The organism is Hominiventricola aquisgranensis (assembly GCF_040096225.1).
Lineage (GTDB): Bacteria > Bacillota > Clostridia > Lachnospirales > Lachnospiraceae > Hominiventricola > Hominiventricola aquisgranensis.
Map to the genome: position 1 here is coordinate 57,672 of NZ_JBBMFC010000002.1, position 57,671 is coordinate 115,342.

The following is a 57,671-nucleotide window of genomic DNA, read 5'->3' on the forward strand; positions in this document are numbered from 1 at the left end:
TGGCAGAAGAATATCAGGCCAAGATCGATCAGGCAACCAATCAGTTGGCTGTGAAGGAGGAGGAACTGGCAGAATTTCAGAGTGATCTGTCTGAACAGAAAGGAATCAAAAATTCTACAGAAAGTACGATGATGACAGCAGACGCAAAAAAACAGGCAGAAGCTTCCAAAGAGCTGCAGGCGCTGAAGTCTGCCGAGGTGACCGATGCGGTGGCACAGGTCAGTGATGGTATCAAAGCCGACTTTGCAGGTATTGTGACTGGTGTCAAAGCTGTGGATGGCAGCAACGTGGAAAATGGCGGAGAACTTTTTACCGTCAGCAGTATCGAGAAGGTGTGTGTGGATGTTTCGTTTAGTAAAAGTGATCTGGAAAAGATAGAAGAAGGCCAGAAAGCTGTTGCGACTATCGCAGGAAAACAGTATGAAGGAACTGTTACAAGAATCAGTCGTGCAGCTGCCAAGAATGAAAAAGGTGCATCGATCATTCAGGGTGAGATCCATATCGATAACCCGGATACAGACCTCTATCTGGGTGTGGATGCCAGGGTGATGGTGGAAGGCAACAAGGCAGAAAATGTTGTGGTGATCCCCGTTGAAGCAATCAATATCGGTAAGGATGGAAGTTTTGTCTATGTGGTAACAGATGGCATGGTTCAGAAGCGGATGGTGACAGCAGGAATCTCTTCAGATGAGTATACAGAGATCAAGAAGGGTCTGGAAGTCGGAGAACAGGTGATCATCAGTGTGGATGCCGGCATCGAAGAGGGCATGGCAGTCAATTCGGTGGAGGGTTGAGTATGGGACAGCTCTGGGAATATGTAAAAATGGCTTTGGCCAATATTCGCATGAACAGAGGTCGGTCGTTCCTGACTATGCTGGGCATTATTATTGGGGTATCATCGGTGATTCTGATCATGTCGGTGGGAAATGGAGCCAGGATGGAGATGGAGCAGGAGCTGACAGCTGTGGCAGGCGGACAAATCTATATCTATGTCAACAGTAATCTGGAAGAAGTGCCGGTGATCACCGAAGCGGACCGGGAGGCAATCCGTATGCTGGATGGAGTGAAAGGCTGTACTTCTACGGCAGGAAATATGCTGAATAGTGTTACAACAGGAAAAGGAACCTTTGATGCGATCGTGAATTATGCTGATCCAGATGATGAGTTTTCAAATAATTCTGTTATGGCCTGCGGACATTGGTACACCTGGGATGATTTTTACGCAGGAAATGATGTGGCTGTGATCAGCGAAGCAGATGCTGTCCGTATGTTTGGGACTACAGATGTGATCGGGCTGACCTTTGAAATGGATGATGGAGATGTTATTAAAAATATGAGAATCGTTGGTGTGAAGAAATCTATAGATGGTGCTTTTGTGGCAACCGGATATGGGGATGCTTATCTGGACATCAATGTACCTTATACTTCGGATTCTTACTGGGCACAGTTTAATGATTTTGATAATGTCTATGTGTTTTCACAGAACAGTTCCGGCACGAAGGAGATTGCACAGGAGGTAAAGAGCCTGCTTGAAGCCCGTCACGGAATGACCGGTCAGGATGCTTTCCTGATCGAAGACTTTGAAAGCCAGATGGCTTCAGTGATGCAGGTGCTCAGTATGATCACCATCTTTATTATGCTGGTGGCGGCTATTTCCCTGCTGGTAGGAGGCATTGGTGTTATGAATATTATGCTGGTATCAGTGACAGAGAGGACTCGTGAGATCGGTATTCGAAAAGCATTGGGAGCCAGAACGAAATCCATTCTGGTTCAGTTTCTGGCGGAGTCAGCCATCATCACCGGTATTGGAGGCGTGATCGGTATTGTGCTGGGTATCGGTGGAGCTTATGCAATCTGTGCACTTCCTATGGTGGCTTTCTCTCCGTCTGTCAGTATGGCGACTGTGTTGACTGCAACCATATTTTCCTGTGGTGTCGGTATTTTCTTTGGCATCTATCCGGCCAGAAAAGCAGCGCATTTAAGTCCTATTGAGGCTTTGCGGAGAAATTAATAAAATGGGTTGCTCAAACCGTAAGAAAAGTATATGCTGATGGTAATGATATACGAAAAAAGGGGAGCAACAATAATGGAAAGAACAGAACGGGATACGCCGGAGCTTTTTTTGCATGAGATCCTGATCATGGGAGAACTGATGCAGACCTGCGGAGCAGAGGTGTTCCGGGTGGAAGATACTCTGGCACGAATGGGAAAAGCCTACGGTGTGGAGCGTATGAATGTGTTTGTGATCACTTCCAGTATTGTGATCACAATGGAATTAAAAGATGGAAGAGAACTGACCCAGACCCGCAGGGTCAGGAAAGCGGGAGGTAATGATTTTACCAGGCTGGAATGTCTCAATGTGCTGAGCCGGGAGTATTGTGAGGATCCATTTCCCGTAGGAGAACTTGGACGGAGGCTGGCGCAGATCCGCAAGATCAGGATCCCGCGACGGGAACGGTATGTAGGAAATATTCTGGCAGCATCAAGCTTTGCTGTGTTTTTTGGAGGTGGATGGAAAGATGCTTTGTTTTCCGGAATCTTTGCAGTGGCAATCAGCCTTTTGCAGGATTATGTGGAGTTGATCTGTATGAATACTATGGTATTTAATGTGATCGCTTCTTTCCTGACAGGAATCGGTATCCGGCTCATATGCCGGTTGGTGCCAGGGCTTGATATGGATATGATCATGATTGGTGATATTATGTTGTTGATTCCAGGTATTCCTATCACCAATGCGGTGAGAGATGTGCTGACCGGAGACACCATATCGGGAATCATGAGGTTTATTGAAGCTATGCTCTGGGCTGGATGTCTGGCATTTGGTTTTCTGAGCGCATTCTGGATTGTTGGAAAGGTGTGGTGATCGTATGGGAGAAATAGCTACATGGGGGAAGATGCTGCAGCTTTTGATGGCATTTTTTGGATCGGCCGGATTTGCGATCATGTTTCATCTTCGCAGAAATTTTCTGATGATCGCATCCTTTGGGGGACTGCTGACCTGGCTGGTGTATCTGATCTGTGCACCTGTCATGCCAGGATATTTCTTTCCATCTCTGGCGGCAAGTGCATTTGGTGCATTGTATGCGGAAGTGCTGGCGCGGTGGCTGAAAGCACCGTCCACATTATTCTTTATTGTGGCGATGATCCCGCTGATTCCGGGAAGTACATTATATTACAGTATGAGCTGTGCGGTGTACGGACAACTGGCACAGGCAAGTATCTATGGCTTACAGACCTTTCAGTGCGCACTTGGAATTGGTACAGGCATGAGCATTGTCTGGGCACTGTGTGATTTTTCAAGAAAAATGCAGGCGTGGTGGAAGGAACGCGAGTGACATGCAGAAAATATATACTTTGAATATCAAAGTATATTGACAGGACGCCACATATGTTATATACTTTGAAAGTCAAAATAATATTCAGAGGTGTATGACATATGTGGAGAGACAGAATCAATGTCCTGGATAAGAAGAGAAACAGAATTTTACAGGCGGGTGGAGCTGACCGTATTGAAAAGCAGCATAAGAGTGGAAAACTTACAGCCCGTGAAAGAATCGATATGCTTTTTGATCCAGGAACTTTTGTGGAAGTAGACAGTTTTATAGAATCAAGAATTGATGATTTTGGTCTGGATAAGAAGAGAGTGCCTGGAGATGGCGTAGTGACCGGATATGGTGAGATCAATGGACGTACAGTGTTCGTGTCTTCTGAGGACTTTACAGTTATCGGAGGATCACTGGGTGAATATCATTCCATGAAGATCGCCCGAATCCAGGATATGGCTTATGATATGAAGGCACCGATCATCATGATCAATGACAGTGGCGGAGCCCGTATCGAGGAGGGTATCGACTCTTTGAGCGGTTATGCAAATATTTTCCTGAGAAATACAAAAGCATCCGGCGTGATCCCGCAGATCGCAGTGATCGTAGGACCTTGTTCCGGCGGAGCATGCTATTCTCCGGCAATCTGCGATTACATTTTCATGGTAGATGATATCAGTAAAATGTTTATTACCGGACCGCAGGTAGTAAAGACTGTCGTAAATGAAGAATGTACAGTAGAAGAACTGGGAGGTGCGAAAGTGCATGCCACCAAGAGTGGTGTGACACATTTTACTTATCAGGATGAGACTTCCTGCTTTGAGGGAGTGAAACAGCTTCTGTCCTATCTGCCTGGCAGCTATCTGGAGAAGCCTCCGGTAAAGGAACTGGCCGATGAGACCAATGGAAAGAAATCACTGCTGTATGCACTGAATACACTGGTCAGAGGTAAAAAGATGGATACCCAGGACTATTGTGGAGAGCTGGTGGATATTGTGCCGGACAATTCCAGAAAGGCATATGATGTGCTGGAAGTGATCGAATGTATCTGCGATAAGGATAGTTTCCTGGAAGTTCAGAAGGATTTTGCAAAAAATATTGTAGTAGGATATGCAAGGATCAATGGAGAGAGCGTTGGCATCGTGGCAAATCAGCCGATGGTGCTGGCAGGAAGCCTTGATTATGATGCATCCGACAAGGCGGCAAGATTTATCCGTACTTGTGACTGCTATAATGTACCGTTGGTAGTGCTGGTAGATGTACCTGCATTTATGCCGGGAACTGCACAGGAACATAAAGGAATCATTCGCCACGGAGCCAAGATGCTGTATGCATTTTCTGAGGCAACTGTTCCGAAGATCTCTGTGATTATGAGAAAAGCATATGGTGGTGCTTATATTGCCATGAACAGTAAGAACATGGGAGCAGATCTGGTCTATGCCTGGCCGGGAGCAGAGATTGCTGTTATGGGAGCAGAAGGAGCTGTTAACATTGCGTTCCGTCGTGCCATCAATGAATCAGAAGACAAAGAAGCAACACGAGCACAGCTTGTTCAGGAATATAAAGACAAGTTCATGAATCCATATGTGGCAGCATCTCGTGGATTTGTTACGGAAGTTATTCGTCCGGATGAGACAAGAAGCCGTCTGAAAGCGGCATTAAAAATGCTCAAAAACAAGCAGGTAGCACCTGTTCCGAAAAAACATGGAAATATTCCATTGTAAAAGAGTGGAAAAAATTGGCATAAAAGACATGGAAATTCCATATAAAGATGTTTTGTGTAATAAAATAATTCTCAAAAATTAAAAATATATAAAAAAAATTAAAAAATTTAAAAATTATATTGTGCAAATGTGACAATAGGAACTGAGCACAACCTGTGGTATACTACAGTAGACAGCATAGGAAGAAAGGAGGAAAAAAGATGTTAAAGGATTTAACAAGTGAGAACCTGATCCGCCTTAATATCGAAGCTACAGACTGGGAAGATGCCGTACGTAAAGCTGCGCAGCCGCTTCTTGAGGCTGGCAAAGTAAAACAGTCCTATATCGATGATATTATCGTTGGAGCAAAGGAATCTGGTCCTTATTTTGTTCTTGCACAGCATGTGGCACTGCCGCACGCAAGACCGGAAGCTGGCGCACTTGAGAGTGCTATTGGCGTTGCAACACTTGCTACACCGGTTGAGTTTGGAAGCGAAGCGAACGATCCGGTTAAGTATCTGTTCTGTTTAAGCGCAAGAAACAATACTGAGCATCTTGACGCCCTGGCAGATCTGGCCGAGAGACTGGAAGACCAGGAGTTCTTCAAAATGTTGGATCAGGCAACCGACCCGAAAGAGGTTCTGGATTACCTGAGCAAGTAGTATCTACAAAACAAATTAATCAAGGAGGATTGGATTATGTACAAAGCATTAGTTTGCTGCCGTGCAGGCATGGGTTCCAGTATGCTGCTCAAGATCAAAGCTGATCAGGTTATCAATGAGAATAACTTCCCGATCAAGACTGAGCATGGTAACCTGGATTCTATCGTAGGTTTCACTGGAGACCTGGTTATCACTATGGATGACCTGGCTGGAGAGCTGAAGGACAAAGTTCCGTATGCGCTTGGTATCCGCAATATCGTAGATAAAGCAGAGATGAAAGCAAAACTGGAAGAGTTCCTTGCTACCAAACAGTAATCTTATTTTTGAATGAATACGGCGGCGCATCAGGCGCTGATCGTGATTTTATGTTAGGGGAGAAAATTTAATGTTAGATGCAATTTTAGCACAGTCACGTAATACGGCTCTTATTATGGGTCTTGTTGCACTGATCGGTCTGCTTCTTCAGAAGAAGAGTGCAGTAGATACTATCAGTGGAACTGTAAAAACAGTTATTGGATTCATGGTATTCAATATCGGATCCAATGCAATGTCCGCAGTAGTTAATGATTTTACAACCCTGTTCAACACCGCTTTCGGTATTGCAGGTGTTACAACTCAGGTTGAGCTTGCAACTGCTCTGGCTCTGGATACTTACGGAACCGAGGTTGCTCTGGTATTTGTTATCGGATTTATCATGAACCTTGTATTTGCAAAGTTCACACCGTTCAAATCTATTTTCCTTACCGGACAGCACTTCCTGTATTTCGCATGCGTTATCGCTCTGGTATTTATCGCTAACGATATGCCGATGGCTGTAACCGTAGTAGTTGGTGGTATCCTGCTTGGTTTCTGTGGTGCTGCACTGCCGACTCTGTGCCAGCGCTTCATGAAAGATCTGACCGGCGCAGATAACCTGTCTATGGGTCACTTCAACTGCCTTGGATATGCATTCTCCGGATATGTAGGATTACTGTTCGAGAAAGCTGGCGGAAACAAAGAGAAGAGTGACGCAAGCAACGTGAATATGCCGAAATTCTTTGAGCTGTTCAGAGACTTCGTATTCTCTGTAGCTCTGTTCATGGTAGTTCTGTTCTACATCGCAGTAATCGCTTGCGTTGTAAACGGACATATGGATGTTGTTCTTGAGAAATCCGGAAACAATATCTGGTTCATCTATCCGTTCCTGCAGGGTCTGCAGTTTGCGGCTGGTATGAGCGTTCTTATTTATGGTGTTCGTCAGTTCATCGCAGAGATCACCGCAGCATTCGTTGCAATCTCTGAGAAATACATCCCGAACTCCAAACCGGCAGTTGATTGTCCGGCTATCTTCCCGTTCGCACCGACTGCAGTATTGATCGGTTTTGTTGGATCTTTCCTTGGCGGACTTGTTGCTATGGCTATCATGGTTGCTATGCACAGCAGCACTATCATGATTCCGGCAGCTGGTATCTGCTTCTTCTCCGGCGGTACTTGTGGTGTATTCGGAAACATCCATGGTGGATGGAAAGGTGCACTTGTTGGTTCCTTTATCGTAGGTCTGGCTCTGACCGGTCTGCCTCTGATTCTGTATCCGGCATTTGCTGCTCTGGGAATTGCTGATGCTTCCTTCCCGAACGTTGACTATAACATTCTGGGTGCTGCACTGAACGCAATCCTTGGAATCTTTCACTAATTAAAACATTTGGGCGGGGGAACTAGGTTTTCCCTGCCCTTTTTTAGAGAGAAAAAGATGGAACTCAAAGAGTTATGGCGTAAACAAAAATTAAAAGGTGTGTTTGTCCAGACGGTGGACAGTCCTGCCATGCCGCTGATTGCACAGCAGGCTGGAATGGATTTTATCTTTTATGACTGCGAACATGGTTCTTTTACGTACGACAAGCTGACAAACCTGATCCTGCTTGGAAATGGAAGAGGTTTTCCTTCTATTGTAAGAGTGGCACAGCTTGCGCGGGCTGACGTGTCTGGGATTCTGGACTGTGGAGCCAGCGGAGTTATGGTACCTATGATGGAGACAAAAGAGCAGGCAGAGCAGTTTGTGGGCTGGAGTAAATATCCGCCGGAGGGGATCAGAAGCTATTCTGGTGGACCTCATACGGATTTTGGTCCAAGCGGAAATCATGAACATCGCATGAAAGAGATGAATCACCGTACAATGGCAATCGCACAGATTGAAACTGTCAAAGGTGTTGAAAATGTAGATGAGATCCTCAGCGTCAATGGTATTGACGCAGCAATTGTTGGCCCGTGTGATCTTGGTATTTCTATGGGAAATCCGGATAATGTCATGGACGAATGGGAACTGGCAATGATCCAGAAAGTAGCGGACTCCTGCAGAAAGCATGGAAAAGCATTCGGAATCATTGGAGGAAATCAGCTGCTCAAGCATTTTTATAAAGATGTCAATATTCTGGTTTCGGCAATTGATGCCCATATGCTCAGAGACTGTATGAAAAAAGCAGTAGAAGAGTATAACAATCTGGAAGAGTGACAGAAGAAAGGGACTTACTATGGCAACAGATAGAGAACAGATCAAAGAATTTCTTGACATTGCTTCTGAACAGATGAAGATCTGGATGGACAGTATTGATGTAGAAGCTCTCAGTGCTGCAAAAAAACTGATCCTTGATGCAGAGGCAAACAAAAATCGTGTACACGTAACTGGTATTGGTAAACCAGGTCATGTGGCAGGTTACGCAGCATCTCTGCTTTCCAGTACTGCAACTCCGGCATACGAGCTGCACGGAACAGAGGCTGTACACGGAAGCTCAGGACAGGTTCTTCCGGGAGATGTAGTTATTGCAATCTCCAACAGTGGTGAGACCATGGAACTGAAAGCGACTGTAGAGACTTTGAAGAAAAACGGAGCAAAGATCATTGCTCTGACCGGAAAACCGGAATCCTGGCTTGCAAAAGCAGGTGATGTAGCACTGATCGCTGGTGTTGCACAGGAAGGTGACTCTATGAACAAGCCTCCTCGTGCATCCATCCTTGTTGAGATCATGATGCTGCAGTGCTTAAGCATTCTTCTTCAGAATGAGAAACATCTTGATCCGAAGCAGTATGTGAAGTGGCATCCAGGCGGATCTTTAGGAAAGAGCATTAGAGAAGGAGAAAAATAATTATGATGAAAATGGAAGGCATTATCACTCCGATCGTCACACCGTTCCACCGTGACGCAGAGCAGAGCATTAACTATGAGGCAACTGAAAAGCTGATCAACCACCTGATCGAGCATGGTGTAAACGGTATCTTCATCCTGGGAAGTAACGGTGAGTTCCATGTGATCGATGAGGATGAGAAGATTGAGATGACCAAACGTGTGGTTGAGATCGTTAACAAGAGAGTACCGGTATACGTAGGAACCGGATGCTGCTCTACCAGAGCAACTGTACGTCTCTCCCAGAAGGTAGAGGCAGCAGGAGCAGATGCACTTTCTGTTATCACTCCGTACTTCCTGAAACCGACCAACGAGAACCTGTACGCTCATTACAAAGCTGTTGCTGAGAGCGTTAATATTCCGATCGTTCTTTACAACATCCCGAAGGCTACTGGCTGCCCGCTTGATCCTGAACTGGTAGATCGTCTGGCTGATTTTGATAACATTCAGGGTATCAAAGATTCCAGCGGAGAGCTTGACAGACTGCAGGCTTATGCTGAAATCAGCAAACGTAAAGAGCTTCAGCTTCTGGTCGGAAGTGATTCCAAGATCTCTTATGCATATGGCCTGGGTGCAACCGGTGCTGTAGCTGGAACCAGTAACGTAATCGTTGACACTCTGGTAGGTCTTGACAAAGCACTTCGTGCAGGCGAGACTGAGAAAGCTGAGAAGCTTCAGAAAGATATTGATGTTCTCCGTGGCGTTCTGAAACTTGGAACTGTTCCGAGTGTTATGAAACGTGCAACCGAGCTGGCTGGTATTGCTGAGATTGGTCCGGCAAGAATGCCGGTACAGGAGCTGAGTGCTGCTGACGATGAGAAGATCAAAGAGATGCTGAAATACTACGGTCTGTAAGCTGAACCAAAACAAAAATTAAGGAAAAGAATATAACATGAGCGACTATGTAGTAATTGAAGAAGACCGCGTAAAGCTGGCATTATATACCGCAGGAAATCTGATTCTGACACTTGTGCTGATGTTTATCTGTGCAGAGTTCATGAACCGCATCTTCTATCTGGGTGTGTTTCTGGGTGCAACAGGTATCTGGTTTTCTGTAAAGTATATGTTCCGCTATGGGAAAAAGCTGTTTGCAGGAACGCCAGTGTGTGAGTTTAAGAAAAAAGAGCTTGTGATTCATTCCCTTCCCGGTAATGCAGTGACCATGCAGTACAGCAAGATCAAAGAAGTTAAAGTGCTTCGTGACTGGAAATCTGTGAAAATCTTTATTGCTTCCAGTGAGGTGAAACATCCGTCCGGTTGGAACTATGTAGGGGTTATCTGGCCTTTCCGCAGAAATGAGCTGGACAAGCTGGAAGCAGAAGTGATGCAGGTACTTTCCGCTCACAGGCTCAAAGTAGAAAAAGTAGAGAAAAAGTAGGAGGAGCTGTTATTATGCAGAAAATCGAAGTAACAAAGAGAATTGCAGACACTGGAGCAATGGCAATTGTACGTGTGAAGACGGTAGAGAGAGGATTCGAGATCGCTCAGGGATGCCTGGACGGTGGAATCGACTGTCTGGAGATCAGCTATACCCTTCCGAATGCAGGTGAGGTAATTGCTGCACTTCGTGAGAAATATGGTGACAAACTGGTAGTAGGTGCTGGTACTGTTCTGGATGCTGAGACCGCAAGACATGCAATCCTGGCTGGTGCACAGTTCATCATCGCTCCGAACCTGAGTAAAGAAGTTGCCATCGTTTGCAACCGTTATCAGATCCCGTATGCACCGGGCTGCACAAGTGTAACTGAGGCTGTTACCGGTCTTGAGTACGGTGCTGCATTTATCAAAGCATTCCCGATCTCTGATTTCTATGGTCCAAAGATGGTATCTGTATTCAAGACTCCGATCCCGTTCATGCCGATCCTGGCTTCCGGCGGAATCACTCTTGACAATCTGAATGATTATGTAAAGAGAGGCGTTGACTGCTGTGGATTCGGTGGACTTCTTACGAAAGGAACCACTGAGGAGATCGCTGCTAACGCTAAGAAGATCAAGACTATCATTGATGAGACTCGTGCAGCTATGTAACGAGTGCAAGTGAGTCAATGTGCTTGCACATTTGACGAACGACGAAGTTACTGAGTGAGCTATGCTCACGATGTAATACACGCAAGATAACATCAAGCGGTAATATTGATATGTTTATACAAAAATTCCGCAGGTATGGAATTTCCCGTACCTGCGGGATTTTTTTGCATGGATACTTCATTGAAAAAACAGAGCGGATATGATAGACTGCTACAGGAAGATTACGAAAGAACAGAGGATTTTTATGAGTATATTAAATGTAGAGCACTTAAGTCATGGATTTGGTGACCGCGCGATCTTTCAGGATGTGTCTTTTCGCCTGTTAAAAGGAGAACATATCGGTCTGATTGGCGCCAATGGTGAAGGAAAATCAACTTTCATGAGCATTATCACCGGAAAACTGCAGCCGGATGAAGGAAAGGTCGAATGGGCAAAAAATGTCCGTGTAGGATACTTGGATCAGCATACAGAACTGAAAAAGGGAATGACTGTAAGGGAGACTCTGGCCTCCGCTTTTGCATTTCTGTTTGATCTGGAAGAACAGATGAACCAGATGTATGATAAGATGGCAGATGCCACAGAGGAAGAGATGGCTTCTTATATGGAGGAGACTGGATTGATCCAGGAACTTCTGTCTGCCCATGATTTTTATATGATAGATGCAAAAGTAGAGGAAGTTGGCCGTGCACTTGGACTTGCAGAAGTTGGTCTGGACAGAGATGTGACGGAGTTAAGTGGTGGACAGAGAACAAAGGTACTTCTTGGTAAACTGCTGTTGGAGAAGCCGGATATTCTGTTGTTGGATGAGCCTACCAACTATCTGGATGTGGAACATATTGAGTGGCTGAAACGGTATCTCAATGATTATGAAAATGCATTTATCCTGATCTCCCATGATATTCCGTTCCTGAACAGTGTAGTCAACCTGATCTATCACATGGATAATCAGCAGTTGAATCGTTATGTGGGCGATTATGACAAGTTCCAGGAAGTTTACGCAGTGAAGAAAGCGCAGCTGGAGGCAGCCTACAATCGTCAGCAGAAGGAGATTGCGCAGTTAAAAGACTTTGTGGCGAGAAATAAGGCCCGGGTTTCTACAAGAAATATGGCCATGTCCCGCCAGAAGAAGCTGGATAAGATGGATGTAATCGAGCTGGCAGCAGAGAAACCAAAGCCGGAGTTTCATTTTAAAGAAGCACGTGTGCCGGGCAGATATATTTTTAAGACCAGTGAGCTGGTGATCGGTTATGATGAACCGCTGTCCGTTCCGCTGAATGTGGAGATGGAACGAGGAGAAAAACTGGTGCTTACAGGAGCCAACGGAATCGGTAAGACAACCCTCTTAAAGAGTATCCTTGGACTGATTCCGGTGCTGGGTGGCAGTGTGGAGCTGGGTGACTATCTGGAGATCGGTTATTTTGAGCAGGAGATGAGCCAGGATATTGAAACTACCTGTCTGGAAGAACTGTGGCAGGAGTTTCCGGCATACAGTCAATATGAGGCAAGATCTGCTCTTGCAAAATGTGGATTGACCACCAAGCATATTGAGAGTAAAGTAAGGGTGTTAAGTGGAGGTGAGCAGGCAAAGCTTCGCCTGTGCAAGCTGGTGAACCGCCAGAGTAATCTGCTTGTATTGGACGAGCCTACCAATCATCTGGATGTGGATGCTAAAGATGAACTGAAGCGAGCACTGCAGGAGTATCGTGGAAGTATTTTGATGGTGTGCCATGAGCCGGAATTCTATGAAGGACTGGCAACCAAGGTGTGGGACTGCAGTAAATGGACGACACGTGTGTAGGTGACAACTGCAGACAGATGGAAGAAAAATGGGAATGAACGAGAGGAGTGCATCAATATGGGAACTATTTCATATGGAAAACTGGTAATCATAGGAGCAGGAAATGTAGGAAGTGCGATCTTGAATTCAGTGCTTCGGATGAATATTCTGGATGATATTGTGGTAGTGAACCGCAATCAGAAGAAAGCACTGGGAGAGGTGCTGGATGCCAGCCATACCACTGCATTTGCGTACAGTGCCAATGCCAATATCCGTGTGGGTGGCTATGAGGAGTGTGCGGATGCGCAGATCATTGTGATCACTGCAGGTCCGAGCATTACACCGGGAAATTCCAGAGACCGCATGGTTCTGCTGGAGAAAAATGTAGATGTAATGAACAATATTATGGAACAGATTACCCGTTACACAAAGGATGCGATCATTATTGTTGTTTCCAATCCGCTGGATATTCTGACTTATATTGCGCAGAAGAAATTTGATTACCCGGCGAACAAGATATTCGGAACAGGAACTCTGCTGGATACAGCTCGATTTAACAAGATGCTGGGTGATCTGTGTGGTGTGGATGCTAAAAATGTTACCGGATTTGTGCTGGGAGAGCATGGATCGACCTCCTTTATTCCATGGAACACAGTTAATATTGTAGGGGTTCCGTTCGATGAATTCGAAAAGCAGTTTGAACTGAAGGAAAAGCTGGATAAGGAGAAGCTTCTTCATGATACAAAGGTGATCGGACTGGATATTGTAGAACTGAAAGGTTACACCAGTTCTGGTGTGGCATTAAGTGCCTGCCGTCTGATCGGAAGTATCGTCCGTAATGAAAAATCCGTGGTTCCGGTGTCTACGGTGGTATCCGGCCAGTATGGAATGAACGGCGTTGCCATGAGCCTGCCATGTGTTATATCCAAGAACGGCATTGATCGGATCCTGGAGGTTCCGTTGGATGAAGAGGGAAAACGGGATCTGGAGAAATGCTATCATTACCTGAAATCTACGATTGAAAGTGTATATACGGAATAAAAAGATTCATATGAGCGAAAAGATATCGTTCTATGCACTGGACAAGTGAAAATGGTTCGTGCATAAAATGAAATCGATTCATTGACAAATGAAAATGGGTGGAGTATCATAAGCATCGTTATATGGAACTTCGCAATGACGAGGACGAGTAACTGGAAGGAAATCTACAGAGAGCTGCGATTGGTGGAATGCAGTGAGGAAGCTTCAGCGAAAATCACCTCTGAGCATCTGAGTCGAGAAGCAAAACAAAAATACCGCGTAGATTCAGACGGTTGACAGTCGTTATTCTGTCGCTCATTATAAGATGAGAAACGAGTGGTCATGAAAATGACAAAAAGAGTGGTACCGCAGAGGATAGAAACCTTTGTCTCTTTATAGGGGCAGAGGTTTTTTTATGCCGGAATGTGAAGAAGCATATACAAATAGGGAAGAGAAAGAGGAGACTGAAATGAAAGTACTTAAGAAAATCACCGATTTTGTAAGCCGTTATATGGCTGCCATCGTAATCCTGATGGCTTTGGTTGCATTATTTGCACCATCAACTGTAAGCTTTATCAAAACAAGCTATGTAAACACATTACTTGGAATTGTAATGTTTGGTATGGGACTGACCCTCAAACCTGGCGACTTTAAGGTTGTGTTCAGCCGTCCGAAGGATGTTATCATTGGATGTGTTGCACAATTCACCGTTATGCCACTGCTGGCATTTGGTCTGACAAAAGTATTTAACTTAAGCCCGGAGCTGGCCGTTGGTGTGATCCTGGTAGGTACCTGCCCGGGAGGAACTTCTTCCAACGTTATGACATACCTGTCCAAAGGTGATGTGGCACTGTCCGTTGGTATGACCTCTGTATCCACTATCCTGGCACCGTTCCTGACTCCGCTTCTGACCAAGCTGTATGCCGGACAGACTGTAGATGTTAACGTAGTAAGCATGTTCATATCCATCATCAAAGTTGTGATCGTACCGATCCTGCTTGGATTTATTATCAATCATTTCTTTAAGAAATTTACAGAAGCTGCAGTTGAGGTCCTTCCATTGATCTCCACTACGGCAATCGTGGCAATCGTAGCAGCTGTTGTATCTGCAAACTCTGCAAAGATCATGACCTGTGGTCTCCTGATCATCGGTGTAGTGATTCTCCACAATGTACTTGGCTATCTGGTTGGTTATGCAGTTGGCCGTGTGCTCAAACTGGATGAGAGCAAATGCCGTGCAATCTCTATTGAGGTTGGTATGCAGAACTCCGGTCTGGCTACTTCACTGGCAACCGTACATTTCGCACAGTATCCGCTGGCAACCATTCCGGGAGCTGTATTCAGTGTATGGCATAATGTATCCGGTGCGATCCTTGCAAACTTCTATGCAAGAACTGCTGAGAAGAAAAATGCATAAGTAAAAACAAAGAAAAGATCTGCGTTGTGAGAGCATTACAATGCAGATCTTTTTTTGTAGTGCGGAAAATATGCGCTGCATCTTCCGTTGTGCATACAGCGATAACATGTTATAATTTTTAAAATAATGAGCTACTATAATAAAATCGTGGAGGATATAACATGGCAAAACAGGTTGACATTATAGCGCTGGGAGAACTGTTGATTGATTTTACAGAAGCAGGACAGAGTAAAGACGGAAGACGGTTGTTTGAGCAGAATCCGGGCGGAGCTCCGGCGAATCTTCTGACCGTGGCAAGCCACATGGGATACAGCACTGCATTTATAGGTAAAGTGGGTGCCGATATGCATGGGGCATTTCTGAAGAAAACACTGGAAAAAGAAGGAATCAGTACAGATGCGGTCATTGAGGATCCTGATTATTTTACTACACTGGCATTTGTGGCGATCGACGAGAGCGGCGAACGGGAGTTTTCCTTTGCAAGAAAACCAGGTGCAGATACACAGCTTACCAAAGAGGAACTGGATCAAAGATTATTATCTGATTGCAGGATTTTTCATTTTGGATCTCTGTCACTGACGGATGAACCGGCAAGAGGAACTACAATGGAAGCAGCAGCCATTGCAAAAAGGGCAGGTGCGGTGATCTCCTATGATCCGAATTATCGTGCATCGCTCTGGAAAGATGAGAAGACGGCGGTGGAGGGAATGAAGTCGGCAATTCCACTGGCTGATGTGATGAAGGTATCCGATGAAGAGTGTCTGCTGATGACCGGAGCTGCAACTTACGAGGAAGCAGCAGATCAGCTTCTTGCCATGGGACCAAAGCTGGTGGCAGTGACACTGGGCGGTGACGGTGTGCTGGTGGCAACAAAAGAAGGAAAACAGAGAGTACAGGGATTTAAAGTTCCGGTTGTGGATACAACAGGCGCAGGCGATTCCTTCTGGGGTGGATTCTTAAGCGGATTCCTTGCACTTCATAAAAAGGTAGAAGATCTGACGCAGGAAGAGATCGCAAGATGTGCGATTCAGGGAAATGCAACAGCTGGTCTGTGTGTACAGAAGCGTGGTGGTATTCCGGCGATTCCGACCAGAGAAGAAGTGGAAAAACAATTGGAAGAGGTCACTGCATGAACGAATTATATGAAGCAATCGAACTGAAAATAAAGAGTTCCGGGTATCCACGGAAAATTTCCGGTGCAGATGTGTACAATGATATCTGCGATCAGATCGAAGGAAAAGAAAATGGAACCTATCTTCTGTTATCTAAGTTTGAAGAAGATGTGGTCTTTGAGTATCACATCACGATTCAGGATGAGAACTTTAATCTGGGCATCCTGACCATGCGCACACCGGAAGGTGTGTTTGAAGTAGATTTTGATGCAGAATAGCTATAGAGAAAGAGACAACGACCAGGAGGATAGAACATGAGAATTGGTATTTTAGGATATGGAAATCTTGGAAGAGGCGTAGAGTGTGCAATCAAGCAGAATCCGGACATGGAGCTTGCCGCAGTGTTTACCAGACGTGCACCGGAGAAGGTATCTATTCTGACAAAGAATGCAGAGGTTTGTTCTGTGAATGATATAGAACAGTGGAAGGATAAAATTGATGTGTTGATCCTCTGCGGTGGAAGTGCAACGGATCTTCCGGAACAGACACCAAAGTATGCAGAGTTATTTAATGTGATAGATAGTTTTGATACCCACGCAAGGATTCCGGAGCATTTCGATGATGTGGATGCAGCAGCAAAGAAGAGTGGTCATATCGGAATCATTTCTGTAGGCTGGGATCCAGGTATGTTTTCGCTGAACCGTATGTATGCAAATGCAATTCTTCCAGAAGGAAAGGATTATACTTTCTGGGGCAAAGGTGTCAGCCAGGGACACTCTGATGCGATCCGTCGTGTAGAGGGCGTAAAAGATGGCAAGCAGTATACCATACCGGTAGAGTCTGCGCTGGAGGCAGTGCGAAATGGAGAAAATCCGGAGCTTACTACCAGACAGAAACATACCAGAGAGTGTTTTGTGGTTCTGGAAGAAGGTGCTGATGCAGCAAAAGTAGAAGAGACCATTAAGACTATGCCAAACTATTTTGCAGATTATGACACGACGGTTCATTTTATCAGCGAAGAAGAACTGCAGAAGAATCACAGCGGAATTCCGCATGGCGGTTTTGTAATCCGTTCCGGAAAGACTGGCTGGGATCTGGAGCACAATCATGTGATCGAGTATAGCCTGAAGCTGGATTCCAACCCGGAATTCACTTCCTGTGTGATCGTTGCCTATGCAAGAGCTGCATATCGTCTGTATCAGGAAGGACAGAGAGGCTGCAAGACGGTATTTGATATTGCACCGGCATATTTGAGTGCAAAAGATGGTGCAGAACTTCGGAGAACACTTCTGTAAATAATGAAATATATGAATACCGCAAGATCCATGGATCTTGCGGTATTCATATATATAGTATATTATAAAGTCGAGATTTCATGGAAAAACAGATATAATATCAATAATCATAAATACAAAGAATATCAAAGTGGACAGATTAAGAGTGAAACTGATTTCTTGGCAAGAATGGAGGAGATGGAACGCAATGGGTGATAAAAAAATATATGTAATTGCAAAGATTTTTGATCAACAAGGCTGTATTGCATACCGTTGTAAAACAGTTAACGAAGCGAGGTGCCTTCCTGGAACCTTGGAGGCGATTCGTGAAGAAGGTGTTCAAATTGTTGTGCTGGATGATCCGGAAATCTATGCAGAGTATGCACCATACAATTATATTGAGAATGTCAAAGACTTTGTTTATCAGGTTGGAAGACTTAATAAAGCATCTTAGGCCAGGTCTGCAAAGACCTGGTAATTTTTTTGAAAGAAACTGCCACCTTCATGCATATGTTAGATGTAAGGCCTTAAGGAGAGAAGATATATATGTCGAAAGAAGAATTTGCAGTTTTTGCCGGAAAGTACATGGATATGATCTATCGGGTGGCATATAGCTGGACGAAAAATTCCCATGATGCAAATGATGTGACGCAGGAAGTTCTGATACAACTGTACAAGACAACGAAGGAATTTGAATCAGATTCCCATATGAAAAACTGGCTGATCAGAGTCACGGTCAATCAATGCAAAATGCTGTTTCGTTCCCCGCGGAATCACATGGAAGATATTGAAGACTATGCGGAGACACTGGGGTTTGAAGATAAGAGTTATCTGGATCTGTTCTGTGCAGTCATGAAGCTGGACAAGAAGTATCGGGTTCCGCTACTGTTATTTTACTATGAAGGATATTCCACTCAGGAGATTGCTGATCTGTTAGGTCTACCCGGAAAGACCGTCAGCACCAGACTTTTCCGTGCAAAAACAAAACTGAAAGTGTATTTGAAGGAGGAGTAAAAGGATGACAGACAGAGAAAAATTTCAAAAGACATTCAGCAAATTGCATGCTTCTCCTGATCTGTTGACGGAGGTAGTGGAGATGGCAGAAGAAAAGCAGGTTATAACGAAAAAGAGAAGATATCATATTCCGAAGGCAGCTGTGGCAGCGATTGCATGTGTGGTTGTTCTGGGTTCTGGGACGGCAGCTTATGCCATGAATGTGGGCGGAATCCAGAGAACCATTCAGATCTGGATCCATGGAGATCAGACCGATGCCCAGTTTGTTGTGGAAGATGGAAGTTATACACTTGATTATGAAGATGAGAACGGCGAAGCAGTACACAGAGGTGGAGGCGGCGTTGCCATTGAAGACGATGGAACTGAGCGGTCACTGACAGAAGAGGAACTGATGGAAGAGATCAACAGTCCGGAAGTGGAGTATGAGGAAGACGGCAGTGTATGGATTTACTACAAAAATCAGAAGATGGACATTACTGACAAATTTGAAGATGGCGTCTGCTATGTGGAACTGAAAGATGGAGATACGATCCAGTATATGACTGTCAAATATCAGAATGGATATGCATTGAGTCCGGAACGTTATCTGACACCAGGAGAATTTAACTGAGTTTATCCTTGTGAAAAACTTAAAATATCGGTATACTGTAGAAGATATTTCAAACAGATGGAGGATCACAGCATGGATACCATGACAGGACGTAACGTAGGAAAAACCTGCCGTACACATTACAGAGGAACTTTTAATGATGGAACACAGTTTGATTCATCTTATGACCGCGGGGAACCGTTGGAGTTTGTCTGCGGAGCAGGTCAGATGATCAAAGGATTTGACGCAGCAGTAGCTGATATGGAAGTGGGAGAGGTAAAAGAGATTCATCTGATGCCGGAAGAAGCATATGGAATGCCGAATCCGGAAGCTATCATCAAGGTTGAGATTGCTCAGCTTCCTGGATCAGAAGATCTTCAGATTGGTCAGCAGATATACCTGAGCAACCAGTATGGTCAGCAGTTTCCGGTGAAAGTAACAGAGAAGGATGAGACCATGATCACCTTTGACGCTAACCATGAGATGGCAGGAAAAGAGTTGAATTTCAAGATTGAGCTTGTGGAAGTAAAATAGTTTCTGAAAATCTGGACAGACTACACTGCAAAGGATGTAAAAGCAGCTACATCAGCAGGAGGCAGTCATGAAGGAAAAGAAAAAGACAAACCAGCAGCTCATTGATGACTATGATTATCTAGCAAATGCAGCCTCGGTGCACGACTGTACTGGTCTCATACCTGGAGCACCGGTAAATGATGCACAGCGTGAGGCTTATGAAGAGATTTATCCATATAAGCCGCCAGAAGTAGAGTCGCAGAAGCCAGATAAAAAGTGAATCAGAAATGTACTGACAAAATGTCCGAGTTCGTATTAAAAATTGAAAATGCGATCTCGGACATTTGTCAATATGTTAAAACGGTAATCCAAATCAGTACTAGTTAGAGAAAAGAGAAGGAAAAATGCGATATTTAAAACCACACTATTATGATAAATTTGTCTGTACGGCAGCTGATTGTCCGGACACTTGTTGTGCCGGATGGCAGATTATGATCGATGAGGATTCACTGGATCGATACGGAAAAGAACCGGGAGAGTTTGGAAAACGTCTGCGGAATTCTATCGACTGGGAAGAGGAGTGCTTTTATCAAAACAACAGCCGCTGTGCATTTCTAAATGATAAGAATCTATGTGAGCTCTACAAGGAACTGGGGCCGGATGCACTCTGTGATACATGTCGCATGTATCCAAGACATACGGAAGAATATGAGGGGCTCCGGGAGCTATCATTGTCTCTTTCCTGTCCGGAAGCTGCAAGGATCATGCTATCCTGCAAAGATCCGGTTCGGTTTCTGGAAGAGGAGACAGAGGAAGAGGATGATTTTGAAGAGTTTGATTTCATGATGTTTTCCCAGTTGGAGGATACCAGAGATGTTCTCTTTTCTGTTATACAGGACAGAAAGATTCCATTGACTCTTCGGATGGCAGTGTCAGAACAACTGGCACAGAGCTATCAGATCTGTATGGAAGAGGGACAGGAGTTTGATATTGACGAGCTTCTACGGGATTGCCTGCGCCATCAGAAAGAGAAAACTCTGCAGGAATTTGTGACAAAATGTCTTTCTGAAAAAGGCGTGGATGCTGCATCCTTTCATCAGTGGGAGAAGCAAAAAGAAGAACTTCAGGTGCTTCGCAGACTGGAACGTTTGCGTCCGACATGGGATAAGGTGCTTGGTGACGCTGACAGATGGCTTTATCAGGGAAACGAAGAAAATTATCGGCAGATCTGTGAAGAATTTCATCGAATGTACGGAGCACTGAGTGACCATAAAGAAGAATGGGAAAATCTGGGTGAGCAGCTTCTGATGTTCTTTGTCTATACATATTTTTGTGGAGCCGTCTATGACGATATGGTCTGTTCCAAGATGGAGCTGGCATTATTTTCGGTTCGTTGGATCCAGGAGTTCCTGATCACGCGGTGGCTGGAAAATGGTAAACAGCTTTCTATGCAGGATGTGGAACAGATATCTTGCTGGTATGCACGGGAAATTGAACATTCCGATGATAATTTAAATGCCCTGGAAGACTGGCTGTTTGAAACATATGCACCGGAAGGATGTGTACTGGAAGAAGAATAAAGTATTTTATTCGGTTGTTATTGACTCGGTTGAAACCGAATAAAAATTGACATTTATGTATATCTTTATTATACTAAGTACATGGAGGATTCTGCGTATGTTTTATGGAAGAGAAATCGAAAGAAAAAAACTGTGTACTATGTTTCAGACAGATGGACAGATGATTTCACTGATTTATGGAAGACGACGGATTGGAAAAAGTGAGCTTATTAAGCAGGTGCTAAAAGAAACAGAGATAAAAAGTATTTATTATGAGTGTAAGCAAACGACAGAACAGAATAATGTAGACAGTCTGGCAGAACTTATCAGTGAACTGTTTGAATTCCCCAAACCTGCATTTGAAAATATGGAAGTTTTGTTGCAGTTTCTGTTCCAAAAAGCGGAAAAAGAACAGTTGATCCTTGTTCTTGATGAATATCCTTATTTGCGTGAGAACTCAAAGGGACTTGACAGCATTTTACAATCAGTTATAGATCACTATAAAGATACTTCGAATATGAAGCTGATTGTCTGTGGATCTTATGTGGATACGATGAAGGCGCTTCTGGAAAAACAGAATCCGTTGTATGGAAGAATTGATCTTACACTTAATCTGAAACCGATGGATTACTATGAATCGGCATTGTTTTATTCTGAATTTTCAGATGAAGATAAGGTAAGATTATTCAGTGTGTTTGGGGGGATCCCGTATTATAACCGATTGATCAATTCTGGAAAAAGTGTGCGGGACAACATCATAGATTTGATCGCTTCTCCGGGTGCACGTCTGGAGAATGAAGTATCTATGTATCTGAATTCAGAAATTTCGAAAATTACAAATGCGAATGAAGTTTTTGAAGCACTCGCAAAAGGATTTTCCCGATATAAGGATATTTTGGATCAGTCGAATGTTTCAAGTGGACCGGCATTGATTGACATTCTTGATAAACTGATGCGTATGGATGTTGTTGCAAAAGAAGCCCCTATTAACGATGAAAACAACAAGAAAAAATCAGGATATTTTATTTCGGATAATCTGTCTTTATTTTATTATAAATATATTTTTAGAAATATGTCGAGACTGAATATTATGGACCCTGATGTTTTCTATGACAGATATATTTCAGATGATTTTGAAACGAAATATGTGCCGAAAAGTTTTGAACGGATCTGCAAACAGTATCTGATCAGAAAAAATCGAAAAGGTCTGATGGATGAGATCTTTGAAAAGATAGGAAAATATTATTATGATGATCCTGCTGAAAAGAAGAACGGGGAATTTGATATTGTAACACAAGATGACAGGGGGTATATTTTCTATGAAGCAAAATTCAGAAAAGATCCTGTCACAGAGAGTATTGTTCAAAATGAAATTCGGCAGGTAGAACAAACTGGTCTGAAATGTTATAAATATGGTTTTTTTTCAAGAGGGGGATTTACTTGTGAAAAAGAAGAAAATCGCATATTGATTGAATTAAGTGAATTGTATAGATGAGGAGCATTGAAATGATATTACAGATTATGATTTTATTATTAGGATTTGTCCTGCTGGTAAAGGGGGCGGACTGGTTTGTGGAAGGTGCAGCCAGTATTGCAAGGAAGCTTGGTATTCCACAGTTGATCGTGGGTCTCACGATTGTTGCCATGGGAACCAGTATGCCGGAAGCAGCTGTCAGTATTACGGCAGCTTTGAATGGTAATGCAGGAATTACCATTGGAAATGTAATTGGGAGCAACATTCTGAATGTATTTTTGATTCTTGGAATCACAGCAGTGATCACCAATGTTGCGATTCAGAAATCAACGTTATATTATGAGATTCCTTTTATGACAGCCATTACAGTTGTAATGATGATATTTGGGAAGACAGCCGCATCCATTCCATTTTCGGAGGGCGTGATTTTCTGGATTCTATTTATTCTGTTTCTGGTGTATCTATTTATTATGGCGAAAAAAGGGACAGGGCAGGAAGAAGAGGAAGCAAGAAATATTCCTGTATGGAAATGCATCCTTTTTATGGTGATCGGCGGATTTATGGTTGTGAAGGGCAGTGATCTTGCAGTGAGCGGGGCATCTGAAATTGCTAGATATTTTGGAATGAGTGAGCGATTTATCGGTCTGACCATCGTTGCATTTGGTACATCTCTTCCAGAGCTGGTGACTTCTGTGATGGCGGCGAAGAAAGGTAATGTAGGGATTGCCATTGGAAATATTGTGGGAAGTAATATCTTCAATATTTTATTTGTCATCGGAACAACAGCACTTATCTGTACGGTTCCATTTGAACCCAAATTCCTGATTGATTCCGGAGTGGCCGTGTTCAGCGGTATATTACTGTGGGTTGGCACGTTCAGACATAAGGAACTTCGAAGATCTTGCGGAATTGTAATGTTGCTGTGTTATGCGGCATATTTTGCATATTTATGCATGTAAGTAATAATATAGTGTGATGCTGCTGTGGATTTTGGGCAGACGTTTTGAATGATTTGTTTTAGGAATTCCTCTTTACAGAATGCCGGATGACATGATATGATATATGTATATATGACCGGCTAACGATTACTCTAGACATCGGTGAATTCACCGGGGCCGAAGAAGCAAAACCTGGAAAGGCATCTTTTTCAGGAAGAAACTGACAGGCAAAAGGAAGGTAATCTCACGGAACTCTGGAGAGAATGGAATCATTCCATCGCCTACGTGGCTATAACCAACTGGCAAAAGGACAGAGGGCAACAGATGTACAATAAGGCATCTGTGCGCTCTGTTTTTGTTTGTTTTAAAACAAAGTGCATCATATATGGAGATGCAATAAGACAAATGGAGGATAGAATAAACAATGAGAATGATGTTGGTTGGAGCCGGAGCAGTCGGTGAAAGTATGTTGAAGATTTTAAAATGGCGCGATCCAAAGGGAGAATGGCTGTCTTATGTGCTGGTGGGGGACTATGATGCTTCCAGAGCGCAGGAGGTAGTGGATCTTCTGGCAGATGAGCGCTTTTCTTATGCGCAGATCAATGCAACAGACAAGGAACAGATGAAGGACCTGATCCAGGATCATAAGATTGACTTTGTGATGGATGCGGCACCGCCATTTGCCAGTAACTATATTTTTGATGCTGCCTATGAAGCCGGAGCTAATTATGCCAATATGGGAACCTGGTCTGTTCCTATGGAGGAACCAGCATATGGCCTTGGAATTGAGAACAGCTACACGGAACCTATGACAAAATATAATTTTGATCGGCATGAACAGTGGAAGAAAAAGGGACAGATGGCAGTGATCTGTCTTGGTATCGATCCGGGTGTGGTCAATGTCTTTGCAAAGTATGCGGCAACCCATCTGTTTGACAGGATGACAGAAGCACATGTGAAAGATGGTGGAAATCTTTCTGTGCCAGGAGCAGACCCGGATGCGATCCAGTTTGGATTCAATGTATGGACGGTTCTGGATGAAGTGATGAATCCCAATGTGGAGTATGATCAGGAAAAGGGCGGACTTATTGTAGAAAAAGCCTTTGCCGGCCAGGAGACATTTCTGATGCCGGATGGAGTCGGTGAAAATACACTGGTTAAAGTAGAGCATGAGGAAGTTGTGACATTTGCCCGTTTTCTGAAGCAGTATGGACTTAAAAAGGCAACGTTCAAGATCAGCCTTGATGACAATCTGATCACAGCACTGAAGGTGATCGATCATCTGGGCCTTCGCAGTCTGAAGCCGGTGCAGGTGGGCAATGTGAAGGTGGTTCCGAGAGATGTGGTAGCAGCCTGTGCACCGCAGCCGAAAGACATCGGAACGGAAATGATTGGTGAGATGCTGGTGGGCGTACATTGTATCGGAGAAAAAGACGGCGCAAGAAAAGAGTATTTCCTGTATCAGAATTTTGATAATCAGGCATCAATGGCACGTTGGGGTTCTCAGGCAGTAGTGGCTCAGACCGGATTTGGCGCAGCACTGGCAATTGAACTGATCGGCAGAGAAATCTGGAAAGAAGCCGGAGTCTTCTCACCGGAATATTTTGATCCGGAACCTTATCTGAAGTTGATGGATGAGACTGGATATGAATGGCATGTGATGGAACTGCCAGTAAAAGAAAAGTAAGAAAAGTCAGGCAGCACTGTAAAAAAGTGCTGCCTGTTCGGGATTTCCTTTCTTTTTCAAAATACGAAATGTACATTGTGTAGCGGATGTATATAATGGCTCCTGACCACTGGATGAAAAATCACCAAGGTTTTGCCGCAGCAATTCGGCAATAGCGGGACGTAAAAATCCATTCATGGCATTTTGAACTACAATAAATGTTTTTCCGCAGGATATTTTTCGGTCTACTACTTTTGTATAATATGATCCTGCATTGCATACTACAAAACGACCGGTTTCGAGAATAAATTTTGCGTTCAGACTTTTTAGATTTCGTTCATGCAGTTCCTTCATGGTCTGTCCGAGTTTTTCGAAAATAAGAGGTTTTTCAGTTGAAATATCATAGACAGTTCCGATTCCGCTGCCGAAATTAATAAATGAAAGATCTATTCCTTGCATTTGGCTGATACGTTCTGCTAGTGCATAACAATTTTGATAATATGTACACAGTAAATCTGCATCAAGAATCTGTGAACGAAGATGAACATGAATTCCTGCAATTCTGAGATGAGGAAAATTTAGAACAGAAGACATGAGCTGATTTTCATCAATTCCGAATTTGCTTGGAACTGCTGGTGTACCATCCATAGAAAAATTCGGATTCACACGCACACCGATAGAAATGTGTGCATTTTTTGATGCTGCATATGTTTCCAGAAGCTGCAATTCAGAAAAACTGTCTGCAATTATGGTACACTTTTCCCAGGCTTTTTTCAATGTCATCAATGTTTTTTCCCGGTGTAGAATAGAAAATCGATTCGTGAGCAATTCCAGTCTGTACTGCCAGCAATACTTCATTTGCAGATGCTGCATCAGCTCCAAATCCCTGTGCAGCAATAGATGCGACCAGAGGTGCAAATGGGTTGGTTTTTATGGAGTACAAGAATAATTCATCAGGCATGACTGACTGAAGAAACTGGCACCGTTCTATGATTTGTTGCCTGTCATAAAGATAGCAGGGAGCATTTTGTTGTATAAATGTAAGCTTTTTCTGGTCCATGTTTTTCCTCCTGTTCGGATATTAAATTCGTAATTTCAGATAATTATATCATGCTATTGATGCAGATGGGAAATTAAATAGCAAATAAAAATATACAAAATGTATTTATATTTCTTCGAACAAGTGCTATACTATGAATATCAGGAGGTAATTGATGATGGAAAATGCGTATTTAGTCAGTTATTCAGTAAAAGGAATTAAAAATATAGATACGTTGGTTACGTTATCTTTTTACAAAAAAACCATAGAGAAAGATTTAGATGTACAGAATTACAATATTAAGGGTATTTATGGAGTGAATGGTTCCGGAAAATCGGGTATTATCATGTCGGTTAAAATATTGAAAAATTTGATTTGGGATTCTAGCTATTTAAATAATCCAATTATTCAGAAAAATTTAGAGGAAATTGTTAATAAAAGAACAAAAGAATTATTTATACAGTTGGATTATTTGATGAAAATGGGAAAAACGGTCGAGTATTTCCGTTACGAGATTACTTTGTCGAAAGATGAGAATGAAAAATATGTGATTTCTCATGAACAATTATTATCTCGAAATGCATTTTCAAAAAAAGAGGAGATGGAAACTATTTTCAGAATTTCCAATGGAGAGATAATTTCATTATATGAGAAGGAAAAAGAAAATGAAATTTCAAAAACTGTTTATCAAAAAACAATGAACCTATTGTCGTCGTCAACAATGAGTTCGCTATTTGTTGAAAAGATTTTTAAAATGTTTTACGATAATGATCAAGGGAAAAACTCTTTGCTTTTCTTTAAACTGGCAATACTTTGTTTTTTGGGGAAAAATCTGCATGTATATATGGATGAATCCGATAATCACAGAGAATATGTTGTACGGAACTCCATAGAACATCCTGAAGATTTGAAAAAATATAATACAGAAATTAATTTGATGATAAATCGTTTATGGAAACCAAATAATGATTTTCGTGAAGTATTATCAGTTTCTGGGAATGTTGTTAATAAGTCCATGTATCAGCATTTTGAAAAAATAGTTGATGGATTATTTGAATTTCTGCATATTTTTAAACCAGATTTAAAAAAGATTGAGATTGAGAAAAAAGAAAATAAAGATGTGTTTATCTGCGATCTGATTATGGTTTATGATTCCTATAAGATTCATGCAGAATTTGAAAGTACGGGAATAAAGAAGTTGATCAGATTGTTTGGATATTTAAAAGAAATGGTGCAGGGAGGAATTGTTTTTATTGATGAATTAGATTCTAATCTTCACGATGTGTATTTGTGTGCATTGCTGGAATATCTTATGGAATATGGAGAGGGACAGCTTTGCTTTACAACGCATAATGTTGGGCCGATGGATGTTTTGAAACAACGTAAGAAGTCGATAGACTTCCTGTCGGAAGATCATAAAATCTATTCGTGGAGAAAAAATGGAAATTATTCACCTTCAAAGCTTTACAGAAGTGGAATGATTGAAGGGTCTCCGTTTAACATTGATTCTATTGACTTTATAGGAGCTTTTGGATTAGACGGGGAGGATGAATAGTGGGACTACAGTTGATATTTGTTGTTGAAACTAACAAGCATAGTAAATCTGACTGGATTTATATTAAAGAAACAGTAGAACATTTTTATTCCTATGATCGGACACAGGTGAAGTTAAGCGCTGTCTATATGGATGGGAAAGGCAATTATAACAGCAACAAGAAAGAGAGAGAAATAAAAGCTTTGATATCTCAATATCAGTCTACATCAAAAACAAATCATACTAATGTAATTTACTGTTTTGACTGTGATGATTATGATAATAAGATTGATGATCGAAATTTTTTGGAAGAAGTAAGGAAATACTGTGCTGGAGCAGGCTATGAATTTGTTTGGTTTTGTAAAGATGTAGAGCAGGTGTATATTGGAAAAAAAGTTGCTGACAGCCAAAAGGGGAAAGAAGCTGCTAGATTTAAAACAAGAAAACAAATTAGTACGGTTGATTCTAAGAAACTTCTGATGGAAGAGTATCAAAGTAACACCAGTAATATTATGCGTGTATTGGATCAATATCCAGAATTAATAAGAAAAAGGTAAGAGGTAAAAGTATTTTTTGGGGGATGGGGATCAGTTATGGAAAAATCGGTACTTATAAAAGGTGACAACTACGATATTCCAGGAGTCTTAAGCTACACAGAAACAGCGAATAAGATGCCAGCGGTTATTTTATGCCATGGAACAGGAGCACAGAAAAATGAAGTAGGAAATCTGTTTGCGATTCTGGCAGAAAAACTGCTGCAAAGAGGAATTGCCTCTGTTCGTATAGATTATGCGGGTTGTGGTGACAGCAAAGCGGATCAGCGGCAACTGACATTTCTTGGTGAAGTGGAGGATACGAAGAGAACATGTCAGTATATCTGTGGTCTGAAGTATATTGATCAGAAAAATATCGGAATCCTTGGCTTCAGTCAGGGAGCGCGTGTTGCGGCAGAATTATTAAAAGAAACGCAGGAATTTACTTGTGTGGCAAGCTGGTCAGGTGCCTGCCAGAATGGAAGAGGGGCATTTGAGGGATGGTTTCAGGAATATTATCAGGAAGCAGAAGAACGTGGATATGCAAGAATTCCTATGGGATGGAGAGATGATCTTCTATTATCAAAACAGTGGTTTGATGAGATTGAAAACACAACTCCTATGGATGGGCTTAAAAAGTATACAGGTCCGGTGCTGGCAGTTGCCGGTGCTGCGGATGAAATTGTTCCGTGCAGTCATATGAAAGAAATTATGGCAGAAAGTACAAATGAGCAGAGTAAGATGCTGATATTGCCTGGCGCAGATCATATTTTTAATGTATTGTCAGAGGATAAAACGATGTCGGAACATGTGCTGGGTGCGACTGCGGACTGGTTTGCAGAAGTTATGGGTGGAGTTAAAATCTCTAAATAAATATGAACATCAGTTAAATTTCTAACCAGTGATTTAACAACAGCTCAGTTGTGTGTCCTCTGCCTGTCTGCTATGATGATTCTAACAGAAAATACTGGATCAGACAGGGAGGAACGGACGATGACCATAGGAAAAGTAATCCGGAAATACAGAAAGCTTGCAAACTTAACACAGGAAGAGATGGCGGTAAGACTTGGAGTGACTGCTCCGGCGGTCAATAAGTGGGAAAATGAAAATTCCTGTCCAGATATTACATTATTGGCACCGATTGCCAGACTGTTAAATATTTCTCTGGATACGTTGCTGTCGTTTCAGGAGGATCTGACGGAGCAGGAAATCATAGATCTCGTTGAGCAGGCTGCTCAGATAATGAAAGAAAAATCTTATGAAGAAGTTTTTCGGTGGATGAAGCAGGTGCTGGAGCAATATCCAAACTGTGAACCACTGTCTTTGAACTTTGCAGCAATCCTTGATGCGCAGGGTATTTTTCAGGGAGTTTCTGAGCAGGAAAAATATGAGAAATTTATATGTGGGTGGTATGAACGGGCACTAGACAGCGAGGATGAAAATATTCGGACAAAAGCGGCGGATGCTTTGACCAATTTTTATTTGCGAAAGAAGCAGTATGACAGAGCTGAGAAGTATCTGGAATATTTGTCGCAGCAAAATCCTGAGAAGAAGCGGAAAAAAGCGCAGATCTGTGCAGAAACAGGAAGACTGGAAGAAGCATACAAGGTGTATGAAGAACTTTTATTTTCGGATTATATGAGAGCTAGCGTGGAACTTCAGGGAATCTATATGCTTGCATTACAGGAAAATAACCGGGAAAGAGCACATCGAATCGCTGAAAAGCAAAAAGAATTGGCGCATTGCTTTGAAATGGGAGCATATTATGAGAATTCTCCAGGTCTGGAACTGGCAACACTGGAACAGGATGCGGATGCAGTTATTTCTATCATGGAGAAAATGCTTTCCAGCGTGGAGCACATTGGTGAATTCAGAAAAGCACCACTGTACGAACACATGGATTTCAAAGAAACAAGTGATGAATTTAAGACAGATTTAAAAGAAAATTTACTGAAATGTTTCCAGAATGAAGAAAGCTATGGATTCTTGAAGGAAGATAAACGCTGGCAAAGACTGGTGAGGCAGTAATTTGAAAAATTAAAATTAAGTCTTACATAAAATAAAATAGTGTGATACAATATACCAGCTTTTGTGGTTACTATTGGAAACGCACACTCCTCCGGGATGATAACGAACAACACATGCAAAAATGCAAAACAGTTATTCATTATGATCAGGAGGATTTTTTATGCCCAAAAACAAATTTCAGGATGTAGTATTCACGGCTATTATGGCGACTATTATGGTGTACGGAATGGTTGTCTACAATGTAGCACTTAACACAGGAGGTGTGACAGGACAGACATTTTTAATGGCAGTTCATGAACTGCCGATTATGGTGCCAATCGCATTTGTGCTGGAGTTCTTTGTTGTCGGAAAGATTGCCAGAATGCTGGCATTTACAGTGATGACACCGAATGACAGACCGCAGTTTATTACCTATGCGATCTCCATTTGCATTTGCTGTATCATGTGCCCACTGATGAGCCTGGTGGCAACTATTTTGTTCAAGGATACAAAGACATTTGGAACATGGGTACAGACCTGGGGAATGAATTTCCCGATGGCGATCTGTTATCAGATGTTCTATTGCGGACCGCTGGTAAGATTGATTTTCAGAACTATTTTCAGAGAGAAGAAAACTGCTTAACCAAAGATCCGCCAGTTATACAAAAGTATAATTCCCAGTATGCCACCAAACAGATAAACCAGAGGTTCTGCGCTGCTGACTTTGATTGCTTTGCTGCCTGCTTTCGGAAACAGGCAGCGAAATGCGATCCAGCAGCCAAAACCAACGGCGGTTCCAAGTGTATTCATCGTCAGGTCATCAATGTCTGTTACCCGTAGACAAAACAACTGTGAAAGCTCAATGGACAGAGACATACAAAAACCTGTGAGAACAGTTCTTCCCATTTCCCGATATCTTCGCCAGATCAGTGGCAGCAAAAATCCAAGAGGCATGAACATGATAATATTTAAAATATAAGTGGCAAAACCCTCTGATGAAAATGGAATCAGATTGATGGTTGAATCCAGTTTTCCATGGCTGATCAAATCCCAGATTGTTCCGATTCCGGCAACTTTTTTCACGGCCAGATAGCAATACAGCATATAAATATAAATCCAGATTATATGCCGCTGTCGGTATCTTTTGTGTGCAATTTTTTGTCTGTTAAGGAAAAGCCACACGGAACCGGGCAGAATAAAGCAGATAAAAGAATATACCGAAAAGATGTCAAAGCTCATATATGCTGAAAGTAGATTAAAAATCATAGATTGGTCCTCCATTGGATATCATTTCCATTACTATGACAGGATTCTATTAAGAGCCGGTTTAGAAATCTCTTAAAGTTTTCTAAAGAAGAGCGGCAGTGAGAGGATTCTGTGTTATACTGACAGATATGATGAGTTGGGGTGAAGTACTTATGAAAAATAAGAAGAAAAGTTCGGTTACGATTATTGGCGGAGCAGATGGAACTACAAGTATTTTTATTGCAGGTAAAATGGACAGACAGCCGTTAAAGATCAAAATATGGAACGCAATTTATCAATATAAAAGAAGACAGGCAGCAAAGAAAATTGTAGTGGGGACACATACGCTGGAAGAGACAGTGAAGTATGCGAGAAAAACATATGGTATGACGGAGTTGTCGACAGACACAAGCAAGTATCAGGATTTGAAGAGAAATTTGAAGGAAAGTCTTATGTGGCGTCAAAAGAAGGATCAGGAAATATCCATGGATTTTCATGTGTATGAACTGAAAACCGTTGATGGATGTCTGGAAATGGAGATTGATTATAACTGGAAGGAATTTACTATCTCATATTCCGGCAGGAAAAAGGAGGCGAAACAGTTTCGGAAAATCTCACAGGAACTATATCGCTATTATGGAGTCAGCGAGCAGGATATTAAAGAAATGTCAGAGAGATATCATACATTGTTAGCGGCACTGAGTATGTAACAGATTGCTTGTTTGTGACAATGCGGGAACTAATAAAGAGAATCTGTGAAATAAACAAAACAACAGGTGAAATATAATGAGAGAAGAATCAACAGCACCATCCTGCATTCAGGTGCGGGGTGCGAAGGTGCACAATCTGAAAAATATAGATGTGGATGTTCCACTGAACAAGATCGTGGGAATCGCGGGTGTCTCCGGCTCCGGAAAATCTTCGCTGGCTCTGGGTGTGCTCTATGCGGAGGGTTCCAGACGATATCTGGAATCTCTGTCCACGTATACCAGAAGGAGAATGACTGGTGCTGCAAAGGCGCAGGTAGATGAGGTGCTGCATGTTCCGGCAGCACTGGCACTTCACCAGAGACCGGGAGTGCCGGGAATCCGCAGTACATTTGGAACAGGAACAGAACTTCTGAACAGTCTGCGGCTGATGTATTCCAGACTTGCCAGTCATCGCTGTCCCAATGGTCATTATCTGAAACCAACTCTTGCTGTGGCGGCTGGTTCTGAGCTGATCTGCCCGGAATGTGGAGCGCATTTTTATGCACCGTCCGCGGAGGAACTGGCATTCAACTCCCAGGGGGCCTGTAAGCGGTGTGGCGGTACGGGAAGTGTGAGGACAGTGGATCTTGATACACTGGTGCCGGATGATACATTGTCGATTGATGATGGGGCGGTGGCTCCCTGGAACAGTCTCATGTGGTCGTTGATGACGGATGTGTGCCGGGAGATGGGAGTTCGGACCGATATTCCATTTAAGGATCTGACAGATCAGGAAAAAGAGATCGTGTATCATGGTCCGGCAGAGAAAAAGCATATTTTTTATAAAGCAAAGAAGAGTAACCAGGCAGGAGAACTGGATTTTACTTATTATAATGCAGTCTATACGGTTGAAAATGCCCTCGCAAAGGTAAAAGATGAAAAGGGCATGAAACGTGTGGAAAAATTCCTGAAGGAAGAGACCTGCCCAGAATGTGGCGGAAGTCGGTTATCTGATCGGGCACGGGCACCAAAGCTTCGGGGAATCAGTCTGGATGAAGCCTGCCGGATGACGCTTGGTGAACTGGTGGAATGGGTGGCAGGTGTGCCGGAATCTCTGCCGGAGGAGATGCGTCCCATGGCAGAGCGTATCTGTGAATCCTTTCAGTCAGCAGCAAGGAGACTGATGGATCTGGGACTTTCTTATCTGTCCCTTAACCGGGCGGCATCAACTCTGTCTACCGGAGAGAGGCAGAGAATGCAGTTGGCAAGAGCCGTAAGAAACCGTACGACAGGAGTATTGTATGTGCTGGATGAGCCATCGATTGGTCTGCATCCATCGAATATTGTGGGATTGAATGCGGTGATGCATGATCTGATTGCAGATGGCAATTCGGTACTTCTGGTAGACCATGACACGCAGATTCTCAAGGAGTCTGACTGGATCATTGAGATGGGACCAGAAGCAGGTGCAGGCGGCGGGCATGTGATCGCGCAGGGAACCATCCCTGAGATTGCAGAGAATAAAGCATCCATGATAGGACCATTCCTGTCGGGAAAGGCAGATGCAAAGATGCGAAAACAGACCGCAGAGCAGGAACTGTTTTCAATGGGAATCATTCATCTGTCTACGGATTCAATTCATACGGTAAAGCCACTGGAGGTGGATATTCCCAAAGGACGGCTGACCGTTGTGACAGGTGTATCAGGTTCTGGTAAGACGACAATGGTTCTGGAAAGTCTGATACCGGGACTGCAGGCGGTGACCAGTGGAGGAAAGTTACCGGCTTATGTGAAAGCGATTCAGGCGGAAGGCATTTCTCATGTGAAGCTTATCGATGCCACACCCATTGGAATCAATGTTCGTTCCACAGTAGCAACTTATGCTAATGTACACGATGAACTGAGGAAGGTCTATGCCAGAACAGTCGATGCGAAAAATGCCGGTTATAAGGCAGGCGATTTCTCCTATAATACCGGAGCATTACGTTGCCCGGTCTGCGACGGAACCGGCGAGATCAGTCTGGATGTACAGTTTTTGCCGGATGTGGACATTCCTTGTACGGAGTGTCGTGGTACCAGATATAAAAAAGAAGCATGGCAGATCATTTACGAAAATAAAGCAAAGAAGAAATATTCGCTGCCGCAACTGATGGAGATGGATGTGCATACGGCGTTGGAGGCAACCAAGGATCTGAAGACAGTCCATCAGAGGCTGGAAGTGCTGGAAAAGCTGGGGCTTGGATATCTGGCACTGGGAGAGGAGACACCCAGCCTGTCAGGTGGAGAGGCCCAGCGGCTGAAGCTGGCCAGTGAGATGGGAAAAGGTCAGTCAGATTCTGTCTTTGTGTTTGACGAGCCGACCATTGGTCTTCATCCATTGGATGTATTCACACTGCTGCAGGTATTTCAGACACTGGTGGACAATGGTGCCACGGTGATTGTGATCGAGCATGATCTGGATGTGATCCGAAACGCCGATTACATGATTGATATGGGACCAGGCGGCGGAGAAGCAGGCGGACGGATCGTGGCAGCAGGAACACCGGAACAGGTGGCGAAGAATCTGGACAGTGTCACAGGAAGGTTTCTTTGAAGAGATGCCCGTAGATTTTTTTCTATAAATATGTTAAAATTTTATCCAAATGAGTACAGACAGGAGTAATGGAATCGTTCATGAAAAGAAATGACTGGATCCTGGCGACGGCAGTTTTGCTGGCGGCAGGAGTCTTAGGGGTATATTTGCTGCTGGGGCGTCAGACGGGAAGTTATGTGATGATCAGTAAGGATAATGAGGAGATCGGAACCTATAGCCTTAAGGATGATCGAGTTATTGATGTAGGAGAGGGTAACCGGCTGGAGATCAAAGATGGAGCGGTCCACATGCTCTATGCAGACTGCCTGGATCAGATCTGTGTGCACACGGGATGGATCGATCAGGAACATGATATGATCGTCTGCATGCCCAATAAGGTTGTTGTGCAGATCGTAGAGCAGTAAGACAAAGGAGAAGGATAGATGATGGAACTGGAAAAAGAACTGAAGCAGAAGATGGAAGAAATCACACCGATTGACAGACAGGTGATGGAAGCGGCCTGGAAAAACTGGGATGGACTTTGTAAGCCGCTGCGAGGTCTTGGCTGGCTGGAAGAAGCATTGGTCCAGATCGCAGGGATTATGAGAGATGACCGTCCGCATCCAGATAAGCGTGCGGTTGTGATCATGGGTGCAGATAATGGAGTTGTAAAGGAAGGCGTGACGCAGACAGACCAGTCTGTGACGATGCAGGTATTGGAAAATATGGGAAATGATCTGTCTACCGCATGCGTTATGAGTCATCAGGCTGGCTGTGATATGATTCCGGTCAACATCGGAGGACTGACGGATGGTGTACATCCAAAGATCCGCAACCGGGTGGTGCGTTATGGTACCGGAAACATTGCAAAAGAACCGGCCATGACAAGAGAAGAGTGTGTGAAAGCAATTCTTACGGGAATTGAGATCGTAAAGGAATTGAAAGAAGAAGGTTATCAGCTGATCGTGACCGGCGAGATGGGAATCGGAAATACGACCACCAGCGCTGCCTGTGCAGCGGTCTTATTTGGAAAAGACCCTGCAGATGTGACAGGCCGGGGAGCAGGTCTTTCCAGTGAAGGATTAAACAGAAAGATCAATGCCATCCGAAGTGCGATTGCCGTAAATAAGCCGGACCCCAAGGATGCCATTGATGTGATCGCAAAAGTAGGTGGACTTGATATTGCAGGAATGGTTGGCTGTTATCTGGGAGCGGCAATCTGTCAGATGCCGATCCTGATCGATGGATTCATCTCTGCCGTATCCGCTTATCTGGCATGTATGCTGAACCAGACTGCAAAGGAATATATGATCCCGACCCACTGTTCCGCAGAACCAGCGGCAAAAATGATCATGGAAAAACTGGGAATGGAAGCACCGCTTCATGCAGGCATGCATCTGGGAGAAGGAACAGGTGCGATTATGGGTCTGTCTCTGATCGATCAGGCATTGAATGTTTATTATCATGTGGCTACTTTTGAGGGCGGTCATGTGGAAGCATATACGCATCAGGTGTAAACAAAAATGGAACAATTTGTATATAAGAATCATAAAAAATTAAGATATGGATATACCACAGGTTCCTGTGCAGCAGCGGCGTCAAAGGCAGCTGCTGCCATGCTGCTTTCAGGCAAAGAGATTTCTTATGTGGAGCTTCATACTCCGAAGGGAATCGATCTTCGGCTGGAAGTGCTGGATATCAGCCGTGAGGACAATGCAGTCAGCTGTGCGATTCAGAAGGATGGAGGCGATGATCCAGATGTGACCAATGGAATCCTGATCTATGCGAAAGTCAGCCGGGAGCCGGCAGATGAAGCACAGATCATCATTGATGGAGGCATTGGTGTTGGCCGGGTGACAAAGCCTGGACTGGAACAGCCGGTGGGAGCTGCTGCCATCAATAAGGTGCCGCGCCAGATGATCCGGGAAAATCTGGAAGCTGTCTGCGAACAGTATCATTACCATGGAAAACTGTCTGTGGTGATCAGTATCCCATCTGGTGTGGAGCTGGCGGCAAAGACCTTTAATCCAAGGCTTGGAATCGTGGGAGGTATCTCGGTGCTTGGAACCAGTGGCATTGTGGAGCCTATGAGTGAGCAGGCATTGATCGACACAATCCGGGTAGAGATGCGGCAGAAGCTGGCAAATGGCATGGAGTATCTGCTGGTGGTTCCGGGCAACTACGGAATTGATTTTCTTGATCAGTATGGTCATGGACTTCAGTTGGAAGATGCTGTGAAATGCAGCAATTTCGTAGGAGAGGCATTGGATGCAGCGGTAGAATTTGGAGCCAAAGGCGTGTTACTGGTAGGACATATTGGAAAATTTGTAAAGCTTGCAGGCGGTATTATGAATACTCACTCGCACAATGCAGATGCGCGAATGGAGCTTCTGACTGTTCACGCGGCGTTGCTGGGTGCACCGGTGGAGCTGCTTCAGAAGATGATGGAGTGTGTGACTACAGATGATGCACTGAAATATCTGAAAGAAGCGGATCTGATGGAACCAGTCATGGAGCGGATCATGGAAAAAATGGAATTCTATGTGAACCAGCGTGCTCAGCATCAACTGGAACTGGGCGTGATTACATTTTCCAATGTATTCGGCATCCTTGGTCAGACAAAGAACGTACCAGACCTGGTGAAAAAGATTGGAAGAGATAAGACATGAACATAGCAGTGATTTGCTTTACAGAGCATGGGGCAGTTCTGGCGGAGAGACTCTCGAAAGAATTTTCAGAAAGAGAGATGACCTGCCGGGCATGGATTAAGAAGAAAGAGGCACAGATACCTGACTGCAGAAATGTGCAGGTTCTGACACAGAGTCTCCGGGAGTGGACAAAAGAGCAGTTCGCAGCGGTGGATGCCATGATCTTCATCGGAGCCACAGGCATTGCGGTGCGTAGTATTGCTCCGTATGTGAGAAGTAAAAAGACGGATCCGGCGGTGATCGTGGTAGATGAGCAGGGACGGCATGCCATCTCGCTGTTGTCCGGTCATATTGGCGGTGCCAATGCGCTGACCCTCCTGGTATCAGAATGGATCGGTGCAGAGCCGGTGATCACGACGGCCACAGATCTTCATGGAAAATTTGCGGTGGATGCATTTGCAGCCAGAAGGGATCTCTACATAGATTCCATGCCACTGGCAAAGGAGATTGCTGCAGCGTTGGTGGAAGATAAAAAAGTAGGGATATGCAGTGCATTTCCGGTGCTGGGAACGGTTCCGGCAGAGCTTACGCAGGTGGAGAATCTGTATGGTGTGGAGTCCGATGGCACGAAGGCGGAGAAGCAGAACTTGCTTCCTCTTGGATTCTCCATCACCTACAGGAAGAACCGGCCCTTCCCCCACACACTTCATCTGGTTCCGAAGACAGTGGTGCTTGGAATCGGCTGCAAGAGGGGAACGGAAGCGGAGTCGATCCGTGCACTGATCAGGGAAACTCTTGAACAGAATCAGATCTTTAAGGAGAGTATCTGTCTGATCGCATCTATTGATCTGAAAAAGGATGAAGAGGGAATCAGGATCTGCGCAGAAGAACTGGGAGTTCCTTTTGTGACCTGGAGTGCGGAAGAACTGGAGCAGGTGCGATCGGAGGATGGATTTACGGAGTCTGCGTTTGTCCGTTCTGTGGCAGGTGTGGGAAATGTGTGTGAACGGTCAGCACTCAAAGGAGCCGGAACCAGCCGACTGCTGATTCGAAAAACAGCTCATAATGGTGTGACTGTGGCAGCTGCTGTAAAAGATTATACTGTTTGTATGGAGGACTAGAGATACATGGATAGAAAACCGGTGATCATATTTGCGGGAACGACCGAAGGAAGAACGATCTCAGAATATCTGGCATCTTGTAAGGTTCCGGTGACGGCCTGTGTTGCCACTGAATATGGTGAGACACTTTTAACTGAAAATGAATATCTGAAGGTACATGCAGGACGCATGGATCAGGAAGAGATCGCAGCATTTATCCGTGGAAAAGGGGCAGAGCTTGTGATCGATGCAACACATCCTTATGCGGCGGTGGTATCGGAAAATGTGGCGGCAGCCTGTGAGCGGGAACAGGTGGACTATGTGCGCCTGATCCGGGGCAGCAGCGCAGAATCGGTGGATCAGGCGGTACTGGTAGGTTCTGTGGATGAGGCTGTAGAATACTTAAAGAAGACAGAAGGAAATATTCTGGCTACGACCGGAAGTAAGGAACTGTTTAAATATACACAGATCCCTGGATTTGAGAAGAGGGTATTTGCAAGAGTACTGTCTACCGGAGAGGTGGCAGCAGCCTGTGAGAAGCTGGGATTTGTGGGTAAGAATCTGATCTGCATGCAGGGGCCGTTCAGTGAAGCACTGAACATTGCTATGCTGCATCAATTTGACTGTAAGTATCTGGTGACGAAGGAGACAGGAAAAGCCGGAGGATTTGAAGAAAAGCTTCATGCGGCAAAAGTGGCAGGAGCAACTCTGGTGCTGGTGGGACGTCCGCCGGAACAGAAGGGTTATTCCTATGATGAAGTGCTGGAGATGATGAGGATTCGTTTTCATCTGGCAGCAGCTTCTGTACTGGAAGTACAGCCGACACAGGCAAAGCGAAAAGTAACTCTCGTTGGCATCGGTATTGGCACACCGGAAGGAATGACAGTAGAAGCTGCACAGGTCATCGAGAAGGCAGATCTATTAGTGGGTGCTGACCGGATGCTTGCGGCTGCGGCAGATAAGCACAAACCAACATTTTCTGCTTATGAACCTCGGAAAATTGGTGATTATCTGGAGCTGCATCCAGAGTATCAGCGAATCGTGGTACTGCTGTCAGGTGATATTGGATTTTACAGTGGAGCCAAGAGGCTTTATGAAGAACTGGAGCAGAGAGATTTTGAGGTGGATGCGCTGTGTGGAATCTCTTCTGTAGTTTATTTCTGTGGAAAGCTGCGGACTGCATGGGAAGACGTATGTCTGCTGAGCACCCATGGACGCAGTGCCAATCTGGTGGGAGCAGTGAAGAGTCATCATAAAACATTCACCCTTCTTGGAAAAGGAGAGAGTGTCCATGTACTCTGTCAGGAACTGATGGAATATGGCTTGGCTCATGTTACTGTTCATATAGGTATCCAGCTTGGATACGAGGATGAAAAGATCCTGTCAGGAACACCGGAAGAATTGTTGAAGCAGTCCATTGACGGACTTTGTGTGGCACTGATCGAAAATGAGACACCGTTCAGCGGTATCCGTGCCTGTGTGGATGATGAAGAATTTTCCAGAGGGAAAGCCCCCATGACCAAGAGTGAGATCCGAAGCCTTTCGGTGGCAAAGCTTCAGCTTCCAAAGGATGCCGTTGTCTACGACGTAGGAGCAGGAACCGGATCTGTGACCATCGAACTGGCATTGGCGGCTGTGGACGGATGTATCTATGCGATTGAGCGTAATCAGGAAGCCTGTGATCTGATCGAGGAAAATAAGCGAAAATTTGGAACACCTAATATTCAGGTAGTTCATGGACTGGCACCGGAAGCCATGGAAGACCTTCCTGCACCGACCCATGCATTTATTGGTGGCTCTGCAGGAAATTTAAAAGAGATCATTACCTGTCTTCTTGGTAAGAATCCATTGATCCGTCTGGTGATCAATACGGTGACGCTGGAGACTATGGCGGAAGTATCCGAGTGTCTGAAAGCACTGAATCTTATTGAAGAGGAGACGATCTGTGTCAATGTATCCCGGGCGAAGAAGCTGGGAGCATATCATCTGATGATGGGACAGAATCCGATCTATATTGTTACATGCAGAGGAGGCGGAGAAGTGTGAAAAAGGAGAGAGCAGTTCCGCGGATCCTGCTGTGTGCACCTGCCAGCGGCAGCGGTAAGACGTTGATCACCTGCGGAATTTTGCAGGCACTAGTGAACCAGGGGAAAAAGGTGGCATCTTTCAAATGCGGACCTGATTACATTGATCCTATGTTTCATGGAAGAGTCATAGGTACCAAATCCCGGAATCTGGATACTTTTTTTACAGATTCGAATACGACCCGCTACCTGTTTGCTGAAAATACGGCAGACTGTGATCTTGCAGTGGTGGAAGGAGTCATGGGTTATTATGATGGCCTGGGTGGTGTGAGTACCGACGGAAGCACTTATGATGTGGCGAGGACACTTTCTATACCGTCTGTGCTGATCGTAAACAGCAGAGGAGCGAGCCTTTCTATTCTGGCAACCATCAAAGGGTTTCTAAGCTTTCGGGAAGATTCTCAGATCCGGGCTGTGATTCTTAATCAGGTGTCCCCTATGATCTATGCTCAGTTGAAGCCACTGATCGAGCAGGAACTGGGAGTGCAGGTGCTCGGTTATGTGCCGAAGTTTACGGATCTGAATCTGGAGAGCCGTCATCTGGGTCTGGTTCTGCCAGGAGAGATCGAAGCATTGAAAGAAAAGCTTAAGCGTCTGGCAATGGCTTTGGAAGAGACACTGGATCTGGATGAGCTGCTCAGACTTGCAGAGATGACAGAGCCGATCAACTATGAAGAACCGAAGCTTCCGGTGCTTGAGCATTCTGTGAAAATTGCAGTGGCAGCAGACGATGCCTTCTGCTTTACTTATCTTGACAATCTATCCTTGTTGGAAAGGATGGGAGCAAAGCTTGTGTTCTTTTCACCGTTGAAAGACACAGAGCTGCCGAAGGGAATATCGGGTATGATCTTAAGTGGAGGATACCCGGAGCTACATGGAAAGGAACTGGCAGCAAACAGATCCATGCGTCAGTCTGTCAAGAAAGCGATCAAACAGGGGATGCCCTGTATCGCTGAGTGTGGAGGCTTCTTATATCTGCATCGGGAACTGGAGGATCAGGATGGAATCTTTTATCCCATGGCAGGAGTGTTGGATGCAAAGGCTTACCGGACCAATAAGCTGGGACGGTTTGGCTATATCAATCTGACTGCCAATGAAGCTCAGCTGTTGGGAGATAAGGGAATGACGATCCGTGGGCATGAGTTTCACTACTGGGAAAGTGAGCAGTGCGGAGAGAGCTTCCATGCGAAGAAACCGGTGGGAAAACGGCAGTGGGACTGTGTCAATGGAAATGAGACATTGTATGCAGGATTCCCACATCTGTTTTTCTGGTCTGCACCGGAAGCTGCCTATACATTTTTGAAGAAATGCGAGGAGTACGGAACATGCTGATACTGGTAACTGGTGGAAGCGGAAGTGGAAAGTCCGCATTTGCCGAGTCTGTAGTTATGGGATTAAAGACCCGTCCCAATCTCTATATTGCCACCATGTATCCCTTTGATGAAGAGTGCCATCGTCGGATCGCCCGCCATCGGCTTATGCGGAGAGATAAAGGGTTTGAGACGTTTGAATGTTATACCGGTCTGAAGGACGCGAAGATCCCTTCGTCTGGAACGACGCTGCTGGAGTGCATGTCCAACCTGACCGCCAATGAGATGTATCAGGAAAATGGTTCCGGGGATGCATGCGTGCAGGAGATCCTGAAAGGGATCCATCATGTGCTGAGTCACACAGAACATCTGGTGATCGTGACAAACGAAATCTTTTCTGATGGAATCGAATATGATCCGGAGACTACACGTTATCAGCAATATCTGGGAGAGATGAACTGTGAACTGGCAAAACTGGCGGATGTGGTGGTGGAAGTGGTCTACTCCATTCCGCTGGTAAAAAAAGGAACGCTGGAGGGAATTGTGTCATTATGAAAAAGATCTGGAACAGTTTTTTAATCGCATTTGCCATGTTTTCCAAGATCCCGGTACCAAGAGCTGACTGGGATAAGGAAAATATGCGGTATATGATGTGCTTCTTTCCGCTGATCGGAGTGGTGATCGGAGTACTCTTGCAGGGATTGGGGATTCTCTGCACCTGGCTCTCCTTTGGAGATACCATGCGGGGAGCTTCGTTTGTGCTGCTGCCTGTCCTGGTGACCGGAGGCATTCATATGGATGGATTTCTGGATACCACCGATGCTCTGAGCTCCTGGCAACCCAGGGAGAAGAAGCTGGAGATCCTGAAGGATTCCCATGCAGGAGCATTTGCTATTATTATGGGATGTTCATATTTTGTGCTGGCATTGGGAGTGTGGAGTGAGATGGATCTGAAGGTGCTTCCAGTGGCGGGACTTATCTTTGTAGTGTCCAGAACCTTAAGCAGTCTGGCATTGTCCACATTTCCAAAAGCAAATAAAAGCGGCTCTTTGTCCATGTTCTCAGATGCTGCTCAGAAGAGGATACTGTTGATCACTCTCGCACTGTGGCTGATAGTCTGCGCAGGAATTGGAATCTGTCTGGACTGGAAACAGACGATACTGCTCTTCGTAACAGCAGCAGTGGTGTATGGAAGTTATTACCGGCTGGCTATGAAGCAGTTTGGTGGAACGACGGGAGATATAGCAGGATTTTTTACACAGATATGTGAGCTTGCCTGCGCTTTTGTGATCATGCTGGGAGGAAAATTATTATGATACTGGTGACGGGAGGCTGTTTTCAGGGGAAGACAGAGTATGCACTTGAGAAGTTTCAGATCAGTCGGGACGAAGCGGCAGACGGCCGTACCTGTCCGTTGCATATGATCTATACGACGAAGCTTCTCTATCATTTTCATGAATATATCAGACGGCTCATGCAAGAAGAACAGGAGTTGTCTGTGGAAGAGCTGCTGCAGAAAAATCCGGATCTGATCCTTGTGACCAATGAGCTGGGCTACGGGGTTGTCCCTGTTGACCGCTTTGACCGGGAATACCGGGAGAAAACAGGACGGGTCTGCTGTGAGATCGCAAAGCAGGCCACAGAGGTTCATCGGGTGATCTGTGGGATCGGGACGGTGATCAAGCATGGCTGAGATCATATTAGTACGTCATGGAAAGACGGCAGGTAATCTGGAAGGACGCTATATTGGAAGCCGGACTGATGAGCCGCTCTGTGAAGAAGGAATTCATGCGTTGGAGGAAAAGGTGCGTGAGGGTATCTATCCGCCAGTGGATCTGGTCTATGCAAGTCCTATGATCCGATGCAGACAGACTGCAAAGATCCTGTGGCCTAAGTTTACAGATTCTTCTCAGATACAGTATGTACAGAATCTGCAGGAATGCGACTTCGGTGCATTTGAAAACAAAAATTATCAGGAACTGTCCGGTAATGCAGAGTATCAGGCGTGGATCGACAGCAACGGAACCTTGCCGTTTCCCGGAGGCGAGTCCAATGAAGCATTCCGGAAGCGGTGCTGCCAGGCGTTTCAGCGTATCACAGAAAGATTGCAGAAGCAGGAAGAGAAGACAGGGCAGACACTTCGGGCAGCAGTGGTAGTCCACGGTGGGACGATCATGGCGATCCTGGAGCGCTTTGGTACACCTAAGAAAAACTATTTTGATTATCAGGTGAAAAATGGCTGTGGTTACAGACTGACACCGGTGGAAGGGACAGATCAATGGAATTATCAATACTTGCAGTAATTTTAGGATTTATTCTGGATCTTATTGTGGGAGATCCACACTGGCTGTATCATCCCATCCGTCTGGTGGGACATCTGATCAGTGGTCTGGAGAAAATCCTGCGAAAAGTATTTCCAAAAACAGAACGTGGAGAACTGACAGCAGGAGTATTCCTTTTGATCCTCACAGCCGGAATCACATCGGGAGCAGCCTGGATCCTTCTGTACGCAGCTGGCTGTATTCATCCGTATGTGAAATTTGCGTTGTCCGTGCTCATGTGTTATCAGCTCCTGGCAACCAAATCTTTGAAGACGGAGACCATGAAGGTCTATGATGCGCTGAAAGAGGGAGATCTGAAAAAAGCCAGATATGCCGTATCCATGGTAGTAGGCAGAGATACGGATGTGCTGGATGAGATCGGTGTCACCAAGGCAGCAGTGGAGACTGTTGCGGAAAATACATCCGACGGGATCATTGCACCGCTGTTGTTTATGATGATCGGCGGACCTGTGCTGGGATATTTTTATAAAGCGGTCAATACTATGGATTCCATGGTTGGCTATAAAAACGATAAATATTTGTATTTTGGCCGGGCAGCGGCAAAATTTGACGATGTGGTCAACTACATTCCGGCGAGATTGTCTGCCATTCTGATGATCGGTGCCGCTGGCTGCTGTGGCATGGATGCGGCCAATGGCTGGCGCATTTACAAGAGGGACCGCTATAATCACAGCAGCCCCAATTCTGCGCATACAGAGGCAGTAACAGCCGGGGCACTGCACATTCAGCTTGCAGGAAATGCCTTTTATTTTGGAAAGCTGTATGAAAAGCCGACCCTGGGAGATCCGGATCGACCAGTGGAATATGAAGATATTACGCGTGCCAACCGACTGCTTTACGGAACCGCGATCCTGGCTCTTCTGGTATTTGGACTGGTGAAAGGAGTTGTCTTATGGCTTGTTTAAAAAAGGGATGTCTGCAGCTTTATTGTGGAGATGGAAAAGGAAAGACTACCGCATCGGTGGGTCTGGCAGTCCGGGCTGTTGGGACAGGACTGAAGGTGCTGTTCTGTCAGGTTATGAAGGATGGTACTTCCGGCGAGATCAAGATGCTTCAGAAGCTGGGAATCACCTATCTGTGTTGTCCGGAGCATTATGGATTCTTCTGGAATATGTCGGATGAGCAGAAGAAAGAAGCACAGCAGTCCTATACGGCATTATTCCGAAAAGCATGGGATATGGCAGTAAAGGAAGGCTATGATCTGCTGGTGATCGATGAATTTATGAGTGCCTACAATCATGGTCTGATCGAACAGAAGCAGGCGCTGGAATGTCTGATGAAGCGTCCAGACTGTCTGGAAGTAGTGCTGACAGGCAGAAATCCAGGGGAAGAACTGCTGAAGCTTGCAGATTATGTGACAGAGATGAAGAAGATCAAGCATCCGTTTGATCAGGGAATTCCTGCACGTAAAGGAATTGAGCTGTAGGGAATCCTTATGATTACTGTGAACAGGCAGGAGTAGGAAATAGTATGAATTATAAAGCAATCTTGCAATACGATGGAACCCGATATCGAGGCTGGCAGGTACAGGGAAATACAGATAACACCATACAGGGAAAAATAGAGACTCTTCTGACCCGTATGGCAGGTGAGCCGGTGGAGGTAAACGGCTCAGGCAGAACCGATGCGGGTGTTCACGCAGCAGGGCAGGTAATCAGTTTTCGGTGCCAGACAGACCGAACGCCGGAGGATATCTGCGCCTATATGAATCAATATTTGCCGGAGGATATCTGCGTGCTCTCGGTGGAAGAGGCAGCACCCAGGTTCCATGCCAGACTCAATGCAGTTCGTAAAACTTATGTGTACCGGATCTGGAATGCCCCGGTCAGACCAGTCTTTGAACGGAAATATATGACCTGGATCGAACAACCACTGGATGTGGATGCCATGAGACGGGCAGCCGAGCTGCTGTGCGGGACTCATGATTACCGGGCATTCTGTTCCTTGAAGAAATTCAAAAAATCCACGGTTCGTACGGTAGAAGAGGTGAACATAGAGCATCTGGGAAAAGAGATCCGCATCTCTTATACCGGAGATGGGTTTCTCTATCATATGGTTCGTATCCTGACCGGAACATTGGTGGAAGTGGGAGAAGGGGCACGAAAACCGGAAGATATGTCCACGATTCTCATGAGCATGGATCGCGCCAATGCTGGAAAACTCATGCCGCCGGAAGGACTTACGCTGGAATGCGTGGAGTATGAGGATAACTTGAAAAAGTAAATTTCATCACAGCTTAAATTTTGCGGATTTAGGCTGTGGCGGTCTTTTTGTAGATCATATTTTTCGTTATTTCATATAAAAGTGTGATTAATAAGCATAAAACTCCAATAAAAATGTGAGGAGCGATTCTGTGGAACGATTTATCTTAAAAAAGTTGCTGGCTTGGAAGAATTCTCCCTACCGCAAGCCTTTAGTCTTGAAGGGGGCATACGTTAAAATAGGACTAAATTAAGAGAAACCTTATAAAACAAGGTTTTGAATGATTTAAGTCCTATTTTTTTATATTAATTTTGAGGTAAGGATTAGGACGGCGCCGAACGAATCAATACCTACAATGTCATATTATCTAGCTGATTACTGGATAATGAGAAGATTGTGAGGTGAACTATATAATTTGAGATAGGACTTAGTTTATGCCTGAATTTTATGTTCAGGTGTAATCTGAGTCCTATTTTTTAAAAAGTCTGCGAGAGAATATTCTGCAATTTCAAATAATGAGTTAGACTTAATGCAAGTTAGGGATAACCTGATGGACAACTAAATATGCAATTACAGGTTTAATGAAAAATCATTATCATACCAGAAATGTCGTATGGAGTAAAATTCTGCAACAGGCACCAGACAAGAATCAGTCAAAGCTTTGCGAAGAGAGTCGAAGAATCGAAAGAAGAAGATGAAGCAGCAGGGTGCATAAGGAAGCACCGAAGGTAAGAGAAGATAAAGCCAGATAGATGTGAGGACGTGGGAGAAATCCTGCGTCCTTTTTTAATGCGGATAAATTATTATAGCACGATGATGAATAAAAATAGAGGACACACAAGCGGTCCTCTATTTTTTATTCATCATCGTTTTCAAAAGTAAAGATGTCTTCTACTGTAGTATCAAAGACTTTGGCAATATCCATAGCAAGTTTTAAGGAAGGATTATATCTGCCATTTTCGAGATTACCTATAGTTTCACGCCGGACGCCTACAAGCTTGGCAAGTTCGGCTTGCTGCATATTGCGTTCCTTACGGAGTTCATGAAGTCGGGTTTTTAGTATCGGCATTAGTAGCCCTCCTTTTCATACTTCAGGAAGAGTAATCCAGGAAGCATCTGTGATGCGGCAACGAAAAATCCGTATGCTTTGTAAAAAGGAAATGAAATAAAGCCAGATATAATTCCTACTATCATCATAGAACAAAGTAGTATCTCAAGGCTCATACTTTTAGCTGCCCAGATATGCTGTATACTCATCTTATCATCGGATTCCTGTCTGACTAATAGCGTGTAAAAAGAGCAGATTGCACTAACAAATAAAAGTACAGCACCTATTATTCTAATTGGTTTAAAAGGAACCAAGTTTGAAATTGAGTATAGAAGCCATAGACAACCATTGATTATATAGCGGATTGTGTATTTTTGAGTTACTGACAAAGTTTCTTTTCCTTTATCCATAATATCTACCTCAAATGTGTTATATTTCTAACATATGTTGCAAATATATCACATTGATTGTAAAATGTAAAGAGAAATGTGTGAAATAAATCACATCACATCACATAGATGTCCTTTTTATGGGACACATAGTATAATAAGGCTTCAGAAAGAGAATCTGTTGCAGATAAATTCAAAGAATTTATAAATAAATTAAAAAAGATATTCAATATTTGAAAAAAGACATGAAATATTTGCAAATGCAAATTGTACAAGCAGTTTTCTTGTGGTAAAATAATCCTAATATTGATTGCACATTATACGGAGGGAAAGAGGATGGCAATTAGTTATAACGGATTATGGAAACAGTTAATCGACCACGGAATGAAAAAGGGAGATTTGTGTGCTAGGACTGGTCTTAGTTCCAGTACAATAGCAAAGATGACAAACTGCGAGTCAGTAAAACTATCTGTTCTGGAAAAAATCTGCAAAGAGCTGGATTGTAACTTTGGAGATTTGGTTGACTATGTATCGGATGAAGAAAAAAAGTAAATTACCTTATGGAGGAAAATAAAATGGCTACGAGAAGTGCAAAAATAGATCAGAAAGCGGACCTGATATGGGCAATAGCAGATAAGCTGACCGGAGTATATAAACCACATGAATATGGAGATGTTATATTACCGCTTACAGTAATCAGACGTTTTGACTGTATTCTTTCCGATACAAAGGATGCAGTTTTGCAGAAATATGAGGAAGTAAAGAATCTTCCGATGAAGGATGTTTTACTTCGTAAGGCAGCAGAAAAAGATTTTTATAACACCAGTAAATATACATTTGAGAGACTTATGGATGATCCTGATCACATTGAGGAGAATTTTAGAGATTATCTGAATGGGTTCTCGGCAAACGTGCAGGACATCCTCGAAAAGTTTAAGTTTGATGGTCACATCACCACTATGTCAAATAAGGGAATTCTTTATATTGTTTTAAAGGAATACACAACAGATAGAGGAAATCTTCATCCGAATGAAATCTCTAACCTTGAAATGGGCTATATCTTTGAAGAGATTATAAGAAGATTTTCCGAGTCTCATAATGAAGATGCAGGACAGCATTACACTCCAAGAGAAGTTATCCAGCTTATGGTTAATATTCTCTTCTATGATGATAATGATATTCTTTCTGGCAATAATGTAGCAAAAACAATTTATGACCCGGCATGTGGAACCGGAGGTATGCTTTCTGTTGCAGAGGAATACTTACATAGTCTGAATGCTTCTACGGAACTTGTATCCTTTGGACAGGAAATCAACGACCAGACATTTGCAATCTGTAAGGCGGATATGCTGATTAAGGGGAACAATGCAGATTATATAAAGGATGGTAACACATTATCGGATGATCAGTTTGCAGGCAGCACCTTTGACTATATCCTTTCCAATCCTCCTTTTGGACGTGAGTGGAAGAATGAAAAGGCAAAAGTAGAAGAAGAGGCTAAGCTTGGTTTCGGAGGAAGATTTGGTGCAGGACTTCCAGCTGCAAGTGACGGACAGATGCTTTTTCTTATGACAGCGATATCAAAAATGAAAGATATTGATAAAGGTGGAAGCAGAATTGCAATTATTCATAATGGTTCACCACTCTTTACAGGAGATGCAGGAAGCGGACCTTCCGAAATCAGAAGATATATTCTCGAAAATGATTTGCTTGAGGCAATTATTGCTTTACCGAATGATATTTTCTATAACACAGGAATTGCAACCTATATCTGGGTACTGTCAAATAAAAAGGCAGGTACAATTAGAGAGGGGAAAGTACAGCTTATTAATGCCAATGAGATGTTTGTGAAGAGAAGAAAAGCATTGGGAAATAAGCGAAATGATATTTCTGAGGAAGATATTGCAGAGATTACTAAGATATATGGTGATTTTAAAGAGAGTGAAATCAGTCAGATTTATGATAACGAGGATTTTGGTTATACCAAGATTACAGTAGAAAGACCGCTCCGTGATGAAGAAGGCAAGTTGGTATTGAAAAAGGGAAAGAAACAGCCGGATACCAGTCTTCGTGATACAGAAAATGTTCCGTTAAAAGAGGATATCAAAGAGTACTTTGAAAGAGAAGTACTTCCATTTGCACCGGATGCATGGATTGATGAGAAAAAGTCAAAGGTGGGATATGAGATTCCATTTACAAGATATTTTTACAAGTATGAAGCTCCAAGACCATCAGCAGAGATAATGGCAGAGATTATGGATTTGGAGACAGAACTATCCGGAAGTCTTGAGGAGGTATTTGATTTATGAGAAAGATGAAGGATAGTGGAGTGGAATGGATAGGAGAGATACCTGTAGATTGGAAACTTTCAAAAATAGGCTCCGTTTATGATGAAAGAAATGAAAAAGTGAGTGATAAGGATTTTGCGCCTTTATCAGTTACCAAGCAAGGCATTGTTCCACAGCTTGAAACAGCTGCAAAAACAGAAAATGGTGATAATCGTAAATTAATCCGAAAAGATGATTTTGTGATTAATAGTCGATCCGATAGAAGAGGTTCGTGTGGAATATCAGAATATGAAGGATCGTGTTCATTAATCAATACTGTATTAAAACCACAGACAAATATGTGCAACAGATATTACGGATTTGTATTTAAGTCTGATGGTTTCGCAGATGAATATTATCGTTGGGGGCATGGAATAGTTGATGATTTATGGTCAACTAAGTGGATTGACATGAAAAGTATTTATATTCCTGCACCTGATATTACCGAACAAGAAAGAATAGCAGATTATTTGAATGCCAAGTGCTCAAAGATTGATGAAATTATTGAAAAGCAGCAGTCAATTATTGAAAAGTTAAAGGAATACAAATTATCAATTATTATTGAGACTGTTACTAAGGGATTGAATCCCAATGTTGAGATGAAGGATAGTGGTGTTGAATGGATTGGACAAATGCCTACAAGTTGGGATTGTACTACAGTTGGCATGATTGCTACGGTAGTAAGGGGAGCATCACCAAGACCTGCCGGGGATCCACTTTATTTTAATGGAAATGATGTGCCATGGATTACTGTTGCAGAAGTAACAAAAGGGGATGGCAAGTATATTGACGAAACAGAAACCTTTTTGACATTTGAAGGGGCAAAACAAAGCCGTATTGTTGAAGAAGGAACATTGTTATTATCGAATAGTGGTGCTACTCTAGGAGTCCCTAAGATTACAAGAATCAGAGGCTGTATAAACGATGGTTCTGTAGCATTTTATAATTTAAGTATAAATCAAGAGTTTTTGTTATACTTGTTCAAGGGGCGTACTTTTGAATTAAGAAAGCAGATGCAAGGCTATGGGCAACCTAATTTGAATACAACAATTGTAAAAGGAATTGAGGTTCCATTACCAACTGAACTAGAACAGAAAGCAATAGTTGACTTCTTGGATCAGAAATGCACTGCTATTGAAAAAACTATTGAAGATAGAGAAAAGGCAATTGAAAAACTCCAGAAATACAAAAAATCCCTCATCTACGAGGTTGTCACAGGGAAAAAGGAGGTGTAGCCCATGTCTGATTTTGATGTAAAAGAGAAACGATTTGAAGAAGATATCGAAGACTATCTGATTCATCATGGCGGATATACTAAGGGTGATCCGAAGAAATTTAATCGTGAATCTGGACTTGATGAGGAAACATTTGTGGAATTTATCAAGACAAGCCAGCCTAAGAAATGGGATAGATATGTGAAAAATTATGCGGAAAATTCTGAAAAGCAGGTAGTTGAACGCTTCAAAAGAGAAGTGAAAACCACCAACCTTTTGAATGTTATGCGGCATGGTTTTATGGATAGAGGAATCAAGTTTTATCCTATTTTCTGGAAGCCAGAGACCACTTTGAATGAGACTACACAGATTCAGTATGATGCGAATATCCTTCATTGTACCAGACAGCTTCATTACTCTGTACATAATGAGAACAGCATAGATATAGTGCTTTTTGTAAACGGAATTCCGGTAGTGTCTATGGAGTTGAAATGCCAGTTTACAGGACAGGATACCACAAATGCCATTAATCAGTATAAGTTTGATCGTACCGGTAAGGATGCTATTTTTGCTTTTAAAGAAAGAGTGTTGGTACATTTTGCAGTAGACCTTACCAATGTTTATATGACTACAAGACTTGAGGGTGCACACACTTATTTCCTGCCATTTAATCAGGGCAGTAATGGAGCCGGAAAAGTAGGCGGTAAAGGAAATCCTGTAAATCCAGATGGATATGATACAGCTTATCTTTGGAAAAGAGTACTCTGCAAGGACAGTCTGATGGAAATCCTTCAGAAATATATGCACTTGCAGCAGGAGTACGATAAAAATGGAAATCTTGTGAAAGAGACTATGATTTTTCCAAGGTATCATCAGCTTGATGTTGTTACAAAGCTGTTGGAAGATGTGAAAAAGAATGGGTCAGGTAAGAGTTATCTGATCCAACATAGTGCAGGTTCAGGAAAATCAAATTCTATTGCGTGGCTGGCACATAGACTTACCGGACTCCATGATTATGAGGACAATAAGATTTTCCAGTCGGTAATCATCGTTACTGACAGACGGGTGCTTGACAGTCAGTTACAGTCTACGGTATATCAGTTTGACCATGTGGAAGGTGTGGTTAAGAAAGTAGATAAAAATTCGGGACAGCTTAGAGATGCGATTAATGATGGTGTAGGCATTATCATCACTACTTTACAGAAGTTCCCGGTAATCTATAAAGAGGTAGATTCTGCAAACAAAAGATTTGCGATTATTATTGATGAGGCACATTCTTCACAGACCGGAGATGCAGCAAAAAAGCTAAAAAGAGCATTAGCTGATACAGAAGAAATTCTGAAAGAGTATGCCGAGATGGAAGATGAGGACGAGAGAAATCGTAAGGACGATGAGGATAAGCTATTAGATGAATTAGCAGCACAGGGTATGCATAAGAACTTATCATTCTTTGCATTTACAGCAACGCCAAAAGGAAAGACATTGCAGATGTTTGGTCAGAAGGATGCGGAAGGAATCTACAGACCTTTCCATATTTATTCTATGAGACAGGCGATAGAAGAACATTTCATATTGGATGTTTTGCAGAACTATATGACCTACAAAATGTACTATAAGATTGCCAAGATTATTGAGGATAATCCAGAATTTGATACAACAGCAGGTTCAAAGGCAATTATAAATTATGAGACACTGCATCCACATAATATCTCTCAGAAGACTGCTATTATGCTGGAGCATTTTATGAATGTCACAAGATACAAGATAGGTGGAAGGGCGAAGGCTATGGTTGTTACACCATCCAGACTTCATGCAGTGCGATATGTGCAGGAATTTAAGAGACAGATAAAAGAAAAAGGACTGAATGACCTTGAAGTGTTAGTTGCTTTTTCCGGTGAAGTGAAAGATAACGATGATGTGTTTACCGAAGAGGGAATGAACAAGGATAAAGAAGGCAAGACAATCAAAGAAAAGGCTTTGCCGGAAACATTCCATACAGATGATTATGGAATCCTTGTTGTTGCAGAAAAATATCAGACAGGCTTTGATGAGCCATTGCTTCACACCATGTTTGTGGACAAGAAATTGTCCGGTGTAAAGGCAGTACAGACTTTATCAAGATTGAATCGTACTACAAGAGGAAAAGTAGATACATTTGTACTTGATTTTGTAAATTCGGCAGAAGATATCAAAGCATCTTTTGAGCCATTCTATGAGGAAACTGTGCTCTTGGAGGAAACAGATCCTAATATTGTATATGACATGAAGAATACTTTGGATAATTTCAGGGTATATCAGAAATCAGAAGTAGATAAATTTGCGGATATTTTCTATCAGAGTGAAAATCAATCAGCTGGTGATCTTGGAAAGCTTCAGGGACAGTTAAGACCGGCAGTAGACAGATATGAAGTGCTTGAAGTTGAAAAACAGGATATATTTAAGTCTACTCTGGCAAGCTTTAATCGTGTGTATGCCTATATTACACAGGTATGCAGGTTATTTGACAAGGACATTCACAGATTCAGTATTTATTCGAAGTTCTTATACACGATGCTTCCAAAGGGACATAGTGGAGAGAAGATAAATATTGATGACAAAGTTCTTCTTGAATACTATAAGCTGGAAAAAGACTTTGAAGGTCCGATAGAGCTTGAAAGCACAGAAGGCGGATATACACCTATCTCCGGTGATTCTGGTCATAGAGAGCCTAAGAAAGACCCACTGACAGTAATCATTGATAAGATAAACGAAAAGTATGGCACTCATTTTACTGAAATGGATAAAGTACTTGTTCAGATGGAAAATGATTATGCCAATCAGGAAAAATGGCAGAGCTACGCAAAGAACAATGACCGGGCAACATTTATGCTGTTATTTGAAAAGGATTTTCCGAATATGGCAGCAGACAGATATGAGCAGAATGACCAGTTTTTCAAAAAACTGTTTGATGATCCTGATATGATGAAGCAGGTAATGGAGACTGTAGGTTCTGTATTGTATGAGAGATTGAAGAAGAAATAAAGTGTTGTAGTTGAGAAATTGCTATGGGGAAAATAGATGTAATTGAGCAGGCAGCAAATAGGCTTCTGCAACATAATGTTGCAGAGGCCAGAATAGTGATAGAAACAGGATATCCATTTTATAAGTTGTCTTCACAAGGGCGTAATTATACAGATAAAGAGAAGATGGCACAATTTGTACGGGATGGATTTATTGACAGATATAGTGGACAGAAACTTGTGAATCCAGGAATATTGAAGGTACTATCTTATTACATGCCTGAGACATTTCCATATCATGCTCATTGGAAAATGGAAGAATGTCATAATGCTTACTGGGAGTTTGTACCTACTGTAGATCACATATATCCTGTAGCATTAGGTGGGGCTGATTCTATGGATAACTGGGCGACAATATCTATGCTGCACAATTCAATTAAGAGTAACTGGACATTAGAACAACTTAATTGGAAACTGTATGATGCCGGTGATTTTGATAAATATGATGGATTAACAGGACTGTTTACTAAATTGGTGGAAGCAGACAAGAAATTGTTAAGTGATTCTTATATTAAACGATGGTACCGGTTGTCAGTTGCTATTGCAAGCAAATAGAGGAGGTGCTATAGATTTGCAATTTGTATCGAAAAAAGAGGAAGGGACATTTTTACTCTTATTTAACAGATCTGGATATGTATTGGATTTTACGGATAATTCATTCGATGTATTTACTACTGCGAGTATTGGTGAGCCAATAAAAACTAAATATGGTCTATCGAAAGGAAAATCATTAGTTGCGTATCTGAATGAAGCTGATGATATACAAAGAACAAAGCTACTTATAGATTTATTCCATTATTATGAGGATAAAATGGAATATGAATATAACATTGATTATGAGGATTTGGAAAATTGGAGTACTACATCTAGGTATGATGAACATTATGCAAAGATATATGAAAAGTGTAAAGAAATAGTAGCACGTTTAAAAGGTGGCACAACAGTAATTGCAATGACAGCAGAGAACCTAAAAAATAAGTTTTCAAGTGAGTACCTTTCGCAACAGATTGATTTGATGGTAGAAATGCAGAATACGAATCCAACCAATGCAATCGGAATGGCAAAGGAATTGATTGAAAGTTGTTGTAAAACAATTCTTGAAGAAATGCAGATATCATATTCGAAAGATGATGATGTACCGCAATTAGCAGATAAGACAATGAAAGCTTTAAATCTACTTCCATCCAATGTACAGCCTACAGATAGAGGGGCAGATGCAATTAAAGCAGTTCTTGGAAATCTTAGAGCTATTCCTACAAAACTAGCAGAAATTCGAAATCCATTCGGAAGTGGTCATGGTAAGAGTGCATCTTTTAAAGGACTTGAAGTTAGACATGCTAAGCTTGCTGTTGGGAGTAGTATTACTTTTGTTGATTTTATCTGGAGTACATATGAAAGTCAAAATTTAGATAAATTGGAGGGATAAATGTGCAGATACACTATTTTCAAAGATATCATTCAAAGGAGAATGTAGATACGTCTAATACCATGCTGATGTTATCTCGCTTATATAATTATAATGCGGACAAATTCTTTGCAATGTTGAATGCTCTAATACTGGGACAAGATGAGACTCCTGAAATAACATTTGAACTTCAGGTAGCAGGAGACGAAAGTGTTCCAGATGCGATTATAAGCCAGAAAAGTTTTAAAATAGTAGTTGAGACAAAATTACATAATCAATTTCAGCAGGATCAGCTTGAAAAACATCTGACTCAGTTTGGAACAGAGGAGATAAAGGTGCTTTTAACGTTAGATCCAAAACCTATGAAAGAATCATTGATGGATAGTTTTGGCATTGTTCTGAAAAAGTATAATGCAGATAGGATTAATGAAATAAAAACACCAATAAGGCATGTAAATATTACATTTGAACAATTAGTTGCTGCAATGGAAGATATTGTAGATGAGCGGGATTCAGAGATCATGGCTGTGCTTGATGATTATAAGAAGTATTGCTTTGATGAAAAACTGATACCTGATGATGGAAATTGGATGAGAGCAATTGTTGCGGGAACAACACTTGAAGATAATTTGAAATATGATTTTTATTATGATCAGGCTTCAAGAGGCTATTCGGGTCATGGATACATTGGTTTATATAAAGGAAAGAGCATTAGGGCGATCGGAAAATTGAAAAAGACAATTGTTGCAGAGTTAGTAAATGGAGAAGTGTCATATATTAATGAAAGTGGAGAAGCTGCTACAAAAGAAGAGATAGAAAAGATTAAAGAAGCTATTGTGCATGCAGAATTAGAATATGGATACAATTTGAAAACCGTCAAACATAGATATTTTATAGTTGAGCATTTTTATCCAACAGATTTTAAAAAAGCAAGTAAAAATCCGATTCAAAAAAGTAAATATTTTAATCTGGCAGAAATGTTCAAAAGTAAGACTTTGCCTGAAACAGAAGAGATAGCATCAATACTGGATGGAAAAACATGGGAAGAGTTTCACTAAACAGTGGATTTTCATAAATATGAAGAAAATAATGATACTGTAATAGTGTTCATATAGAGGTGTATTATGGGAAACGAATCAGGTGAATGGATTATGCATGGCATGAAGTGGGACAACCCGGATTGCATTCATTCTGTAGATGAAGCAATCAAGTATATAAATGAACTTGGCTTTTTACCATTATTTAAGAATGAAATAGATGGGTTTTCACTTGAAGAAAGAACTGTTCCAGAGTACTGGTGGAGTGATGATCCAGAGATTGATCCATGGATGTGGCGGGCTATTATAGCAAGGCGGCATGATATCGTCTATGGAAAGTTCTTTGATAAGAAGGCAGGATTTATATCAAAAAAATGGCTTCCTGTATTTGCTAATTACCGCCGGGATGGATATGATTTTGATGCATTATATGATGATGGGAAAGCACCTAATAAGCATAAAAAGATAATGGTCAATTTTATGGAAAACAATGCTGATTCAGAGATTTATTCCAATGAATCGAAAAAACAAGCTGGATTTGGTAAGGATGTAGAAAAGGGATTTGATGGTGCTATAACGAATCTTATGATGCAGACCTATCTGTGCAACTGCGATTTTAAGAAGAGAGTGAATAAAAGAGGTATTGAATATGGATGGGATG

At 43.0% G+C, this 57,671-nt stretch carries 60 protein-coding genes, 1 pseudogene, 1 riboswitch and 1 other annotated feature (2 of these 63 cut by a window edge); of the genes and pseudogenes, 56 read left to right on the forward strand and 5 right to left on the reverse strand.

All coding sequences use genetic code 11. From position 1 onward, the window contains the following. The 28 genes and pseudogenes from WMO62_RS01270 to WMO62_RS01405 form a co-directional block, all read left to right on the forward strand. A protein-coding gene (locus WMO62_RS01270) for an efflux RND transporter periplasmic adaptor subunit (protein WP_349143541.1) crosses the window boundary here: on the forward strand, window positions 1-794 show its 3' portion. Its footprint begins 598 nt before the window's first position; the window shows 794 of its 1,392 coding nt (coding positions 599-1,392); its start codon lies beyond the left edge, outside the window; its stop codon occupies window positions 792-794. A gap of 2 nt (window positions 795-796) precedes the next feature. Continuing rightward, on the forward strand, window positions 797-2,011 hold the full coding sequence (locus WMO62_RS01275) for an ABC transporter permease (protein ID WP_349143542.1): 1,215 nt from the start codon (window positions 797-799) through the stop codon (window positions 2,009-2,011). A 75-nt stretch (window positions 2,012-2,086) separates the two neighbouring features. Beyond that, entirely contained in the window at window positions 2,087-2,863 is a 777-nt protein-coding gene (locus WMO62_RS01280) for a threonine/serine exporter family protein (RefSeq protein WP_349143543.1), read from the forward strand. Between the two features lie 4 nt (window positions 2,864-2,867). Beyond that, window positions 2,868-3,335: a threonine/serine exporter family protein gene (locus WMO62_RS01285; protein ID WP_349143544.1), complete on the forward strand. Its 468-nt coding sequence runs from the start codon at window positions 2,868-2,870 to the stop codon at window positions 3,333-3,335. Between the two features lie 101 nt (window positions 3,336-3,436). After that, the gene (locus WMO62_RS01290) at window positions 3,437-5,047 is read left to right on the forward strand and encodes a carboxyl transferase domain-containing protein (RefSeq protein WP_147600416.1); all 1,611 of its coding nucleotides are present in this window, start codon (window positions 3,437-3,439) and stop codon (window positions 5,045-5,047) included. A 200-nt stretch (window positions 5,048-5,247) separates the two neighbouring features. Continuing rightward, a complete protein-coding gene (locus tag WMO62_RS01295; RefSeq protein ID WP_117497909.1) occupies window positions 5,248-5,688 on the forward strand; it encodes a PTS sugar transporter subunit IIA in 441 nt (146 codons plus the stop codon). Window positions 5,689-5,724: 36 nt separating this feature from the next. Continuing rightward, complete coding sequence (locus WMO62_RS01300; protein ID WP_117497911.1) at window positions 5,725-6,003, forward strand: PTS sugar transporter subunit IIB; 279 nt, start codon at window positions 5,725-5,727, stop codon at window positions 6,001-6,003. Between the two features lie 70 nt (window positions 6,004-6,073). After that, the gene (ulaA, locus tag WMO62_RS01305) at window positions 6,074-7,360 is read left to right on the forward strand and encodes a PTS ascorbate transporter subunit IIC (RefSeq protein WP_147600417.1); all 1,287 of its coding nucleotides are present in this window, start codon (window positions 6,074-6,076) and stop codon (window positions 7,358-7,360) included. Between the two features lie 57 nt (window positions 7,361-7,417). Further along, window positions 7,418-8,176 carry an HpcH/HpaI aldolase family protein gene (locus WMO62_RS01310; RefSeq protein ID WP_349143545.1) on the forward strand — a complete coding sequence of 253 codons (759 nt, stop codon included), beginning with the start codon at window positions 7,418-7,420 and terminating at the stop codon, window positions 8,174-8,176. A gap of 19 nt (window positions 8,177-8,195) precedes the next feature. Further along, window positions 8,196-8,807, forward strand: a complete 612-nt coding sequence (locus WMO62_RS01315; protein ID WP_118440813.1) for an SIS domain-containing protein — start codon at window positions 8,196-8,198, stop codon at window positions 8,805-8,807. Between the two features lie 2 nt (window positions 8,808-8,809). Continuing rightward, on the forward strand, window positions 8,810-9,700 hold the full coding sequence (gene dapA, locus WMO62_RS01320) for a 4-hydroxy-tetrahydrodipicolinate synthase (RefSeq protein WP_349143546.1): 891 nt from the start codon (window positions 8,810-8,812) through the stop codon (window positions 9,698-9,700). A 37-nt stretch (window positions 9,701-9,737) separates the two neighbouring features. After that, window positions 9,738-10,223, forward strand: a complete 486-nt coding sequence (locus WMO62_RS01325; RefSeq protein WP_118511828.1) for a hypothetical protein — start codon at window positions 9,738-9,740, stop codon at window positions 10,221-10,223. Window positions 10,224-10,237: 14 nt separating this feature from the next. After that, window positions 10,238-10,873: a beta/alpha barrel domain-containing protein gene (locus WMO62_RS01330; RefSeq protein ID WP_117497920.1), complete on the forward strand. Its 636-nt coding sequence runs from the start codon at window positions 10,238-10,240 to the stop codon at window positions 10,871-10,873. Between the two features lie 244 nt (window positions 10,874-11,117). Then, a complete protein-coding gene (locus WMO62_RS01335) occupies window positions 11,118-12,671 on the forward strand; it encodes an ABC-F family ATP-binding cassette domain-containing protein (protein WP_118596273.1) in 1,554 nt (517 codons plus the stop codon). A 57-nt stretch (window positions 12,672-12,728) separates the two neighbouring features. Beyond that, a complete protein-coding gene (locus WMO62_RS01340; protein ID WP_349143547.1) occupies window positions 12,729-13,691 on the forward strand; it encodes an L-lactate dehydrogenase in 963 nt (320 codons plus the stop codon). A gap of 126 nt (window positions 13,692-13,817) precedes the next feature. After that, window positions 13,818-14,066: a binding site (T-box leader), on the forward strand. Between the two features lie 73 nt (window positions 14,067-14,139). After that, a complete protein-coding gene (locus tag WMO62_RS01345) occupies window positions 14,140-15,087 on the forward strand; it encodes a bile acid:sodium symporter family protein (RefSeq protein ID WP_349143548.1) in 948 nt (315 codons plus the stop codon). Window positions 15,088-15,248: 161 nt separating this feature from the next. Next, window positions 15,249-16,220: a carbohydrate kinase family protein gene (locus WMO62_RS01350; RefSeq protein WP_349143549.1), complete on the forward strand. Its 972-nt coding sequence runs from the start codon at window positions 15,249-15,251 to the stop codon at window positions 16,218-16,220. Next, entirely contained in the window at window positions 16,217-16,477 is a 261-nt protein-coding gene (locus WMO62_RS01355) for a hypothetical protein (protein ID WP_349143550.1), read from the forward strand. Before WMO62_RS01350 ends, WMO62_RS01355 begins: the two co-directional genes overlap by 4 nt. A 36-nt stretch (window positions 16,478-16,513) precedes the next feature. Then, entirely contained in the window at window positions 16,514-17,494 is a 981-nt protein-coding gene (locus WMO62_RS01360; RefSeq protein WP_349143551.1) for a diaminopimelate dehydrogenase, read from the forward strand. Between the two features lie 187 nt (window positions 17,495-17,681). After that, window positions 17,682-17,927, forward strand: a complete 246-nt coding sequence (locus WMO62_RS01365; RefSeq protein WP_117497932.1) for a DUF6718 family protein — start codon at window positions 17,682-17,684, stop codon at window positions 17,925-17,927. A gap of 92 nt (window positions 17,928-18,019) precedes the next feature. Next, window positions 18,020-18,487 (forward strand): RNA polymerase sigma factor, encoded by a 468-nt coding sequence (locus WMO62_RS01370; RefSeq protein ID WP_349143552.1) that lies wholly within the window; start codon window positions 18,020-18,022, stop codon window positions 18,485-18,487. A gap of 4 nt (window positions 18,488-18,491) precedes the next feature. Further along, a complete protein-coding gene (locus tag WMO62_RS01375; protein ID WP_349143553.1) occupies window positions 18,492-19,097 on the forward strand; it encodes a hypothetical protein in 606 nt (201 codons plus the stop codon). An 81-nt stretch (window positions 19,098-19,178) separates the two neighbouring features. Then, window positions 19,179-19,610, forward strand: a pseudogene (locus tag WMO62_RS01380) (FKBP-type peptidyl-prolyl cis-trans isomerase); the annotation flags it as partial. Window positions 19,611-19,677: 67 nt separating this feature from the next. After that, entirely contained in the window at window positions 19,678-19,869 is a 192-nt protein-coding gene (locus WMO62_RS01385) for a hypothetical protein (protein WP_117497940.1), read from the forward strand. 124 nt (window positions 19,870-19,993) lie between these two features. After that, entirely contained in the window at window positions 19,994-21,169 is a 1,176-nt protein-coding gene (fliB, locus tag WMO62_RS01390; RefSeq protein ID WP_349143554.1) for a flagellin lysine-N-methylase, read from the forward strand. A gap of 97 nt (window positions 21,170-21,266) precedes the next feature. Continuing rightward, window positions 21,267-22,643 (forward strand): ATP-binding protein, encoded by a 1,377-nt coding sequence (locus WMO62_RS01395; protein WP_349143555.1) that lies wholly within the window; start codon window positions 21,267-21,269, stop codon window positions 22,641-22,643. Window positions 22,644-22,654: 11 nt separating this feature from the next. Further along, complete coding sequence (locus WMO62_RS01400; protein ID WP_118440824.1) at window positions 22,655-23,581, forward strand: calcium/sodium antiporter; 927 nt, start codon at window positions 22,655-22,657, stop codon at window positions 23,579-23,581. Between the two features lie 223 nt (window positions 23,582-23,804). Beyond that, window positions 23,805-23,884: riboswitch (glycine riboswitch) on the forward strand. Between the two features lie 100 nt (window positions 23,885-23,984). Further along, window positions 23,985-25,247, forward strand: coding sequence for a saccharopine dehydrogenase family protein (locus tag WMO62_RS01405; RefSeq protein WP_349143556.1), 1,263 nt, complete (start codon window positions 23,985-23,987; stop codon window positions 25,245-25,247). Window positions 25,248-25,253: 6 nt separating this feature from the next. On the opposite strand, the gene WMO62_RS01410 is transcribed toward WMO62_RS01405, so the two are convergent. Together WMO62_RS01410 and WMO62_RS01415 are read right to left on the reverse strand one after the other, a co-directional pair. Next, window positions 25,254-26,009, reverse strand: a complete 756-nt coding sequence (locus tag WMO62_RS01410; protein ID WP_349143557.1) for a hypothetical protein — start codon at window positions 26,007-26,009, stop codon at window positions 25,254-25,256. Next, window positions 25,954-26,286 (reverse strand): type III PLP-dependent enzyme domain-containing protein, encoded by a 333-nt coding sequence (locus tag WMO62_RS01415; RefSeq protein ID WP_349143558.1) that lies wholly within the window; start codon window positions 26,284-26,286, stop codon window positions 25,954-25,956. The genes WMO62_RS01410 and WMO62_RS01415 overlap by 56 nt, the downstream gene beginning before the upstream one ends. A gap of 154 nt (window positions 26,287-26,440) precedes the next feature. Here WMO62_RS01415 and WMO62_RS01420 point away from each other — a divergent pair, with 154 nt between their 5' ends. The 5 genes from WMO62_RS01420 (at window position 26,441) to WMO62_RS01440 (ending at window position 30,982) form a co-directional block, all read left to right on the forward strand. Next, entirely contained in the window at window positions 26,441-27,820 is a 1,380-nt protein-coding gene (locus WMO62_RS01420) for an AAA family ATPase (RefSeq protein ID WP_349143559.1), read from the forward strand. Beyond that, window positions 27,820-28,356: a hypothetical protein gene (locus WMO62_RS01425; protein WP_349143560.1), complete on the forward strand. Its 537-nt coding sequence runs from the start codon at window positions 27,820-27,822 to the stop codon at window positions 28,354-28,356. The genes WMO62_RS01420 and WMO62_RS01425 overlap by 1 nt, the downstream gene beginning before the upstream one ends. Before the next feature lie 36 nt (window positions 28,357-28,392). After that, entirely contained in the window at window positions 28,393-29,205 is an 813-nt protein-coding gene (locus tag WMO62_RS01430; RefSeq protein ID WP_349143561.1) for an alpha/beta hydrolase family protein, read from the forward strand. 120 nt (window positions 29,206-29,325) lie between these two features. Further along, the gene (locus WMO62_RS01435; RefSeq protein WP_349143562.1) at window positions 29,326-30,360 is read left to right on the forward strand and encodes a helix-turn-helix domain-containing protein; all 1,035 of its coding nucleotides are present in this window, start codon (window positions 29,326-29,328) and stop codon (window positions 30,358-30,360) included. Between the two features lie 160 nt (window positions 30,361-30,520). Next, on the forward strand, window positions 30,521-30,982 hold the full coding sequence (locus WMO62_RS01440; RefSeq protein WP_118438621.1) for a DUF2798 domain-containing protein: 462 nt from the start codon (window positions 30,521-30,523) through the stop codon (window positions 30,980-30,982). Here WMO62_RS01440 and WMO62_RS01445 read toward each other — a convergent pair. Next, window positions 30,979-31,620, reverse strand: coding sequence for a VanZ family protein (locus WMO62_RS01445; RefSeq protein ID WP_349143563.1), 642 nt, complete (start codon window positions 31,618-31,620; stop codon window positions 30,979-30,981). The genes WMO62_RS01440 and WMO62_RS01445 overlap by 4 nt on opposite strands. 137 nt (window positions 31,621-31,757) lie before the next feature. On the opposite strand from WMO62_RS01445, the gene WMO62_RS01450 reads away from it, so the two are divergent. The 15 genes from WMO62_RS01450 to truA all read left to right on the forward strand — a co-directional run bounded on the left by WMO62_RS01450 (window position 31,758) and on the right by truA (window position 46,552). Then, window positions 31,758-32,294, forward strand: a complete 537-nt coding sequence (locus WMO62_RS01450) for a hypothetical protein (RefSeq protein ID WP_349143564.1) — start codon at window positions 31,758-31,760, stop codon at window positions 32,292-32,294. A 76-nt stretch (window positions 32,295-32,370) separates the two neighbouring features. Next, window positions 32,371-34,866, forward strand: coding sequence for an excinuclease ABC subunit UvrA (locus tag WMO62_RS01455; RefSeq protein ID WP_349143565.1), 2,496 nt, complete (start codon window positions 32,371-32,373; stop codon window positions 34,864-34,866). An 80-nt stretch (window positions 34,867-34,946) separates the two neighbouring features. Next, window positions 34,947-35,270, forward strand: a complete 324-nt coding sequence (locus WMO62_RS01460) for a NusG domain II-containing protein (protein ID WP_349143566.1) — start codon at window positions 34,947-34,949, stop codon at window positions 35,268-35,270. A gap of 18 nt (window positions 35,271-35,288) precedes the next feature. After that, window positions 35,289-36,362 (forward strand): nicotinate-nucleotide--dimethylbenzimidazole phosphoribosyltransferase, encoded by a 1,074-nt coding sequence (gene cobT, locus WMO62_RS01465; protein WP_349143567.1) that lies wholly within the window; start codon window positions 35,289-35,291, stop codon window positions 36,360-36,362. A 6-nt stretch (window positions 36,363-36,368) separates the two neighbouring features. After that, window positions 36,369-37,514, forward strand: coding sequence for a cobalt-precorrin-5B (C(1))-methyltransferase CbiD (cbiD, locus tag WMO62_RS01470; protein ID WP_117497955.1), 1,146 nt, complete (start codon window positions 36,369-36,371; stop codon window positions 37,512-37,514). Then, entirely contained in the window at window positions 37,511-38,614 is a 1,104-nt protein-coding gene (locus WMO62_RS01475; RefSeq protein WP_117497957.1) for a cobalt-precorrin 5A hydrolase, read from the forward strand. Before cbiD ends, WMO62_RS01475 begins: the two co-directional genes overlap by 4 nt. Before the next feature lie 6 nt (window positions 38,615-38,620). Beyond that, complete coding sequence (gene cobK, locus WMO62_RS01480) at window positions 38,621-40,639, forward strand: precorrin-6A reductase (protein ID WP_349143568.1); 2,019 nt, start codon at window positions 38,621-38,623, stop codon at window positions 40,637-40,639. Then, the gene (locus WMO62_RS01485) at window positions 40,636-42,009 is read left to right on the forward strand and encodes a cobyrinic acid a,c-diamide synthase CobB (RefSeq protein WP_349143569.1); all 1,374 of its coding nucleotides are present in this window, start codon (window positions 40,636-40,638) and stop codon (window positions 42,007-42,009) included. Before cobK ends, WMO62_RS01485 begins: the two co-directional genes overlap by 4 nt. Next, the gene (locus WMO62_RS01490) at window positions 42,003-42,542 is read left to right on the forward strand and encodes a bifunctional adenosylcobinamide kinase/adenosylcobinamide-phosphate guanylyltransferase (RefSeq protein ID WP_117497963.1); all 540 of its coding nucleotides are present in this window, start codon (window positions 42,003-42,005) and stop codon (window positions 42,540-42,542) included. Before WMO62_RS01485 ends, WMO62_RS01490 begins: the two co-directional genes overlap by 7 nt. Then, entirely contained in the window at window positions 42,539-43,303 is a 765-nt protein-coding gene (locus WMO62_RS01495) for an adenosylcobinamide-GDP ribazoletransferase (protein ID WP_349143570.1), read from the forward strand. Before WMO62_RS01490 ends, WMO62_RS01495 begins: the two co-directional genes overlap by 4 nt. Further along, on the forward strand, window positions 43,300-43,680 hold the full coding sequence (locus WMO62_RS01500; RefSeq protein ID WP_349143571.1) for a bifunctional adenosylcobinamide kinase/adenosylcobinamide-phosphate guanylyltransferase: 381 nt from the start codon (window positions 43,300-43,302) through the stop codon (window positions 43,678-43,680). The genes WMO62_RS01495 and WMO62_RS01500 overlap by 4 nt, the downstream gene beginning before the upstream one ends. Beyond that, the gene (locus WMO62_RS01505; protein WP_349143572.1) at window positions 43,673-44,290 is read left to right on the forward strand and encodes a histidine phosphatase family protein; all 618 of its coding nucleotides are present in this window, start codon (window positions 43,673-43,675) and stop codon (window positions 44,288-44,290) included. The genes WMO62_RS01500 and WMO62_RS01505 overlap by 8 nt, the downstream gene beginning before the upstream one ends. Next, a complete protein-coding gene (cbiB, locus tag WMO62_RS01510; protein ID WP_118438630.1) occupies window positions 44,266-45,234 on the forward strand; it encodes an adenosylcobinamide-phosphate synthase CbiB in 969 nt (322 codons plus the stop codon). Before WMO62_RS01505 ends, cbiB begins: the two co-directional genes overlap by 25 nt. Further along, entirely contained in the window at window positions 45,222-45,755 is a 534-nt protein-coding gene (locus WMO62_RS01515; protein ID WP_118596256.1) for a cob(I)yrinic acid a,c-diamide adenosyltransferase, read from the forward strand. The genes cbiB and WMO62_RS01515 overlap by 13 nt, the downstream gene beginning before the upstream one ends. A 44-nt stretch (window positions 45,756-45,799) precedes the next feature. Further along, window positions 45,800-46,552, forward strand: coding sequence for a tRNA pseudouridine(38-40) synthase TruA (gene truA / locus WMO62_RS01520; protein WP_349143573.1), 753 nt, complete (start codon window positions 45,800-45,802; stop codon window positions 46,550-46,552). Window positions 46,553-47,387: 835 nt separating this feature from the next. Here truA and WMO62_RS01525 read toward each other — a convergent pair. Further along, window positions 47,388-47,600: a helix-turn-helix transcriptional regulator gene (locus WMO62_RS01525; protein WP_349143574.1), complete on the reverse strand. Its 213-nt coding sequence runs from the start codon at window positions 47,598-47,600 to the stop codon at window positions 47,388-47,390. Next, window positions 47,600-47,989 carry a hypothetical protein gene (locus WMO62_RS01530; RefSeq protein WP_349143575.1) on the reverse strand — a complete coding sequence of 130 codons (390 nt, stop codon included), beginning with the start codon at window positions 47,987-47,989 and terminating at the stop codon, window positions 47,600-47,602. The genes WMO62_RS01525 and WMO62_RS01530 overlap by 1 nt, the downstream gene beginning before the upstream one ends. A gap of 315 nt (window positions 47,990-48,304) precedes the next feature. Here WMO62_RS01530 and WMO62_RS01535 point away from each other — a divergent pair, with 315 nt between their 5' ends. The 8 genes from WMO62_RS01535 to WMO62_RS01570 all read left to right on the forward strand — a co-directional run. Next, entirely contained in the window at window positions 48,305-48,520 is a 216-nt protein-coding gene (locus WMO62_RS01535; protein WP_349143576.1) for a helix-turn-helix domain-containing protein, read from the forward strand. Between the two features lie 23 nt (window positions 48,521-48,543). Continuing rightward, window positions 48,544-50,277: a type I restriction-modification system subunit M gene (locus WMO62_RS01540; RefSeq protein ID WP_349143577.1), complete on the forward strand. Its 1,734-nt coding sequence runs from the start codon at window positions 48,544-48,546 to the stop codon at window positions 50,275-50,277. Further along, a complete protein-coding gene (locus tag WMO62_RS01545; RefSeq protein ID WP_349143578.1) occupies window positions 50,274-51,530 on the forward strand; it encodes a restriction endonuclease subunit S in 1,257 nt (418 codons plus the stop codon). The genes WMO62_RS01540 and WMO62_RS01545 overlap by 4 nt, the downstream gene beginning before the upstream one ends. A 3-nt stretch (window positions 51,531-51,533) precedes the next feature. Beyond that, a complete protein-coding gene (locus WMO62_RS01550) occupies window positions 51,534-54,530 on the forward strand; it encodes a type I restriction endonuclease subunit R (protein WP_349143579.1) in 2,997 nt (998 codons plus the stop codon). A 23-nt stretch (window positions 54,531-54,553) separates the two neighbouring features. Further along, entirely contained in the window at window positions 54,554-55,123 is a 570-nt protein-coding gene (locus WMO62_RS01555) for a hypothetical protein (protein WP_349143580.1), read from the forward strand. A 16-nt stretch (window positions 55,124-55,139) separates the two neighbouring features. After that, on the forward strand, window positions 55,140-55,994 hold the full coding sequence (locus WMO62_RS01560; RefSeq protein ID WP_349143581.1) for an abortive infection family protein: 855 nt from the start codon (window positions 55,140-55,142) through the stop codon (window positions 55,992-55,994). A 2-nt stretch (window positions 55,995-55,996) separates the two neighbouring features. Next, entirely contained in the window at window positions 55,997-57,031 is a 1,035-nt protein-coding gene (locus tag WMO62_RS01565) for a hypothetical protein (protein ID WP_349143582.1), read from the forward strand. A 66-nt stretch (window positions 57,032-57,097) separates the two neighbouring features. Beyond that, window positions 57,098-57,671, forward strand: the 5' portion of a protein-coding gene (locus WMO62_RS01570; protein WP_349143583.1) for an AlkZ-related protein. It continues 158 nt past the right edge of the window; the window shows 574 of its 732 coding nt (coding positions 1-574); the start codon lies at window positions 57,098-57,100; the stop codon falls past the right edge of the window.

Excerpts from the sequence above, each read along its gene's own strand:
- WMO62_RS01275 (WP_349143542.1), top strand. The coding sequence starts at position 797 with ATGGGACAGCTCTGGGAATATGTAAAAATGGCTTTGGCCAATATTCGC.
- WMO62_RS01280 (WP_349143543.1), top strand. The coding sequence starts at position 2,087 with ATGGAAAGAACAGAACGGGATACGCCGGAGCTTTTTTTGCATGAGATC.
- WMO62_RS01285 (WP_349143544.1), top strand. The coding sequence starts at position 2,868 with ATGGGAGAAATAGCTACATGGGGGAAGATGCTGCAGCTTTTGATGGCA.
- WMO62_RS01290 (WP_147600416.1), top strand. The coding sequence starts at position 3,437 with ATGTGGAGAGACAGAATCAATGTCCTGGATAAGAAGAGAAACAGAATT.
- WMO62_RS01295 (WP_117497909.1), top strand. The coding sequence starts at position 5,248 with ATGTTAAAGGATTTAACAAGTGAGAACCTGATCCGCCTTAATATCGAA.
- WMO62_RS01300 (WP_117497911.1), top strand. The coding sequence starts at position 5,725 with ATGTACAAAGCATTAGTTTGCTGCCGTGCAGGCATGGGTTCCAGTATG.
- ulaA (WP_147600417.1), top strand. The coding sequence starts at position 6,074 with ATGTTAGATGCAATTTTAGCACAGTCACGTAATACGGCTCTTATTATG.
- WMO62_RS01310 (WP_349143545.1), top strand. The coding sequence starts at position 7,418 with ATGGAACTCAAAGAGTTATGGCGTAAACAAAAATTAAAAGGTGTGTTT.
- WMO62_RS01315 (WP_118440813.1), top strand. The coding sequence starts at position 8,196 with ATGGCAACAGATAGAGAACAGATCAAAGAATTTCTTGACATTGCTTCT.
- dapA (WP_349143546.1), top strand. The coding sequence starts at position 8,810 with ATGATGAAAATGGAAGGCATTATCACTCCGATCGTCACACCGTTCCAC.
- WMO62_RS01325 (WP_118511828.1), top strand. The coding sequence starts at position 9,738 with ATGAGCGACTATGTAGTAATTGAAGAAGACCGCGTAAAGCTGGCATTA.
- WMO62_RS01330 (WP_117497920.1), top strand. The coding sequence starts at position 10,238 with ATGCAGAAAATCGAAGTAACAAAGAGAATTGCAGACACTGGAGCAATG.
- WMO62_RS01335 (WP_118596273.1), top strand. The coding sequence starts at position 11,118 with ATGAGTATATTAAATGTAGAGCACTTAAGTCATGGATTTGGTGACCGC.
- WMO62_RS01340 (WP_349143547.1), top strand. The coding sequence starts at position 12,729 with ATGGGAACTATTTCATATGGAAAACTGGTAATCATAGGAGCAGGAAAT.
- WMO62_RS01345 (WP_349143548.1), top strand. The coding sequence starts at position 14,140 with ATGAAAGTACTTAAGAAAATCACCGATTTTGTAAGCCGTTATATGGCT.
- WMO62_RS01350 (WP_349143549.1), top strand. The coding sequence starts at position 15,249 with ATGGCAAAACAGGTTGACATTATAGCGCTGGGAGAACTGTTGATTGAT.
- WMO62_RS01355 (WP_349143550.1), top strand. The coding sequence starts at position 16,217 with ATGAACGAATTATATGAAGCAATCGAACTGAAAATAAAGAGTTCCGGG.
- WMO62_RS01360 (WP_349143551.1), top strand. The coding sequence starts at position 16,514 with ATGAGAATTGGTATTTTAGGATATGGAAATCTTGGAAGAGGCGTAGAG.
- WMO62_RS01365 (WP_117497932.1), top strand. The coding sequence starts at position 17,682 with ATGGGTGATAAAAAAATATATGTAATTGCAAAGATTTTTGATCAACAA.
- WMO62_RS01370 (WP_349143552.1), top strand. The coding sequence starts at position 18,020 with ATGTCGAAAGAAGAATTTGCAGTTTTTGCCGGAAAGTACATGGATATG.
- WMO62_RS01375 (WP_349143553.1), top strand. The coding sequence starts at position 18,492 with ATGACAGACAGAGAAAAATTTCAAAAGACATTCAGCAAATTGCATGCT.
- WMO62_RS01385 (WP_117497940.1), top strand. The coding sequence starts at position 19,678 with ATGAAGGAAAAGAAAAAGACAAACCAGCAGCTCATTGATGACTATGAT.
- fliB (WP_349143554.1), top strand. The coding sequence starts at position 19,994 with ATGCGATATTTAAAACCACACTATTATGATAAATTTGTCTGTACGGCA.
- WMO62_RS01395 (WP_349143555.1), top strand. The coding sequence starts at position 21,267 with ATGTTTTATGGAAGAGAAATCGAAAGAAAAAAACTGTGTACTATGTTT.
- WMO62_RS01400 (WP_118440824.1), top strand. The coding sequence starts at position 22,655 with ATGATATTACAGATTATGATTTTATTATTAGGATTTGTCCTGCTGGTA.
- WMO62_RS01405 (WP_349143556.1), top strand. The coding sequence starts at position 23,985 with ATGAGAATGATGTTGGTTGGAGCCGGAGCAGTCGGTGAAAGTATGTTG.
- WMO62_RS01410 (WP_349143557.1), bottom strand. The coding sequence starts at position 26,009 with ATGACATTGAAAAAAGCCTGGGAAAAGTGTACCATAATTGCAGACAGT.
- WMO62_RS01415 (WP_349143558.1), bottom strand. The coding sequence starts at position 26,286 with ATGGACCAGAAAAAGCTTACATTTATACAACAAAATGCTCCCTGCTAT.
- WMO62_RS01420 (WP_349143559.1), top strand. The coding sequence starts at position 26,441 with ATGATGGAAAATGCGTATTTAGTCAGTTATTCAGTAAAAGGAATTAAA.
- WMO62_RS01430 (WP_349143561.1), top strand. The coding sequence starts at position 28,393 with ATGGAAAAATCGGTACTTATAAAAGGTGACAACTACGATATTCCAGGA.
- WMO62_RS01435 (WP_349143562.1), top strand. The coding sequence starts at position 29,326 with ATGACCATAGGAAAAGTAATCCGGAAATACAGAAAGCTTGCAAACTTA.
- WMO62_RS01440 (WP_118438621.1), top strand. The coding sequence starts at position 30,521 with ATGCCCAAAAACAAATTTCAGGATGTAGTATTCACGGCTATTATGGCG.
- WMO62_RS01445 (WP_349143563.1), bottom strand. The coding sequence starts at position 31,620 with ATGGAGGACCAATCTATGATTTTTAATCTACTTTCAGCATATATGAGC.
- WMO62_RS01450 (WP_349143564.1), top strand. The coding sequence starts at position 31,758 with ATGAAAAATAAGAAGAAAAGTTCGGTTACGATTATTGGCGGAGCAGAT.
- WMO62_RS01455 (WP_349143565.1), top strand. The coding sequence starts at position 32,371 with ATGAGAGAAGAATCAACAGCACCATCCTGCATTCAGGTGCGGGGTGCG.
- WMO62_RS01460 (WP_349143566.1), top strand. The coding sequence starts at position 34,947 with ATGAAAAGAAATGACTGGATCCTGGCGACGGCAGTTTTGCTGGCGGCA.
- cobT (WP_349143567.1), top strand. The coding sequence starts at position 35,289 with ATGATGGAACTGGAAAAAGAACTGAAGCAGAAGATGGAAGAAATCACA.
- cbiD (WP_117497955.1), top strand. The coding sequence starts at position 36,369 with ATGGAACAATTTGTATATAAGAATCATAAAAAATTAAGATATGGATAT.
- WMO62_RS01475 (WP_117497957.1), top strand. The coding sequence starts at position 37,511 with ATGAACATAGCAGTGATTTGCTTTACAGAGCATGGGGCAGTTCTGGCG.
- cobK (WP_349143568.1), top strand. The coding sequence starts at position 38,621 with ATGGATAGAAAACCGGTGATCATATTTGCGGGAACGACCGAAGGAAGA.
- WMO62_RS01490 (WP_117497963.1), top strand. The coding sequence starts at position 42,003 with ATGCTGATACTGGTAACTGGTGGAAGCGGAAGTGGAAAGTCCGCATTT.
- WMO62_RS01495 (WP_349143570.1), top strand. The coding sequence starts at position 42,539 with ATGAAAAAGATCTGGAACAGTTTTTTAATCGCATTTGCCATGTTTTCC.
- WMO62_RS01500 (WP_349143571.1), top strand. The coding sequence starts at position 43,300 with ATGATACTGGTGACGGGAGGCTGTTTTCAGGGGAAGACAGAGTATGCA.
- WMO62_RS01505 (WP_349143572.1), top strand. The coding sequence starts at position 43,673 with ATGGCTGAGATCATATTAGTACGTCATGGAAAGACGGCAGGTAATCTG.
- cbiB (WP_118438630.1), top strand. The coding sequence starts at position 44,266 with ATGGAATTATCAATACTTGCAGTAATTTTAGGATTTATTCTGGATCTT.
- WMO62_RS01515 (WP_118596256.1), top strand. The coding sequence starts at position 45,222 with ATGGCTTGTTTAAAAAAGGGATGTCTGCAGCTTTATTGTGGAGATGGA.
- truA (WP_349143573.1), top strand. The coding sequence starts at position 45,800 with ATGAATTATAAAGCAATCTTGCAATACGATGGAACCCGATATCGAGGC.
- WMO62_RS01525 (WP_349143574.1), bottom strand. The coding sequence starts at position 47,600 with ATGCCGATACTAAAAACCCGACTTCATGAACTCCGTAAGGAACGCAAT.
- WMO62_RS01530 (WP_349143575.1), bottom strand. The coding sequence starts at position 47,989 with ATGGATAAAGGAAAAGAAACTTTGTCAGTAACTCAAAAATACACAATC.
- WMO62_RS01535 (WP_349143576.1), top strand. The coding sequence starts at position 48,305 with ATGGCAATTAGTTATAACGGATTATGGAAACAGTTAATCGACCACGGA.
- WMO62_RS01540 (WP_349143577.1), top strand. The coding sequence starts at position 48,544 with ATGGCTACGAGAAGTGCAAAAATAGATCAGAAAGCGGACCTGATATGG.
- WMO62_RS01545 (WP_349143578.1), top strand. The coding sequence starts at position 50,274 with ATGAGAAAGATGAAGGATAGTGGAGTGGAATGGATAGGAGAGATACCT.
- WMO62_RS01550 (WP_349143579.1), top strand. The coding sequence starts at position 51,534 with ATGTCTGATTTTGATGTAAAAGAGAAACGATTTGAAGAAGATATCGAA.
- WMO62_RS01555 (WP_349143580.1), top strand. The coding sequence starts at position 54,554 with ATGGGGAAAATAGATGTAATTGAGCAGGCAGCAAATAGGCTTCTGCAA.